At 36.4% G+C, this 41094-nt stretch carries 37 protein-coding genes and 1 tRNA gene (1 of these 38 running past the window's edge); 18 read left to right on the top strand and 20 right to left on the bottom strand.

The features are described from left to right. Window positions 1-168: 168 nt before the first annotated feature. Window positions 169-1377 (top strand): NADH-quinone oxidoreductase subunit D, encoded by a 1209-nt coding sequence (locus tag VB248_RS14960; RefSeq protein WP_323297604.1) that lies wholly within the window; start codon window positions 169-171, stop codon window positions 1375-1377. Between the two features lie 58 nt (window positions 1378-1435). Here VB248_RS14960 and VB248_RS14955 read toward each other — a convergent pair whose 3' ends face one another. From VB248_RS14955 to VB248_RS14945, 3 genes are all read right to left on the bottom strand, one after another. Continuing rightward, window positions 1436-2140 carry a hypothetical protein gene (locus VB248_RS14955; protein WP_323297603.1) on the bottom strand — a complete coding sequence of 235 codons (705 nt, stop codon included), beginning with the start codon at window positions 2138-2140 and terminating at the stop codon, window positions 1436-1438. A gap of 145 nt (window positions 2141-2285) precedes the next feature. Next, window positions 2286-2483: a hypothetical protein gene (locus VB248_RS14950; protein ID WP_323297602.1), complete on the bottom strand. Its 198-nt coding sequence runs from the start codon at window positions 2481-2483 to the stop codon at window positions 2286-2288. After that, window positions 2484-2666, bottom strand: a complete 183-nt coding sequence (locus VB248_RS14945; protein ID WP_323297601.1) for a hypothetical protein — start codon at window positions 2664-2666, stop codon at window positions 2484-2486. Between the two features lie 7 nt (window positions 2667-2673). Here VB248_RS14945 and VB248_RS14940 point away from each other — a divergent pair, with 7 nt between their 5' ends. Then, window positions 2674-3315: a transposase gene (locus VB248_RS14940; protein ID WP_323297600.1), complete on the top strand. Its 642-nt coding sequence runs from the start codon at window positions 2674-2676 to the stop codon at window positions 3313-3315. Between the two features lie 64 nt (window positions 3316-3379). On the opposite strand, the gene VB248_RS14935 is transcribed toward VB248_RS14940, so the two are convergent. Together VB248_RS14935 and VB248_RS14930 are read right to left on the bottom strand one after the other, a co-directional pair. After that, window positions 3380-3733 carry a YraN family protein gene (locus tag VB248_RS14935; RefSeq protein ID WP_323297599.1) on the bottom strand — a complete coding sequence of 118 codons (354 nt, stop codon included), beginning with the start codon at window positions 3731-3733 and terminating at the stop codon, window positions 3380-3382. 120 nt (window positions 3734-3853) lie between these two features. Continuing rightward, window positions 3854-6805 carry a M16 family metallopeptidase gene (locus VB248_RS14930; RefSeq protein ID WP_323297598.1) on the bottom strand — a complete coding sequence of 984 codons (2952 nt, stop codon included), beginning with the start codon at window positions 6803-6805 and terminating at the stop codon, window positions 3854-3856. A gap of 570 nt (window positions 6806-7375) precedes the next feature. Between VB248_RS14930 and VB248_RS14925 the strand changes: the two genes are divergently transcribed. Together VB248_RS14925 and VB248_RS14920 are read left to right on the top strand one after the other, a co-directional pair. Continuing rightward, a complete protein-coding gene (locus VB248_RS14925; protein ID WP_323297597.1) occupies window positions 7376-9319 on the top strand; it encodes a KUP/HAK/KT family potassium transporter in 1944 nt (647 codons plus the stop codon). Window positions 9320-9339: 20 nt separating this feature from the next. Next, entirely contained in the window at window positions 9340-10401 is a 1062-nt protein-coding gene (locus VB248_RS14920) for an NAD-dependent epimerase/dehydratase family protein (RefSeq protein WP_323297596.1), read from the top strand. A 54-nt stretch (window positions 10402-10455) separates the two neighbouring features. Here the strand turns inward: VB248_RS14920 and VB248_RS14915 are convergent, their stop codons facing one another. From VB248_RS14915 to hpt, 4 genes are all read right to left on the bottom strand, one after another. Next, complete coding sequence (locus tag VB248_RS14915; protein ID WP_323297595.1) at window positions 10456-11790, bottom strand: sensor histidine kinase; 1335 nt, start codon at window positions 11788-11790, stop codon at window positions 10456-10458. 70 nt (window positions 11791-11860) lie between these two features. Next, window positions 11861-13429 carry a glycerol-3-phosphate dehydrogenase/oxidase gene (locus tag VB248_RS14910; protein ID WP_323297594.1) on the bottom strand — a complete coding sequence of 523 codons (1569 nt, stop codon included), beginning with the start codon at window positions 13427-13429 and terminating at the stop codon, window positions 11861-11863. 181 nt (window positions 13430-13610) lie between these two features. Next, window positions 13611-14690, bottom strand: coding sequence for an alpha/beta hydrolase (locus VB248_RS14905; protein ID WP_323297593.1), 1080 nt, complete (start codon window positions 14688-14690; stop codon window positions 13611-13613). 103 nt (window positions 14691-14793) lie between these two features. After that, the gene (gene hpt, locus VB248_RS14900; protein WP_323297592.1) at window positions 14794-15333 is read right to left on the bottom strand and encodes a hypoxanthine phosphoribosyltransferase; all 540 of its coding nucleotides are present in this window, start codon (window positions 15331-15333) and stop codon (window positions 14794-14796) included. 196 nt (window positions 15334-15529) lie between these two features. Here hpt and VB248_RS14895 point away from each other — a divergent pair, with 196 nt between their 5' ends. From VB248_RS14895 to VB248_RS14880, 4 genes are all read left to right on the top strand, one after another. Continuing rightward, window positions 15530-16768: a tetratricopeptide repeat protein gene (locus VB248_RS14895; RefSeq protein WP_323297591.1), complete on the top strand. Its 1239-nt coding sequence runs from the start codon at window positions 15530-15532 to the stop codon at window positions 16766-16768. A 214-nt stretch (window positions 16769-16982) separates the two neighbouring features. Next, the gene (locus VB248_RS14890) at window positions 16983-19919 is read left to right on the top strand and encodes a DEAD/DEAH box helicase (RefSeq protein WP_323297590.1); all 2937 of its coding nucleotides are present in this window, start codon (window positions 16983-16985) and stop codon (window positions 19917-19919) included. Between the two features lie 46 nt (window positions 19920-19965). Next, complete coding sequence (locus VB248_RS14885; RefSeq protein ID WP_323297589.1) at window positions 19966-20850, top strand: SMP-30/gluconolactonase/LRE family protein; 885 nt, start codon at window positions 19966-19968, stop codon at window positions 20848-20850. 130 nt (window positions 20851-20980) lie between these two features. After that, window positions 20981-22519 carry a serine hydrolase gene (locus VB248_RS14880; RefSeq protein WP_323297588.1) on the top strand — a complete coding sequence of 513 codons (1539 nt, stop codon included), beginning with the start codon at window positions 20981-20983 and terminating at the stop codon, window positions 22517-22519. Between the two features lie 127 nt (window positions 22520-22646). On the opposite strand, the gene VB248_RS14875 is transcribed toward VB248_RS14880, so the two are convergent. From VB248_RS14875 to VB248_RS14860, 4 genes are all read right to left on the bottom strand, one after another. After that, window positions 22647-23411, bottom strand: coding sequence for a phosphoglycerol geranylgeranyltransferase (locus VB248_RS14875; protein WP_323297587.1), 765 nt, complete (start codon window positions 23409-23411; stop codon window positions 22647-22649). Beyond that, a complete protein-coding gene (locus VB248_RS14870) occupies window positions 23389-23787 on the bottom strand; it encodes a hypothetical protein (protein ID WP_323297586.1) in 399 nt (132 codons plus the stop codon). Before VB248_RS14870 ends, VB248_RS14875 begins: the two co-directional genes overlap by 23 nt. Window positions 23788-23923: 136 nt before the next feature. Continuing rightward, window positions 23924-24277 carry a phage holin family protein gene (locus VB248_RS14865; RefSeq protein ID WP_323297585.1) on the bottom strand — a complete coding sequence of 118 codons (354 nt, stop codon included), beginning with the start codon at window positions 24275-24277 and terminating at the stop codon, window positions 23924-23926. Window positions 24278-24305: 28 nt separating this feature from the next. Beyond that, on the bottom strand, window positions 24306-25616 hold the full coding sequence (locus VB248_RS14860) for an Nramp family divalent metal transporter (RefSeq protein WP_323297584.1): 1311 nt from the start codon (window positions 25614-25616) through the stop codon (window positions 24306-24308). Window positions 25617-25793: 177 nt separating this feature from the next. Between VB248_RS14860 and VB248_RS14855 the strand changes: the two genes are divergently transcribed. Next, a complete protein-coding gene (locus tag VB248_RS14855) occupies window positions 25794-26459 on the top strand; it encodes a metal-dependent transcriptional regulator (RefSeq protein WP_323297583.1) in 666 nt (221 codons plus the stop codon). Between the two features lie 245 nt (window positions 26460-26704). Here VB248_RS14855 and eutC read toward each other — a convergent pair whose 3' ends face one another. Both eutC and sppA read right to left on the bottom strand, forming a co-directional pair. Beyond that, window positions 26705-27466 (bottom strand): ethanolamine ammonia-lyase subunit EutC, encoded by a 762-nt coding sequence (gene eutC, locus VB248_RS14850; RefSeq protein ID WP_323297582.1) that lies wholly within the window; start codon window positions 27464-27466, stop codon window positions 26705-26707. Window positions 27467-27481: 15 nt separating this feature from the next. Next, complete coding sequence (gene sppA, locus VB248_RS14845) at window positions 27482-29257, bottom strand: signal peptide peptidase SppA (protein ID WP_323297581.1); 1776 nt, start codon at window positions 29255-29257, stop codon at window positions 27482-27484. A gap of 448 nt (window positions 29258-29705) precedes the next feature. Here sppA and VB248_RS14840 point away from each other — a divergent pair, with 448 nt between their 5' ends. Then, on the top strand, window positions 29706-30410 hold the full coding sequence (locus VB248_RS14840; protein WP_323297580.1) for a sulfite oxidase-like oxidoreductase: 705 nt from the start codon (window positions 29706-29708) through the stop codon (window positions 30408-30410). 104 nt (window positions 30411-30514) lie between these two features. Here the strand turns inward: VB248_RS14840 and VB248_RS14835 are convergent, their stop codons facing one another. Further along, the gene (locus tag VB248_RS14835; protein WP_323297579.1) at window positions 30515-31099 is read right to left on the bottom strand and encodes an NAD(P)H-dependent oxidoreductase; all 585 of its coding nucleotides are present in this window, start codon (window positions 31097-31099) and stop codon (window positions 30515-30517) included. 294 nt (window positions 31100-31393) lie between these two features. On the opposite strand from VB248_RS14835, the gene VB248_RS14830 reads away from it, so the two are divergent. The 4 genes from VB248_RS14830 (at window position 31394) to VB248_RS14815 (ending at window position 35457) form a co-directional block, all read left to right on the top strand. After that, window positions 31394-31831: a Dabb family protein gene (locus VB248_RS14830; protein ID WP_323297578.1), complete on the top strand. Its 438-nt coding sequence runs from the start codon at window positions 31394-31396 to the stop codon at window positions 31829-31831. A gap of 148 nt (window positions 31832-31979) precedes the next feature. Further along, window positions 31980-33407, top strand: coding sequence for a sugar MFS transporter (locus tag VB248_RS14825; protein WP_323297577.1), 1428 nt, complete (start codon window positions 31980-31982; stop codon window positions 33405-33407). A gap of 101 nt (window positions 33408-33508) precedes the next feature. After that, window positions 33509-34279, top strand: coding sequence for an alpha/beta fold hydrolase (locus tag VB248_RS14820; RefSeq protein WP_323297576.1), 771 nt, complete (start codon window positions 33509-33511; stop codon window positions 34277-34279). Window positions 34280-34374: 95 nt separating this feature from the next. Continuing rightward, window positions 34375-35457 carry a type III polyketide synthase gene (locus VB248_RS14815; protein WP_323297575.1) on the top strand — a complete coding sequence of 361 codons (1083 nt, stop codon included), beginning with the start codon at window positions 34375-34377 and terminating at the stop codon, window positions 35455-35457. 4 nt (window positions 35458-35461) lie between these two features. On the opposite strand, the gene VB248_RS14810 is transcribed toward VB248_RS14815, so the two are convergent. Both VB248_RS14810 and VB248_RS14805 read right to left on the bottom strand, forming a co-directional pair. Continuing rightward, window positions 35462-36823: a porin family protein gene (locus VB248_RS14810; RefSeq protein WP_323297574.1), complete on the bottom strand. Its 1362-nt coding sequence runs from the start codon at window positions 36821-36823 to the stop codon at window positions 35462-35464. Window positions 36824-37066: 243 nt separating this feature from the next. Further along, window positions 37067-37618: an RNA polymerase sigma factor gene (locus VB248_RS14805; protein ID WP_323297573.1), complete on the bottom strand. Its 552-nt coding sequence runs from the start codon at window positions 37616-37618 to the stop codon at window positions 37067-37069. Window positions 37619-37864: 246 nt separating this feature from the next. Here VB248_RS14805 and VB248_RS14800 point away from each other — a divergent pair, with 246 nt between their 5' ends. The 4 genes from VB248_RS14800 to VB248_RS14785 all read left to right on the top strand — a co-directional run bounded on the left by VB248_RS14800 (window position 37865) and on the right by VB248_RS14785 (window position 40730). Continuing rightward, on the top strand, window positions 37865-38524 hold the full coding sequence (locus VB248_RS14800) for a phosphatidylserine decarboxylase family protein (protein WP_323297572.1): 660 nt from the start codon (window positions 37865-37867) through the stop codon (window positions 38522-38524). A 145-nt stretch (window positions 38525-38669) separates the two neighbouring features. Continuing rightward, window positions 38670-40211, top strand: coding sequence for an FG-GAP-like repeat-containing protein (locus tag VB248_RS14795; RefSeq protein ID WP_323297571.1), 1542 nt, complete (start codon window positions 38670-38672; stop codon window positions 40209-40211). 65 nt (window positions 40212-40276) lie between these two features. Further along, a complete protein-coding gene (locus VB248_RS14790) occupies window positions 40277-40432 on the top strand; it encodes a hypothetical protein (protein ID WP_323297570.1) in 156 nt (51 codons plus the stop codon). 25 nt (window positions 40433-40457) lie between these two features. Next, on the top strand, window positions 40458-40730 hold the full coding sequence (locus tag VB248_RS14785; RefSeq protein WP_323297569.1) for a hypothetical protein: 273 nt from the start codon (window positions 40458-40460) through the stop codon (window positions 40728-40730). An 81-nt stretch (window positions 40731-40811) separates the two neighbouring features. On the opposite strand, the gene VB248_RS14780 is transcribed toward VB248_RS14785, so the two are convergent. Together VB248_RS14780 and VB248_RS14775 are read right to left on the bottom strand one after the other, a co-directional pair. Continuing rightward, window positions 40812-40883 (bottom strand) — tRNA-Arg (locus VB248_RS14780). A gap of 24 nt (window positions 40884-40907) precedes the next feature. Continuing rightward, a protein-coding gene (locus tag VB248_RS14775; RefSeq protein ID WP_323297568.1) for an RluA family pseudouridine synthase crosses the window boundary here: on the bottom strand, window positions 40908-41094 show its 3' end. Its footprint extends 533 nt past the window's final position; the window shows 187 of its 720 coding nt (coding positions 534-720); the start codon falls outside the window, past its right edge; it ends in the stop codon at window positions 40908-40910.

Genomic DNA, 41094 nt, shown 5'->3' with positions numbered 1-41094 from the left:
AACGACTCACTGAAAATACGACTTTGACGAATCTCGTATTTTGTACTTTTTCCAGTTTTTGATTTTGAATTTGCCATTATTTGTTGCCTTTTGAAGGCAACCTATTTTAGGCAAGGACATCAGCACTCAAAAAACTCCTCACTCAAAACTCAAAACTCCTCACTCAAAATGATTCAATATCAATATAAACCAGAAAACTTTCGACTTTCAGACCCGAATAAACATCAACTAAAGGATTTGAAATCAGAGGAAATGATTTTGTCTTTTGGTCCACAACACCCTTCTACACACGGGGTTTTGAGATTAGAAGTAGTTTCTGATGGCGAATTGGTAGTAGATGTTGTACCGCATTTGGGTTATTTACACCGCTGTTTTGAAAAACACGCTGAGTCTTTGCCCTTCAATCAAATCATTCCTTATGTAGATAGATTGGATTATTTGGCTGCCATGAATTCAGAACACGCTTATGTAATGGGTGTAGAAAAACTCTTGGATTTGGAAGGAAAACTTCCCAAACGAATCGAGTACATCCGTGTTTTGGTGGCTGAACTCAACCGCTTGGCTTCACACTTTGTGGCTATTGGTACTTATGGTTTAGATATCGGAGCTTACACTGCCTTCTTGTGGCTCATGCGTGACCGTGAGCATCTTCAAAGACTTTTAGAGTGGCTTACTGGAGCAAGAATGCTCTATAATTATATTTGGGTGGGTGGCTTATTCTATGATTTGCCCGTGGGTTTTGAAGAACGTTGTACCGAATTTATCAATTACCTAAAACCTAAAATGGTGGAGTTGAGACAATTGGTAATTGAAAACAAAATCTTTATCCAAAGAACAGCCAATGTTGGTATTTTACCGATGGACTTGGCTATCAACTATGGCTGTACTGGTCCAGTACTCCGTGGTTCGGGCTTGAAGGTAGATTTACGAAAAGTAGATGGCTATTCGGTGTATCCAGAATTGGATTTTGATATACCCGTTGGTAAAGGAGAAATGGGAACAGTAGGCGACTGCTGGGATAGAAATTATGTAAGAGTATTAGAATGCGATGAATCTATCAAAATCATCGAGCAATGTTTGATACAACTTACCAACGACCACAAACGTACTACCGATTTCAATCCACAAGCTTTAGTACCCAAAAAGATTCGTCCGCAAGCAATGGATTTATACACTCGTGCCGAAAACCCTAAAGGTGAATTAGGCTTCTTTTTCCGTACAGATGGGCGTTCGGACATCCCTGTACGTCTAAAAGCCAGAGCTTGTTCATTACACAACTTATCCATTATTCCCGAAATTAGTCGTGGAGCAATGTTAGCTGATTTAGTAGCCATTATTGGTTCAATGGACTTAGTAATGGGCGAAGTAGATAGATAAACCGTAGCACGGGTTTCCAACCCGTCAAAAAAACACGAGTTGGAAACTCGTGCTACGGTCATACTTTTAATCCCTTTACCAACTGATATTCTACCGAACTCACACCATACTGACTTTTTACGGCTTCTTTTATCCTTTGGGTAATCTCAGCCAATTGTTCATACTGACTATTCCTAAAATCTGAAACCACTTTCAAAGCCCCATAGCTACTTGCCACAACGGTATTGGCTTGGTTAATTTCCGCTATTTTAGTTTGTAAACTTGTAATGCTTATCAAGTCGTTAGCAGGTTTATAATTTGCACCTAAACCAACCAAAATGTTTACTATATCTGCAAAATTCTGAGTCTTGCTACCGTAAGATAGTTCTGAATGACTGATGCCATTTCCCTTATCCGCTGATTTTGCTTTTGAAGTTTTATCTCCTCTGATTTTAATCGCAATAGCTGTAATAGTAGCTACTTCCTTTGCACTTTTCCCCAAGGTAGCCCTTACAGTTGCCAAAATCGGGCTGATGAGTTTATCCACAGAGGACGCTTCTTTTGAAAAATGTTTGAGTCTTGTTTCAACAGCAGTAGAATAATTAGCTTTACGGCTAATGACATTGCCATTCGTAGTTTTGATAGATTCAATCAGCAAATCATATTGCTCAAGACTGGTCTCGGCTGTGGGGGAAAGATAGCCAATAAAACTTTTTAAATGTGTGGAAAGCGTTGCAGCATTCGCAAGTTTTGCTCCAAAGGTTGCTTCTGTTGTTTTTGCCATTTGTAGAGTCATTTTAAGGTGAAATATTTAATCAATTGTAGAATAAATATATCTAAAAATCCTCAAAGGATTCATAAAAATTTGCTTTATTTTTAAGCACAAACGTTTAATAATCAAGATAATAAACAACAAAACAGACATATAGTTAAACAGAATAGCCATAAAGTAAAATGCAATGACCATAAAGTAAAATCAAATAATCATCTTGTTTGATGCAATAAGCATAAAGTAAAATATAAAGACCATAAAGTAAAATCAAATAACCATCTTGTTTAATGTAATAGGCATAAAGTAAAATGAAATAGCCATAAAGTAAAATATAATGACCATAAAGTAAAATCAATTAGTCATCTTGTTGTTTTTTGTCGGGTTGGAAACCCGAGCTACTAAAGAACTGTACGTCGGGTTTCCAACCCGACAAAAACAAAACACGAGTTGAAAACTCAGGGTACAGAACGGTAGCACGGGGTTCTAACCCATCAAAAAAAACGAATTGGAAACTCGTATTACAGAAGTATAAAACCATCTACAATATGAAGAAGCAGTTTTACAGAAGAAATCTCCCTCATTTACAACCGCTTGGCGGAACATTTTTTGTCACCTTTAATCTTCGTGGAAGTATTCCAAAAGCTGTTTCCGACCGTTGGAAAGAGGAGTATGCTCAAGAAAAAGCTAAGATTATTCAAACATCCCCAAATATCAATGATGATTTAGATAAGCTTGGCAGACGTGATTTTGGCAAAAGAGATAAATTCTATGATACTTATCAAGAGGGAAATCATTACTTAAAAGATGATGCTTTTGCTAAGATTGTAGCAGACTCTTTCCACTTTTGGGATAATAAAAAAATAGAGCTTTATGCTTATTGTATCATGTCAAATCATGTACATATCGTAGTAAGGTTATATGATGAAACAGAAATTGATTCGCCTTTTTATTTAGAAGAATATATGCACTCTATTAAACGGCATTCTGGTTTTGAGTGTAATAAGCTTTTAGGAAAACATAGTCCTTTTAGGCAAGAAGAAAGTTATGATAGGCTTGTTCGTGACCGAGAAGAGTTACATCGAATTTTGAATTATGTCTTAAATAATCCAGTAAAAGCAGGTTTGTGTAAGAATAAGAAAGATTGGAAATGGTCGTATATCAAAGATATTTATAATGATATTATGTAGCCGTAGCACGGGTTTCCAACCCGTCAAATAAAAAACACGAGTTCGAAACTCGTGCTACTGATTATTAATAAAAGGCATCTTCAAAATGTGATACTTCATAAGTATTGTTTTTGAAAATGACGGCTACGATGTCGAAACGGATTTGTTGATGCCAGTTGTTTTTATACACATAAAAGTCGGCGGCTTTGGTTACCATGGCTACTTTATGTTTGTTTACGCCAATTTCGGGCATTCCGTATTTTAAATTGCTAAGGGATTTTACTTCGACAAAAACTAAAAAGATACCTTTTCGTACAATCAAATCAATTTCTGCTCGACCGTAGCGATAGTTTCTGTGGAGGATTTGGTAGCCTTTCCCGATAAGATATTCGGCGGCGATGTCTTCGGCTTTTTTGCCTGTTTCAAGGTGTTCTGCCATTGGTTTGTAGAGTTTTAAGCTATGAGCTGTAAGCTTTGAGCAATGAGCTGTGAGTTTTTCTCTTAGCTCATTGCTCAAAGCTAAAAACTCAAAGCTCATAGCTCACAGCTTAAAGCTAAATTAATATCCAAACACTTCTTCTAAAGTCAATTTCTTCACTTCTCCGTATTTTTTCAAATCTTCTAAGTTTACTTTTTTCTCAGATGCTACAATACACATAGAATAAGGCTTTTTAGCTAAAAGTGAATCTTGGAATTTCTTCAAGTCTGCTAACGTTAATTTATCTAAAGATTCGTAAGTAGCTTTACGTTCGTCGATATTTACGCCTTTATCAAGTCCAGCTAAGTAAGTGTAAATGATATTATCTTGTGTGATTCTTTCGGTCTGAAAAGTCTTTTTCATTCCTTCTTTTGCTGTTTCCAAATTCTTTTCAGAAGCAGGGAAATCATTTAATAATTCATTCATGCCAGCAATAGACTCATGGATTTTATCAGCCTGCGTACCTACGTAAGCAATCATGCGATACTTTTCGTCTTTAGTATTTGGCGTTTGATAATAAGCATAAGTAGAGTACGCCAAAGCTTTTGATTCACGAATAGTTTGGAAAACAATCGACGACATTCCGCCTCCGAAGTAGTTATTGTATAATTCTACGATAGGTGTTTCAGCAGAATTGTAAGGAATCGTTGGACGTACCCAGTTGATTTCTGCCTGAACCATGTCGTAATCTGTAAATAAAACCACAGGTTTGTTTGGCACTTGCATTTTAAAATCAGCTACCAAAGGTAAATCGGCTTTGAAAGAAGTATTGATTTGGTGAACGGCTTTCAAAGCAGTTGCCAATTCCTCTACCGATTTTGGTCCATAATACACTACTGTATGTTTGTAAGAGAACAAATCGTGTAAGAAGTCGATTAAATCTTCTGCTTTTAATGCTTTCAACTCAGCATCTGTCAGTTGTAAAGTATTTCTTGGATTTTTACTACCAAAAGAAGCGTAAGCCGATAGTCCTTGTAAAATCGCCGCTTTGTTCAGCTTGGCATCGTTTCTTTGTTTCAATAATCTACCTTTCAATAATTCCAGAGCCGCATCGTCTTTTTTACATTTTGTCAATAAATCTTCAAAAAGGCTTACGGTTTTATCGAAATTCTCGTTCAAGCCCGACATTGCCAAAGTAATGTGGTGGTCGGTATAAGAGGTATTGAAATTACTTGCCAAACGATAAAACTCCGTACTGATTTGTTCAGCATTCATTTTGTCTGTACCTACAAATTGTAAATACTGTAAAGCAATGGGTAATACTTTGCTATTCCAAGAACCCATGTCAAAACGGTAGCTTAAACGGAATAAATCATTGTCTGTATTTTTTACAGTCAATGCTTCTAAAGTACCAATTTTACCTTTTTTGATGTCTTGGTTAAAATCTAACCATTTTGGTTCAAGGTTTGACATTGGCGTTGCATTCACATCTTTCAAAAATTCAGATTGTGCTTCACGGTTTACTTCTACTGGCGTAATTTCTGGTTTTTCAACTTTCTTGATATTTGGGTCAGTGCCTTTTCTTTTATAAACAATCACATAGCCTTCGCCACAGTATTTTTTAGCGAAATCCATTACTTCTTCTTTGGTTACTTTGCCCAAAGCGTCGTTTAGAGCCACGTAGCTATTCCAATTGTTTGATTTATCAGCAACGAAACTTTCCAACAAATTATAGGCACGAGAAGTATTGTCTTCTAAACCTTGAATCGCATTGAGTTTATAATTGGCGGCAATCGCTTTGATGATAGACTCATCAAAATTGCCTGATTTTAATTTGTTCAATTCACCTAATAGTAATGCTTTTACATCATCTAAACTTTGGTCTTTTTTGGGCGAGCCAGTCATTTGCCAAACTGAATAATCTTTATTCCATTCTGGGCTTGAGCTTGCACGTAATACTTTTTGAGCTTTCACTAAGTTTAAGTCAATTAAACCAGCTTTCGAGTTCGACATCAATTCGTCTACAATTGTTCCAATAATTTTTTCTCTCGAACTCAAAGAACCCGGCCAACGCCAAGCAATCGTAAGGGCATCGGGAGTTGGGCCAAATACTTCACGTACCATTGGGTTGAGGATTGGTAATTCTGGAGCAGGCTTGTACTCTGGAACAGGTTTTGAAGCCATGTATTTGAATGAAGCTTCAATTTTTTTAATTAAAACATCCGAGTTGAAATCGCCAACCATGATGATTGCCATGTTGTTTGGCACATAGTATTTTTTGAAGTAATTGCGGATTTCAACTAAAGAAGGGTTTTTCAAATGTTCAATTGTACCGATAGTGGTTTGTTGCCCATAATTATGCGTTGGGAAAAGAGCGGCGTTGCGAGCTTCATAGATTTTCCAACCATCGTTATCAAGTCCACGATTTTTTTCTTCATAAACAGCTTCTAATTCTGTATGAAAAATACGTAAAACTGGATTACGGAAACGCTCGGCTTGTAATTTCAAAAAGCGGTCGATAGCGTTAGCAGGAATATCTTCTGTATAAACAGTTTGTTCATAAGATGTAAACGCATTTGTACCTTGTCCGCCCATCGAAGCCATCATTTTGTCGTATTCGTTGGCAATAGCAAACTTGGCAGCCTCGCCAGATACTCGGTCGATTTCTTTATAAATCGCTTTTCGCTGAGATGAATCCGTTGTTTTGTTGTACTTTTCGTAAAGAGCATCAATTTGGTCGAGCAAAGGTTTTTCTTTTGACCAGTCCAACGAACCGAATTTATCCGTTCCTTTAAACAACATGTGTTCTAAATAATGTGCCAAGCCCGTGTTGGTTCTTGGGTCGGTGTTTGAACCAGCACGAGTAGGAATTAAAGCCGCAATGCGTGGTTCTTTGTGGTTTTCGCTCAGGATTACAGTCAGACCGTTGGCGAGTGTGTAAAAACGGGCTTTCATAGGGTCGTTACTTACGTATTTGTAAGTGTAGCCAGCCGAAGAAGCAGTTTTCCAGTCAAAAGTTTTCTGGGCAAATGCTAATGTGTTAATCAAAACTGATAACACAATACCCAATAGGGATAACTTGAGGTTTTTCATGTGCATTAGATTTTTTACAAAAAATAACAATAAAAGGTATTCTGATAATGAAAGCTATTCATTTTTGATAAACGGTTTAATCTGTTGATTGTTGAGTAGATGAATATTTTTGCTATCGAATAGCCAAAATAGCGAAAATTCACCCCAAATTAGCGTAAATACTTGTACTCCAAAAGAGCATTCTTGCTTAATTACAATAAAATTTTATTCCATCAAACGCTGGCACTTCCGTAGGCAAAGTACTTGTGATAAACCTGAAAAAGTAGCGTGACTTTGTAGCCTCAACGTATAATCTTATTGCTTATCAAAGATTTAATTTATTTTCAGAAGCTTGTACACAAGAATTTAGCATCTACTGACCTTCTGGTTAGGAATCAAAAAATGATATTTTCATCAGAATTTCAAAAAAGATTTTTCAGAAATCGAAGGTCTTTTTTATAAAAATTGTATAAATCTTCAGAGCTATTATATTTGCTTCAAATACTAAAAAAAAACTTGCCATTTTATTTAAAATTTTTACTTAACCAACAATAAATTGCAATATATCGTGTTGCAATGGCTTCCTTGTATATGGAACATAAAAATATGGACAAAGCCACCGCAGCGGGTCTGCTGGTAGCCATGGGAATTATTTACGGTGATATTGGTACTTCACCGCTCTATGTAATGCAGTCGATTATCGGCAATTCTCCCATAGACGAAAGGACGGTTTTAGGCGGACTTTCTTGTATTTTTTGGACATTGACCTTACAGACTACTTTCAAGTACGTAATCTTAATTCTTCGAGCCGACAACCGTGGTGAGGGTGGTATTTTAGCACTTTTCGCCTTAGTGCGTCGTCATGCTAAATGGCTTACTTTTCCTGCCGTTATTGGTGCTTCTACACTTTTGGCAGATGGTGTTATTACTCCGCCAATTTCTGTGGCTTCTGCGATTGAAGGGCTTTTGAAAATTTATCCAGACCTTCAAACTGTTCCCATCGTTTTGGCGATTATTACGGGTTTGTTCATGTTCCAAATCTTCGGAACGAAAGTAGTAGGACGAGCGTTTGGCCCAATTATGTTGATTTGGTTCTCGATGCTGGGCTTTTTCGGAATCTTATGGATTGCCAAAGATTGGACGGTTCTAAAGGCTTTATCTCCTTACTACGCATTTGACTTACTGAGCAATTCACACGGAGGCGAAAGTGGTTTCTGGGTTTTAGGAGCGGTGTTTCTTTGTACTACGGGTGCAGAAGCTCTGTATTCAGACTTAGGTCACTGTGGTCGTGGAAATATCAGAATCAGTTGGATATTTGTAAAAATCACTTTGCTACTGCAATACTTCGGTCAGGGTGCTTGGTTAATTACACAAAACGGTCAGTTACTCAACGAACGTAAACCAATTTTTGAATTAATGCCGGGTTGGTTCTTGATTTGGGGAATTGCTATTGCTACTGCTGCCGCAGTAATTGCCAGCCAAGCCTTAATTTCGGGTTCATTTACATTGGTTTCAGAAGCTATTCGTTTGAACTTCTGGCCAAAAGTACGTTTGCATTATCCTTCCGACCAAAAAGGACAATTGTATGTACCCAGTATGAATATTTTCTTGTGGTTGGGTTGCGTAGGCGTTGTACTATGGTTTAAAGAATCAGCCAATATGGAAGCGGCGTATGGTTTGGCGATTACGCTGACGATGTTGATGACTACCGCACTGATGGCATACTACCTCCACGTCCGAAAAATTGATATGTGGTGGATTGTTGCCTTTATCATTTTGTACGTAGCAATTGAAGGGGCGTTTTTGGTTGCCAACTTGCGTAAATTCGTTCACGGTGGTTATGTTTCGCTTTTCATTGCAGCACTCATTATTGCCTTGATGGTAATTTGGTACAGAGCGAATATTATTAAAATGCGTTTGACAGAATATGTAAAACTCGCAGATTATATCGAACCTTTGAAAGAATTGAGCCGAGATATGAGTATTCCTAAGTATGCTACACACTTAGTATTTATGTCGAACGCAGCACGTACAAGCGAAATCGAATCAAAAATTATTTACTCTATTTTCCAGAAACGTCCTAAAAGAGCAGACATTTATTGGTTTGTCCACGTTGATACCATGGACGACCCTTATACAATGGAATATAAAGTAAACGTTATAGAGTCTGACGACATCATTAAAGTAAATTTCAGATTGGGCTTTAGAGTGGAACAACGTATCAATCTATACTTTAGAAAAGTGGTTGAAGACATGGTAAAGAAAGGTGAAGTGGATATTACTTCTCGTTATGAATCTTTGAACAAACAAAATGTAATTGGTGATTTCCGTTTTGTAGTATTAGAGAAATTCCTATCGTTTGATAATAAACTATCGCTTGTAGAAGGTTTGATTATGAAAGCCTACTTCTTTATCAAAGACTTTACACCTTCTGAAGACAAATGGTTTGGGCTTGATACCAGTGCCGTGAAAGTTGAAAAAGTGCCATTGATTATCAGACCTGTCGAGAATGTTATATTGAAAAGAGTAGATTAAACCTAAACAGATAAATTACCTTGAAAATCCTAATTACTGGCGGAGCAGGCTTTGTTGGCTCGTCGCTCGCCATCAACATCAAAACTAATTATCCATCTTATGAAGTCATTTGTTTGGATAATTTAAAACGTAAAGGTTCAGAATTGAACTTGCCTCGTTTGGCAAAAGCTGGAGCAGTTTTCGTACACGGCGATATTCGTAACAAAGAGGATTTTGATGCACTGCCTGTGGTCGATTTCGTGATTGAATCATCGGCTGAACCTTCGGTATTAGCAGGATTAGAAGGTACACCAGACTATTTAATCAATACCAATTTAGTAGGAACAATCAACTGCTTGAACTATACTAAAAAGTGCGGTGCAGCTTTTATTTTCCTTTCTACCAGTAGAATTTATCCGATTAAAGCCATCGAAAAATTGAATTTTGAAGAGGCTGAAACTCGTTTTGTACTTTCAGACGAACAGGCTGTGCCGGGTGTTTCTTCAAAAGGTATTGCTGAAAACTTTCCATTAGATGGAGCGAGGTCTTTGTACGGGGCAACTAAATTGGCTTCTGAATTAATGATTCATGAGTACAATGAGTTTTACGGAATGAAAACCGTTATCAACCGTTGTGGAGTATTGACTGGTCCTTGGCAAATGGGAAAAATCGACCAAGGTGTAATGGTACTTTGGGTAGCGAAACACTTCTGGAAACAGCAATTGGCTTACATTGGTTACGGCGGTTCGGGTCGTCAAACTCGTGATATGTTGCACGTAAAAGATTTATACCGATTGATTGATTTTCAATTGCATAATATCGACAAAGTAAATGGTGAAATCCTAAACGCTGGCGGTGGCGTAGAAGTAAGTGCTTCTTTACAAGAACTTACCAAAGTGTGTCAGGAAGTAACTGGTAATGTGATTCCGATGAAGCAAGTTGCCGAAAACCGTGCAGCAGATATTCGCTTGTATGTAACCGACAATTCAAAAGTGACAGCTTTAACAGGCTGGAAACCAGAAATTTCAATCAAACAAATCGTTACTGAAATTACAGAATGGATTGCTGAAAACGAAGAAGCTTTGGCGTATGTATTGAAGTAACAATATTATTTTTATCAAGAAAAGCGTAGGAGAAAAAATACTTCTACGCTTTTTTTATGCAAAGGTCAGTCTGAAAACTGTACCTTGTTCTTCTACCGAATGTACCGTGATACTGCCTTTGTGCAAAGCCATAATTTGTTTTGAAAGACTCAGACCAATCCCCGAACCGTTGGCTTTAGAAGTAAAAAACGGCACAAAAATTTTATCCATCAATTCTGCCGACATTCCTATTCCATTGTCTTTTACTTCAAGTACTACTTTTTCTTGCGTATTTTTATAAGCTGAAATTTGAATTTTAGGTTGCTCAGATTCCTTTACGGCATCAATGGCATTAATCATCAAATTGATTAGTACTTGTTCTACCAAAGCCAAATCGCCTTCGATTTGTAAATCAAAATCTTTTAGGATTACGTCCAATTCTATATTCTTTTGTTCAATCTGATTTTCAAGCAGAATTTCCACACTTTCAAACAAATCTCTCACATAAAAAACCGCAAAAGAAGTAATCGAAACTTTAGCTAATTGTCGATAAGTATCGGCGAATTTCAACAAATTGGCACTTCTTTTTTTGATAGTAGCCACGCCCAAAGTAATATCTTCCAACAATTGTTTATTGGATGGATTAGGACTTTGTCCTGTTTTCAAACGCTCTTCCATCGTTTCGGCTAAAGAGGCAATCGGAGCTACGGAATTCATGATTTCGTGCGTCATTACTCTCAGTAATTTCTGATAAGCCTGTGCCTCTGTGTCTTCAATGGCTTCGTTTACATTCTGAAAAGCAATTAAATGCGTTAATTTGCCATCATTCAAAAAAGTGGTTTTGGCTAATAATACTTGCTTTTGGTCGATTTTTACTAATTGGTTTTCACCACTTTGTAGCGAACTAATGGCTTGAAAAACATAAAGATTTCGTTTTTCTAAAGAAGAAATATTTCTTAGATACGGAATCGCAAGCATTTTTTTAAATGCCTCGTTCATCCATCCTACTTCACCCGTTTGGTCATAAGACAAAATACCCGTATCAACCAATTCTAAAATTTTCTGTAAGTACTGATATTGTTCTTCTCGTTCGGAAGATAGCTGTTTGAAAGTACCGTTAATTTGGTTGAAAGCCCGCCGCAATTGCCGCACCGAAACAGGAGCATTTTTCTCGGCAAATTGCAAAGAAAAATCTCTATACTGAACGGCTTCGATAAATTGTGTAAGCTCGGTATTGGTTTTATTAATAAACTGAACAAAACTCAAAATCTGAAAAAACAAAACCAGTCCAATAAAAAAGAGTAACGTAAATTTATTATTTACGATACAAAAAGCTGCCGCTGTGATACTTGCCAAAAGAAAAAGTACCCTTATCGTCAGACTGACTTCATAGCGATTGAGTTTGAACATAAATTGATAAGTGCTGATAAAGTTTTTAGATAAGAGGAATAAATAGACAAGGCTGTTTGCTCGAAGCTCATCACTCAAAATGATAAGTCTTCAAAAAGTTTTCGACCATTTCTTCTGAGGCTTTGGCTGCTTGGGCGTCTCTTAGAGCAAGTCCTAATCTTCTGTACAAAACATCATGACTCGTCATTGCCATTTCTTCTTGAATCACATACACAATTTCAGCTTTGATAAAAGGATGATTAGGCTGAATCAGTTCTTTTAAGGCTGGCTGTGCGTCGGTAAGTGCCAATACTTTTTGGGCAAAAGCTCCGTACTTTTTCATCAAATGCTGGGCAGTCGCTGACGATACTTGATATTGTTCCGAAAGTTTTTGCCAATCTTCAAAACGATAGCCTTCTGCTCCATGCAATAATTGCTTTTCAGAAGTACAATCTACTGGCGTTGTTTGCCAAATGTTTTCATAAATCTGGTCGAGCGTATCTTTTGCCATCAAGCGATAAGTCGTCCATTTTCCACCCATGATACTTACTAATTGGCTGGCTGTATCAATTTCTACTTCATGGTCACGCACAAGCGATTTTGTATCCGAACCTTTCTCGGCTTTTCCCAATAAAGGTCTTTGTCCTGCAAAACCACTTGTAATTTCTTCTGGACGTACTTCTTTTTCTAAATAACGATTTACGTAACTCAATAAGTAAGGAATTTCGTAGGCTTCCAAATCAGGCGTTTCCGAAAGTTTATCTTCTTCGTCTGTTGTACCCACCAAAAGATGGTCTTGCCACGGAATGATGAACAATACTCGCCCATCATCAGTTTTTGGGACTAAAATTGCCGTTTCGTTTTTCATTAAATTTGGCGGCAACACCACGTGAGCTCCCCTACTCACTTTCATACGTGATTTCAAATTCGGATTTGCCATTTGGCGAACGTGGTCAGCAAATGGGCCCGTGGCATTGATAAATACTTTCGACTGCACCGCAAAAGTATTGCCACTAAGTGTATCTTTTATTTGTAAAGCAGTTAGCTTTCCTGATGTATCTTTTTCAAACTGAACGGCTTCGGCATAATTCAGAATGGTTGCTCCTAAAGTTTCGGCTTTTTGCAAAATGGCTAAACAGTAACGTGCGTCGTCTAACTGTCCGTCGTAATACAATACTGCCGAACTAAGATTTTTTTGCTTGAGTTCTGGAATATAAGTCAATGCTTCTTTACGAGAAAGCCATTTGCTCGCTCCGATACTGTGCGAACCAGCAATCCATTCATACAATTTCAGACCGATAGTCAGATAAATTCCTTCAAACCAATTATAACAAGGCGTTAGCAAAGGCAAAGGGCGAGTAAGATGCGGAGCATTTCGTAATAACGTATCTCTTTCGTGCAAACTCTTCTGAACCATTTTATACTGTTCCCAGTCTAATTTTTTTACGGCTTGTTCCAAATATCGAACGCCTCCATGAATCAGTTTAGTCGATTTAGAAGTAGTTTGTCCTGCAAAATCAAATTTATCAATCAAAAGTACTTTCAAACCTCTCAGGCTTGCATCCAGAGCAATGCCAGCTCCGCTTGCACCTCCACCAATAATACATAAATCAAATTGTGATGTTGACGATATTTTGTTTAATTGTTCTTTACGATTCATAATGAAGATTTTACCTGATGTTTCACAAATATACCAATAAAAGTGACAGAGGTATGTTATTAAAATGTGAGCTTTTTTGGACCAATACTTGAGTATTTTTAAGCCTCAAGTAATATGTATTAAAATCAAAAACACCTACTTATTTACTGAATTTGTAAACAAGTAGGCGTTTTTTAATTTTTTATTTGAAAAACAACCATTCTACGGCTTTAGGAAATTCTTTTCCCCATTGTTCTTCGGTATGTGTACCTTCGGGGTCGAATGAAACGTTGATTTCGGTTTTTCTGATGCCTTGTCGCTGAAAGGTTTGTTTGAGTTTTTCTACATTTGGCAACATCGTACTACCTTCTTCGCCACCTGCATAAATGTAAATTTTATTGGGCAAATGCGAAATAAAGTCGATAGCATCAAAATAAATATTGGGCGAAACCCAAAGTGCTGGCGAAAAAATCATCAGTTTGCTAAATGTTTCTGGAAACATCAATCCTGCATAAATACTGATTAATCCACCCAGCGAACTTCCGCCAATCCCTGTAAATTCTCTTTCGGGCTTGGTTCTAAAATTGGCATCAATATAAGGTTTCAGGGTTTTTGCTAAAAACTGAGCGTACTTGCGTCCTTGTCCTTTGCCCATTTTAGGATTATTATAAGGCGAATACTCTTGATAACGCTGTTCGCCACCGTGTGCAATGGCTACGATAATCACATCGCCACTACCACGAGATGCCAGCACGGCCAATTGTTTATCAATTCCCCAATTTTTAAATTCAGCGTCTTCGTTGAATAAATTCTGAGCATCCTGTAAATAAATTACGGGATAACGTTTGTCTGTTTTTTCGTAATTGTGGGGTAAAAGTATATAAACTGCCCTCTTTCTTTCTAATTGTGGAATTTCAAAAGCATCTGAAACCAATCTGATTTCAGGCATCAAATTTTCTGAAAGATTCTCGCCGTCCATTCTCCAGTGTGGAACAAAATCTTTCAAAACGCCCATTCTGGTTTTGGCAATTCTGTTGGGCGTTGGCATTCCGAACTCATCTAATTCTACCTGATTCCAGCCTCCCTTGGTATATTTATATTCAAAAGTTTCGGGCAATTTTACCGTGTCGGGTACTTTAAATAGATATTTCCCTTCTTCAATTTTACTGAGTTTGAATTCTTCTTTATCTGGAAGCCATTGATTAAAACTTCCTGTTAGATACACAGGGCGATTGTCTTCAACGGGTGTGCTTAATTCAAAATATAATACGCTTTTACTCATTTAATTATGTGTGTGATTGTTGTACCTCAAGCAACAAAATTAAATTAATTATACTTTTAATACAATGTTTTACTTAAAGCTTTAAGCTTATTTTAAGGTATTCCTACTCACACAAAACATATAAATCGGCTAAGTTTCTTCCCAATTCATCGTAGTCTAAACCGTAGCCTAATACAAATTTGTTTTCAAGTTCAAAACCTACGTGTTGGATGTCGATAGGTTGCTTCAGTGCCTCTGGCTTTTGAAAAAGCGTTACGATAGAAAGCGAAGCAGGAGCTTGAGCCAATAATTGCCTTTTGATTTCAATCATCGTCAGCCCTGTGTCGATGATGTCTTCTACTACAATTACGTCTCGCCCTGTTAAAGATTCGTTCAAACCCAAAATTTGCAATACTTTTCCCGTAGATTCGGTGGCTTGATAAGAAGATACTCTTAGGAAAGTAATCTGACAATCCAGTGTAATGGATTTCATCAATTGTGCGGCAAACATAAATGAGCCATTGAGAATGGCAAGGAAAATGGGCTTTTTACCTGCAAAATCTTCATTGAGATTTTGGGCAATATCAGCAATGCGTTCTTCTAAAATGTGTTGAGCAATTAATACTTCAAAGTGTTTATCGTGTACCTGAATTGTTGGTTTCATTCGTTTGTTGTTTCGTCTTAATTTGTAAAAGTACTCGAATCTAAAATGTTCGCCAAATGAGATTATCGTACATCGTGAAGCAAATCTTTTAGGAAGAATCTTTTACAACACTTTTTAAAGAAACGTTTTCGTTAGTACTTCATTAAGTCAATCCTTAAAATTTCCTTAAATTTACATCCTGAAAAGACAATCAACCATGAAAAAAGTATTTGATTTTACGAGTTTTATCAAGATAAGCCTCTCTTGCCTTTTGCTCCTTTGCTACCAACAAACTACAAAAGCCCAATGGTGGGTAGATACCGAAAAAGCAGAAAAGGAACGTTCTAAAGGAATGCTTTTGCTTACTACCGAAGTACAAATTGAGGCTACGCAGGCTATCAATCACATGTATAATTTTAAATTTTATGAAGCTGAAAGAGAATTCAATTATTTAAAAGTAAAATATCCAGAACACCCACTACCTGATTTTTTATTGGGATTGATGGAGTGGTGGAAAATTGTACCCAATACCGAAAACGTGATTTACGACGAACGTTGTTTGGAATACATGGACAAGAGTATCGAAAAAGCCGAAAAAATTTGGGACGATTCTGAAAACCCCGAAGCTGCCTTTTTTATGGCGGCGGCTTATGCGTTCAAAGGACGTTTGCATTCTGAAAGAAAACACTGGACAAAGGCGACTTTTGCCGCTAAAAATGCCTTGAAGTACCTCGACCGTTCGAGAAGTTTCTCTGATTTTAGTCCAGAATTAATGTTTGGCGACGGGCTTTATAATTATTACTTCTATTATGTAAAAGAAAATTACGCCATGTTGCGTCCAGTACTTTGGTTATTTCCCAAAGGCGACAAGGCAAAAGGAATTGCTCAGTTAGAAAAAGTAAGCTATAATGCTTTTTACACTCGTACAGAAGCTCGTTACTTTTTACTCCAGATTTATGGCTTGGAAAACATGAACGACAAAGCCCTGAATTTGGCAAAATATACTTATGAAACTTATCCCGACAATCCTTTTTTCCAAAGATTTTACGCCCGTTGTGCATTCGTGTCTGGCAGAGTACCAGAAGCTAAAGCCTTGGCAAAAGGCATTTTACAAAAAATAGACGAGCATTATCCCGGTTATGAAGGCGTAAGTGGTAGATATGCTTCTTATATTTTGGCTTATTATGCCTTTAATTATGACCGAGACTACGCACAAGCAAAAATTTATTATCAAAAAACCATTGATTTTGCCGTACTCACAGGAACAACCAATTCAGGCTATTACTTATCGTCGATGATTGCTTTGGGAAGAATTTCTTTGCAAGAACAAGATTACGACAAAGCCATTGAGTATTTCAAACAAGTAATTGACGACTCCGACCGCAAATCTCCACAAAGAGACGAAGCAAAAAAATTATTAACAGAAGCTAAAAAAGCCAGAAGAAAGAAAAAGTAACACAAGTTTCCAACTCGTTAAAACATATAATTGACACGAGTTGGAAACTCGGGCTACTGAATATCAAAATATGTCTTTAATTATTTGTTAGAAAGTATCATTTTCGGTATATTTAAAACTCATTATTTTCCAAATAATGAGTTTTTTGTTGATTATCAACATCTTTTATGTTCAAAACAACTTTTTCCTCTGCCGAGAAAATACCTTACTTTCTATGAAAGTTTCTACTACGCAACCTTTTCAGATTATTTATTCGATACTCAACCACGAGTATCTTGGCTATCTTTTTGAAGCCTTTGTCGTACAATTGGACGATAAAGGAGAACTGACCTTGCTGAATCAAAACGTTTCTATCAAAAATATTTCAGAGTTTGCCCACGGCTTAGACCCACAAGATTTGAAATTGGTAAAACTCATCGACTCGCTTCAATCTGAAAATATTTATAAAAAATTTGTAGGTACAAAAAAGAGAACCGTTGTTGATTTTTTCTTGAAAGTATATGACCCTCAAAAAGGCGAAAAAGGCTTGCAGGAACTCATCGCTACTTATATCGAAAAAATAAAAGCTGAAATGTTGCCTTTGCTACTGGGCAAAAAGCTTTTCATTATGGGCGGTGATGGCAATCCGATTTGGCAATCCATTGAAGTATTACCTGAAAAAGCAACCGTACTTTTTCATTTTATGCGAAATAGTGATAACACTCATTATTTCCCAACGATAAAATACGAAGGGCAAAAAGTGGATTTTCAATACAAAAACGCCTTTATCGTTTGCGACGAACCCGCTTGGATTATTGTTGAAAACAAATTGTATCATTTTGCCAAAGAAGTTGACGGCAAAAAACTGCGTCCTTTCTTTCAGAAGAAATTTATTCTGATTCCGAAAAATTTGGAAGAAGATTATTACCGCAAGTTTGTTTCGTCTATCATTTCAATGTTTGATGTACACGCCAAAGGTTTTGAAATTCGTACTGAAGCCTATCAAGGAGTTCCGATTTTGAATGTATCCGAACAAAAAGTACTGCAAAGTAGCCTTTTTGAAAACCAAAGTACAAACAATATTGAAGACGAAGACATTGCCTTAAATATCCACTTGGCTTTTCAGTACGGAAAATATACTTTTCGTTTTGATAGTTTTTCCACAGAAGTAAATGTAAGTATGGAAAAAAAAGGCGACGATTATGTTTTTCATAGAGTTCGCCGAGATTTAGATTTTGAAAAATCAACCTTGCTTTTGCTCAATTCTTTGGGTTTAGACCTCAAAAACGGAAGAATGTTATTGCCCAAAAGTGATGCTTTCGCTTGGATTCAGAAAAACTATGCTTCACTTACCGAAAAAGGATTTTTGATTGAGCAAAATGTGCAGGACGATGGCAAAAAGTACTTCTTGGGTTATTCAAATATTGAAGTAAATATCACCGAAGGAAACGATTGGTTTGATATTCACGCTATTGTGCATTTCGGAGAATTTGAAATTCCCTTTTTGAAACTCCGCAATTTGATTCTTCACAAAAAACGAGAATTTACTTTACCCAACGGTGAAATTGCGGTGATTCCCGAAATTTGGTTTACGCAGTATTCTGAATTGTTCGCTTTTATCGAACAACATACTGAACGTGAAGGATTTATCTTGAAAAAACATCATTTATCTTTGGTTCAAGATTTACAAAGTGAATCGTTGGCAACGGCTGTTTTGAGTAGAAAATTAGAAAAACTGAGAGATTTTGAGGAAATACAATCGTACCATTTACCCAAAGGTTTCAAAGGAAGTTTGCGTCCGTACCAAAAAGCAGGTTATGATTGGATGCGTTTTTTGAATGATTATCATTTTGGCGGATGCCTTGCCGATGATATGGGTTTAGGAAAAACCGTTCAGACACTTACTTTACTCCAGTCGCAGAAAGAGCAAGAAATTCCACAGCCAAGTTTGTTGATTTTACCCACTTCGCTGATTTATAACTGGGAAATGGAAGCTCGGAAATTTACGCCAGAGCTTAAAATCTTGACTTATACAGGTACATATCGAGATAAAAATATTGAACACTTCGACCAGTACGACGTAGTAATTACCACTTACGGAATCGTAAGAATTGATATAGATTTATTAAAAAATTATCGTTTTAACTATGTGATTTTAGATGAATCGCAGGCGATAAAAAATCCAGCATCTTACATTACCAAAGCCGTTATGCAGTTGAATACTCGCAATCGTTTGGTACTTACAGGTACGCCTTTGGAAAACAGTACGATGGATTTATGGTCGCAGATGACTTTTATCAATCCGGGATTATTGGGTTCTCAGCATTTTTTCAGAAATGAATTCCAAGTACCGATTGAAAAAAAGGGAGACGATGCCAAAATGCAAAGGCTGTATTCTATCATCAAACCTTTTATGCTAAGAAGGCACAAGTCGCAAGTAGCCACCGAACTACCGCCAAAAATTGAAAGTATTCACTATGCCCAAATGACTGACCAACAGGAAAAAGAGTACGAAGAAGCGAAATCGTATTTCAGAAATTTGATTTTAGAGCATATTGAAGAAGCAGGAATGGCGATGTCGCAAATGGTAGTTTTGCAAGGTTTGACCAAATTACGCCAATTGGCAAATCACCCAAAAATGACCGACGGTACTTATGAAGGCGATTCGGGGAAATTACAAGATGTATTGGAGAAATTAGATTCAATTCTGGAAGAAGGACATAAAGTATTGATTTTTAGTCAATTTGTAAAACATCTTGATTTGTTCAGAGAAGAACTCGACAAAGCCAATCGTGTCTATGCTTACTTGGATGGAAGTACCCACGACCGACAAGCACAAGTAGAGAAATTTCAGCATAATGAAGACGTTCGGATTTTCTTGATTTCACTCAAAGCAGGCGGTTTGGGGCTAAATCTTACCGCAGCCGATTATGTCTTTATTTTAGACCCTTGGTGGAATCCAGCAATTGAAGCCCAAGCCATCGACAGAGCTCACCGAATTGGGCAAGTAAATACGGTTTTTACCTATAAATTTATTACTAAAAATACCGTAGAAGAAAAGATTTTAGCCCTACAACAAAGCAAACAACGCCTTGCCAATGAGCTAATTACCACAGAAGAAAGTTTTGTAAAATCACTTACCAAAGATGATGTATTGGCATTGTTGGAGTAAGAGTAATGTATGCAATTATTTAAACCCTAAATTTTACATAAATCTAATGACACAAATTAAAGCACAGTTATTTTATGAATCTGACTGTTTACTCGGAGAAGGTCCTCTTTGGGATTTTGAAAATAAAAAAATTTACTGGGTAGATATTGAAGGGTGTAAAGTACATTCTTTAGATTTAATCAATAAAGAACATAAGTTTTGGAGAACCCCAGCAATGGTTGGTGCTGTATCACTTACTAATAAAAAAGATATTTTACTATTGGGGATGCAGGGACAATTAGCTTTACTCAATACAATTTCCGATAATATAGAGGTTTGTGGAAAAATAGATGAATCAAAAACTAAAAATCGATGTAATGATGGACAAATTGATGCTTTAGGTCGTCTTTGGATAGGGACAATGCAAGTGTCAAATCAAAAGAATGAGGGTTCTTTATTCTGTGTATCTTCAGATATGAAACCTGCGGTAAAATTAACCAACTTAGGAATTTCAAATGGAATAGGATGGTCATTAGATGATAAGACTTTATACTTTATTGACTCAATGGATAATTGTATCAAAGCTTTTGATTTTGATTTATTGAACAAAAATATTGGAGAACCGATAACTATTTATAAAGTTAAGAAAGATGAAGTTCCAGACGGTATGTGTGTAGATTCAGAGGGAATGCTCTGGGTTGCTTTCTGGGACGGGTTTCGAGTTGCAAGGATAAATCCGAATTCTGGTGAAGAAATAGCCGAAGTAGTTGTTCCTGTACCTTTAGTTACTTCTTGTACTTTTGTTGGTGAAAATTTAGATCAACTTATAATTACAACAGCAAGGGTGGGCTTATCTAAAGAACAGTTAGAGACATATCCATTAAGTGGAAGCATCTTTATTACTAATCCTGGAACGACAGGACGTAAGGTTAATGTGTTTGAATGTGGTTAATGTTATTTTTCAAATGAGCCTTTACTAATGTTTATTGGAAAAAGTGAAAAATCAACATCAATATTTCAGAAGTTTTATACGATAAGATATTATTGATTGACTGTATAAGCTTTTTATAAAATTAAATGCCATGACGAATCGCTTTTTTACTTCTTTTTTATGCTGTTTATTAACCTCTTGTGTATTGGTAGCTCAGAAAAAAGAGCTTACTAAAAAACCGTTATCCGACGCACAACTTGCAACGCTTTTTGATGGCTATATCCAAAATTCACTATCGCTCTGGAAAACGCCCGGACTTTCGGTAGTAGTAGTAAAAGACGGCAATGTAGTATTGAAAAAAGCCTATGGCGTAAAAAACAACACCACCAAAGAACCTTATACTACGGCTACTTTATCTACTTGTGCTTCTACCACAAAAGCGATGACGGCTCTTTGTCTGGGTATTTTGGTAGATGAAGGAAAAGTAAAATGGAACGACAGAGTAATAGATATTTTACCAGAATTTCGTTTGTCGAACCCCAATACTACGGCAGAAATTAGGGTAAAAGATTTATTGACACACAATGCAGGACTTGGCAATGCCGACTTGCTATGGGTTTTGGGATATTCTTCTTCTGAAATTTTGCAGAGAATGCAGTATATTCCTATGGCGTACTCTTTGCGTTCTTCGTTTATTTATCAGAATGTAATGTATTTAGTGGCTGGCGAAGTCATTAAAAAAGTAAGTGGAAAAACTTGGAGTGAATTTATCACTGAAAAAATTTTTACTCCGCTGAAAATGACCAATACTTATGCAGATTATTCAAAAATTCCTGCCACAGCTTCAAAGACAAGTCCGCATTACAAAGACAAAGCCTTAGCGGATTCTATCAGAGCCATTGGTTATTTAGATGGCGATGTAGTTGGCCCAGCGGGTGGCGTTTGGTCTTGTGGAGATGACATTAGCAAGTGGTTGCAATTTTTACAAGACAGTACCAAAATAGAAGGAAAAGCCATTTTAAAAGCCCAAACATTTTCTGAATTATTCAAGCCACAATCCTTTGTTACGGCAAGTGAGTTTTATCCAACCGCTCGTTTAACCAAACCTCATTGGACTACCTATGGTTTGGGTTGGTTTCAACAAGATTATCGTGGAAAAATGGTTCAGTTTCATACAGGAAGTTTAGACGGCTTGGTGGCAATTGCAGGCACAATTCCAGACGAACGTATTTCTATTTACGTTTTCGGAAACCTCGACCACAGCGAAATTCGCCATGCTTTACTCTTCAAAGCTTTTGATTTATGGAGTTTTCAAGACAATACTAAAGATTGGAGTAACGATTTCTTCCAACTTTACAAAGGAATCATCGACAACGCTCGCAAGAAAGAAAATGAAGAATTAGCAAAAAGAGTAATCAATACTCGTCCCTCTTTGCCTTTGACTGCCTATACAGGAAAATACGAAAATGAAGTATATGGAAGTTTAGAAGTAATCTTAAAGAATGACATTTTAGTACTAACTCAGCCCAATAATATTAGCTTTAGTTTAGAGCATTGGCATTACGATACTTTCTTGGGACAAAGTAATAACTGGTGGTGGGGAAAATCGGGAGTACAGTTTTCTTTAGACTTTGAAGGAAAATCAGGAAGTTTATCATTAGACGGAATTCCTTTTAGGAAAGTAAATTAAGTGAAGTGATTGGTGTTTAGTATTTTATTAAAGTTTTTAATTATCAAACATTTACGACAAATAAAAAGAGGTCAGAAAATAATATTCTGACCTCTTTTTTATGTTTAAACTCTTAAAAAATCACGTTCTACGCAAGCAAATTAACTTCATTATAAACTCGCACTGTTTCAGCAATTTCTTTGAGTAAGCTTAGTCTTTCTTCAATACCATTTCCAACTACAATTACGTCTGCACCTGCTTGTAGGGCTTCTTTTGCTTTTTGTGAAGTATTGATACCTCCGCCAACAATCACAGGAATATCTACGGATTTCTGCACGGCTTTTATCATTGCCTGAGAAATGGTTTTCTTTGCTCCTGAGCCAGCGTCCATGTAGATAAGTTTTAGCCCCAACATTTCGCCAGCCATTGCTGTACAAGCCGCTACACTTGGTTTATCGTGCGGAATAGGCGTTGTATTTGAAATGTACGAAACCGTAGTTTGCTGTCCGCTATCAACAATCATATAACCTGTTGCTAATACTTCAATGCCACTTCGCTTGAGAATGGGAGCAGAAATAATTTGCTGACCTATCAAATAATCAGGATTTCGCCCCGAAATCAAGGAAAGGAACAACACACCATCTACTTTGTTGTTGAGGTGCAAACTATTTCCCGGAAATAATAAGACAGGAATATCAGTATGTTTTTTTAGCTGTGATATTACTTCTTCCATGATATGGCTGGTAATTAGGCTACCACCCACAAAAAAGAAATCTACGGATTCTTGTTTACTCAAGTCTATTAAATGCGAAAAGCTGTCTTCATTGACTTTGTCGGGGTCAATCAAGACAGCAAATGCCTTTTTGCCTTGAGCTTTCAGCTCATAAAATTTATTCAGAAGGTTTCTCTGCATGATTCTCTTTTAAAATCGTCAAGGCTTCTATGAGTTTATCTTTGGCAACTGCGATAAGAAATGCCATCATATAGCCTTTAATAGATGATACAACCCAAGATTCCTTACTTTTTTCTTTTTTTACAAGAACGGGCAAATTGGTATTTTCTGGTACTTTTTCTACTTTTTTCTTTTCTGTGTCAGAAACCAAAAAGTCAAATAGCCAATAAGTAGTCACCAAAACGGTTCCTATAATCAAGGCAGTTGTACTGATACGAACAGCTTCGGATTTTATTTCCTCTACTTGTCCTTCAATTACCTTTTTGTATGCTTTTGCCTCTTCTTGTAATTGTCGTTTGCGGTCAGAGGTCTTTTGTGGTTTTATTGCTGGAAACATAACGTTACGTTTGCTGTTATTATTCGACTCATATTGCGTTCATATTTCGTTAATATAATAACTCTGTACGTAATTAAACTATTCAAAAGTACTAAAAAAATCGTTTTGACAGAAAATTCCACGAAGAAATCCCCTCTTAATTTTCATAATATATCGTTTCTGATGACTCTTTAGCGATTTCTTCGAGTGTCTTTGGTCTAAAAGTTTCTTTTGCACAATAAAACACAATCCCTGCACCAGTAGCCAAAAGAAGCGTTACGATAAGAAAACCAAGGTACTTGCTCTCTAAAATAAAATTAAGGTAAAGAGCTATGGTTAAGAGTAAAAAAATCAAAAAAGTACTAACAAGTATTAATAGAATTGCCCCAATGATGAGTTTCTTCATCACAGCCTCTATCCTTTCTTCTACTTCTACTTTGGCGATTTCTATATTGGTATTGATATATTTATAGATATTCTCAATTAATCCTGATGTTTCTGATGATTTCATAATTTGAGATTTTTGTCAATACAAATAACTAAAAAATAGTGTCCCAAAGCAAATATCCATTCAAGGCGATGATGATGATTGCTACAATCCAAGAGGTTATTTTTATCAAAGGTGAATTCGCAAATTCGCCCATTTCTTTTTTGTCATTTGTAAAAATAATCAGTGGCACAACCGCAAAACTCAATTGCAAGGATAAAATTACCTGACTAAGAATCAGTAAATCGCCAGTTCCTTTTTCTCCGTAAAGTATCGTTACGATTAGGGCAGGAATCACGGCAATCAATCGAGTAATAAGTCTTCGCAACCACGGTTTTAAAGTCAAGTTCAAAAAACCCTCCATCACGATTTGTCCTGCTAAAGTACCTGTCAGAGTAGAGTTTTGACCAGACGCCAACAAGGCTACGGCAAAAAACAATCCTGCCAATTTTACACCCAAAACAGGGTCGAGCAAATGATAAGCGTCGTTAATATCCGCTACATTTTGATTGCCTGTATGATGAAAAGTAGCGGCTGAAATAATTAAAATAGCAGCATTGATAAAAAACGCTAAAGACAAAGACAAGTTAGAATCTATCGTGGCGAAGAAAATGGCTGAACGTCTTCCTTCGTTAGTTTTATCAAAATTTCGAGTTTGTACAATACTTGAATGTAAGTACAAATTATGAGGCATAACGGTTGCCCCTAAAATTCCGATGGCAACGTACAACATTTCAGGGTTAGTGACGATTTCGGGCTTTGGTAAAATATTACCAAAAATTTGTGTAATCGAAGGCTGAGAAACGGCTATTTCATAAGCAAAACAGCAAAAAATCATAAAAATTAGCCCTCCGACGATACACTCTAAAGCTCTAAAACCTTTGCCTTGAAAATATAAAAGTACCAACACATCCAAAACCGTAATAACAACACCCACTGAAAGCGGTAAACCAAACAATAAATTTATGGCAATAGCCGAACCGATTACTTCTGCCAAGTCGCAGGCAGCAATGGCGATTTCGCACAAAACCCACAAAGCAATTGAAACAGGCTTTGAATAAGCATGGCGACAAGCCTGAGCTAAGTCTCGTCCGGTGGCAATACCCAACTTCAAGGCTAAATGTTGCAACAACATCGCAAAAAGATTAGAAATCAGAATGACAGAAATAAGTGTGTAACCAAATTTTGCTCCACCAGAAATATCCGTTGCCCAGTTGCCCGGGTCCATATAACCAACCGCAACCATTAAGCCCGGCCCAGTAAATACCCACAATTTTTTGCCAAAAGAACCCGTTTTAGGCACTTTTACCGAACCATAAACTTCTGGTAATGAATGATGTATCTCTGTGTTTTTTATATTCATACTCATTTGAATTTAGAAGCGTAAGTAATTGTCATATTTATTGTACGTAAATTTATTTTCAAAAAGCTACAATTCAAAATATTTTTTTAGATTAACCTAAAATTTATTTTTTTCCATCTTAAATAATACCTTTGTAATATTAAGAAAAGACTCCATTATCCATAAAATATATTCGTTATGACTTCATTCACGGAAGAAAACTATCTTAAAATCATCTATAAACTTTCTGCTGAAACCAACAGTGAAGTAAGTACGAATGCCGTAGCAGAACTGACGCTCACCAAAGCGGCTTCGGTGTCGGATATGCTGCGTAAACTTTCTGAAAAACAGCTTGTTAAATACCAAAAATACCAAGGTGTTAGGCTTACAGAATTGGGGGAGTCGGTAGCCCTAAAGGTTATCAGAAAGCATCGTTTGTGGGAAGTATTTTTAGTTGAAAAATTGGGGTTTAACTGGGATGAAGTACACGAAATTGCAGAGCAATTAGAACATATTGATTCAGAAGAATTGGTCGAACGATTAGATGAGTTTTTGGGTTTTCCTAAATTCGACCCGCACGGCGACCCTATTCCAGATATGAACGGACTTATGCCTGAACTGAGGCATCAATGTTTGTCGGAAATTGGCATTGGACAATTGGTAGTAATGGTTGGCGTAGCAGAACACTCTGCGGCATTTTTGCAGTACTTAGCCAAAATTGGTCTGACGCTGGGAAGTCAAATAAAGATTACGGAATTTAATGAGTTTGATAAATCATTATCTGTAAATATTGGCGATAATCTTAGCCATTTTATCAGTCATGAGGTTGCTAAAAACCTACTTGTCGAAAGCTTCAAACACTGATAACCAATCATTTGCACAGCCGAAAATAAAAAAACCTAACTTTGCCGCCACAAAGTTAGGTCAAAAATATTTGCGTTGTAAGAACACATTACAAAGTTAAAAAAAAGAAGTTTCAAGTCAAGTGAAATGAGAAAAATATACTTTAAAGTATTACTTTATTACTTAAATAAAGCAATTTGTTTTTAATATTAAGCCAAATAGACGATAAAATTCTTAAAATACCTCATTTGGCTTTACAGATTGCTCTAATTTAATAGATTATCCTGCATTTCGTCTTTTAAATTCACTCCACTGATTTTTTTCACGTTCATTTCTTGAAGTAAATACCACATTTTTTCGACAGCCATTTCATACGATAGCCCTTCTGGACGAATGTTGGAGATACAGTTTCTACTTTCATCGGTTAGTCCCAATTTAGGTTGGTAAGTAATATAAGCTCCCATACTGTTGGGAGAACTCAAACCCGGGCGTTCGCCAATAAGCATTACCACAATTTTAGCCTTTAAAATAAAGCCAATTTCATCCGCAATAGCTACTCTTCCCTGTTCAACAATACAAATAGGAGCAATTTGCCAGTTTGCTTCCGTTAGTTTGGGCATTAGTTTATCTAAAAAAGCAAAAGCGTGTTCGTTAATGGCCGTTGCCGAAAGCCCATCTGCCAATACAAAACATATATCGGCTTCGGTGGCTTCTTCTTCTAATAAAATTTTTCTGGAAGCTTCGCTTAGGGTTCTGCCTAAATCAGGTCTTTGCAAGTACTGCGACCGTGACTTTACTTCGCTTTGTAACCTCAGCACTTCCAAATTGAAAGTGCTGAGTAAAGCTTGGAATAATTCTAATACTTTTAATTCTGAGTAAACAGCATCTCTTGCCTGAGCGTGGTCTGCTTGGAAATGTAGGAGTTCGGCGGTTGGCAAGCTATGACCAGCACGCCCACGAGCAATACGGGCGGGTGTATAGGTTTGTAAAAATTGCCACTGGTCAGCTTGCTTCGTCTCGATACTCATCTTTATATTTCAAGATTATTTAAAATCAATTACTTCGGGCATTAAAGCCATGATACCTTCACGAGCTTTCAAATCTTGAATTTGTTTTACATAAGGAGCTAATTCGCCAAATTGAGCTTTCATAATTTTAGCTTGTGCTTCCTCCTCTTTTTTCTCAAAAATTTCTTCTATGAAAGATTTTGGCTGTGGATAAAACTTCGCTTTGTAGTCACCTTCTTTCAATTTGGCTTTTTTTGCGGCAATTTTAATTGCATCATCCAAACCGCCCAACACATCTACTAAACCATTGGCTTTTGCTTCAATGCCCGACCAAACGTGTCCTCCTGCTAATGATTTTAATTTTTCAATACTCATTCTTCTACCTTTGGCTGCTTTAGAAGTAAAGGTTTCATAACCTGCATCTACACTTCTTTGAAACCAATCTTTTTCAAAATCGGTCATTTCACGAGTAACCGTTGGGAAATCTGAGTGGGCATTGGTATTCACACGGTCGTTGGTGATACCAAGTTTATTTTTAAGGAAATTTTCAAAATTAAAGAACTGAGCAAAAATTCCGATAGAACCCGTAATCGTAGTCGGTTCGGCAACAATGGTATCTGCTGCCATTGCCATATAATAACCACCAGAAGCCGCATAATCTGCCATTGAAGCAATGACTGGTTTTACTTTCTTGGCTAATTCTACTTCTCTCCACATCACATCCGAAGCCAAAGATGAACCGCCCGGACTATCAATTCTTAAAACGATTGCTTTTACTCTCTTATCATCACGAGCTTTGCGTAATTCAGCTACCCAATCATCTGAGCCAATATTTCCTTTGTCAGCTTTTGGGCCAATGATTGCTCCTTCACCCACAATTACAGCGATTTTATTCTGAGTATCATTGTACGGAATGGCAGACTCTGCTTTCAAGAATTTTGAAAGTCCTACAAATTCAATTTTGTCTTCTGATTGTTTTTTAAGTGTTTTTTTGAAATCCGCTTCAAACTCATCGTAGTAACCAATATCAGTTACTAATTTTGCGGCTAAAGCTCCTTTTGGTTTATAAGCCAATAATTCGTCTGCTACTTTCTTGAGGGTTGCTACGTCTGTATTGCGTGAGGCGGCGATTTGCTCAAAAATATGGTCATTGATTGTATTCAACAATGAAGAGTATTGAGCTTTGTTGGCTTCACTCATATTTTCACGTATATAAGGCTCAACCGCCGACTTATACTCTCCTACTCTAAATACCACAGGTTTGATGTCTAATTTATCCAACGCACCTTTATAAAAACTTACTTCTGCACTGATACCATTGAAGTCCATTCCGCCCGCTGGATTCAGATAAATTTTATCTGAAATAGAAGTAACGTAATAGCCTTTTTCGGTAAAAGATTCACCGTAACTATAAATAAATTTACCTGATTTTTTAAATGCTAAAAGGGCATTTCTGATTTCTTCTAATTGAGCATAACCCGCTTGCGGATAATGTGCTTGAAGATAAATTCCTTTGATATGGCTATCTGCGGCGGCACGTCTGAGGGCTTCTCTGATTTGTACCATTCCGATACTTTCGTTATTATCAGCGAAAGGCCCACCCAAATCTTTGAAAGGGTTTTCGTCGTCGCTTACATTTTCAACAATTGGGTGATTGAGGTCTAATTTCAATACGGAATTGTCTTTCAAAGCGGTTGTCTCTTGCGAAGAACCTACCGCAGCAGCAATGCCAACGATTATAAAAAAACCAACAATAGTGAACACGATTAATCCTACAATGGTGGCTAAAACATATTTAAGAAATTGTAACATGAGTTTTTCGTTTTGGTTTTGTACTTACGACACGCCTCGAAAGGTATAATAAACAAGTCGTAAACTCAAAAATAAATTGACTTGTTTCCAAAAAAAAGTTTATATGTTCAATGGAGAATTGACTTGATGGGAGGAACGAAAAGCATAATGATTGTTGGCGTTAAAACCTGTTTACAAAGGGATTAATTCACAACATTGGCGTTTTTATAGAGTGAAAATCTATCAGGCTTTGCAGAAAAGGTAATTATTAGCGTATCATTGGCTATTTCAAAACATCAAGTAACTTTAATAGTTGTTTATGGAGAGAGAAATGTACTCATGAATAAGCAATAATACTTAATTGTGAATGAGCGACTTAATGTATATTTTTGTTACAGATTCATCGTGTTATCAAACAGCTTGTTCAAATTGCTCAAGTCTTATTGCTTTTTAGCAGAAAAATAGAAAAATGGAAAACGAACAAAATCAAGACTCCAAACTCGACCGCATCATTGAGGCTCGTATGAAATTGAAGGCTCGCTTTGAAGAAAAAATGAAAGCAACTCCTTCAATGGCTGATACAAAACCACAAGGTACTGGACCAATCAATCGTCATGGAATGCCCACAACTCCCGTTGGACAGACGCTCACGACTAAATGGCCTGTGTTAGATTTGGGTTATCAACCAAAAATCCCATTAGATAAGTGGCGTTTAATTGTTGATGGAGAAGTTGAAAACCCTGTTATTCTTACTTGGGACGATTTGATGGCACTTCCACAAACTGAAGACGTTTCAGATTTCCATTGTGTAACTACTTGGTCGAAATTGAACATGGTTTGGAAAGGCGTTCGCTTGTTGGATTTAGCGGCTTTGGTACAACCTAAGGAAACAGCTACACACATCATGTGCTACGGTTATGATACTTATACAACCAATGTGTCGATGGAAGAAGCCTTGAAACCTGATGTTTTACTCGGACATACTGTGGACGGACAACCTTTATCCGTAGAACATGGTGGGCCACTACGAATGATTACGCCTCAACTTTACGCTTGGAAAGGCTCTAAATGGATAAAAAGAATAGAATTTATGCCACAAAATAAATTGGGTTTCTGGGAAGAAAGAGGTTACTCAAATACTGCTTATCCGTGGAGAAATGATAGATATAGCTGATAGATATGAGATATGAATTATGAATTTGAAAAAAAATCAACTTGGAAGGAAACTTATTAGTTGCAAATTTCTTTTTCTCATAATTCATATCTCATACTTCATAATTATTTCGTCACCCATCTTTCTGCTACTGCTAATGAATAATCTACAAAGGCTTTTACGGTAGTTTCATAAATTGTGTTTCCTACCGAATCCGCATTGTCATCTAAGTTTTTATGAGTCTCGTGCGATTCGTAAATTCTTGCAGAAACGACTGAGTACTGATTAGTAAAATTGATGATTTTATTAATTACCGTCGTAAGTTCCAAACAAGGTATTTTCCCGCCACGTCCGCTCGAAACACCAGCCAAAGCAAATACTTTATTGTTGAACAAGTGCATAAAGTCTTTTCCACCTAATTGATGTAAAGCATTTAACAAATCTCCGTTCACAGTCCAGTTATATTCAGGAGTAACAAACACTACCAAATCGGCTTTTTCCCAAGCACCAATCAACTCCGCTTGAAAATCTGTTAAAGCTTCCTTATTAACCGTTCCTCTACCAACTGCCGGAATATCAAAATGATGAAAATCTACTACCGAAACCTCAGAAGAAGTACTTGAGGCAAGGAATACTTTTTTAAGATAGTTTGAAAAGCGTAAGGAATTGCTGTTTTTTCGGGGTGATGTGGCAATAATTGTAATATTCATTGTTTTAAAAGAGTATTTTTTAGGGTTTATATATCTTATCAACATAAAGTACAAAATAATGTTTACATTCATTCGGTAAAACCTTTTTTTGAAGAAGAAAGGTTCAAGTGTATTCCATGATAGACTTCTATTGGGAAAGGATATATTTGTCATTTGCTCAACAATTAAGTGGTGATTAGTAAAAAGTGATTGGCAATTAGAACTTTATACAGCTAATAATCAAATATTTACAAAAACTAAAAACGTCACTTAAACTGTATTCATTAATAAAAATCATTTATCCTCAGAAATATTATGGAAAATTCATCTCGAAGACAATTTTTAGAAAAATCAGCCACCGCTTTAGCCACAGGAACTGTCATGTCAAGCCTCACTCTTTCAGAATCTCATGCTTCTGCCCCAGCGGCAAAGCTTTCTTTTATTCACCATGTGTATTTTTGGTTGAAAAATCCTGATAGCAAAGAAGACCACGCACAGCTTTTGGCTGCCTTGAAAGCTTTAGGCAAAATTGAAGTAATAAAATCAGCCCATATCGGTTTGCCTTCCATCAACGAGTTCGATAAGCCCGTTACAGATGCTTCTTATTCCTTTTCGGTACTTTTAATTTTTGACAGTAAAGAAGACGAAGAAAAATATTTGGTGCATCCTCTTCACAAAAAATTTGGGGCAGAAAACCATCATTTATGGTCGAAAGTAGTGGTTTATGATTCAGCGGATATTTATACGCAGTAGTTAATGTCAAATTGACACAATCGGCAATATATGTAATATTACCCTTGTTTTTTTGCAATTTTTTGGAGGAACAATATAAAAGTATTAGCTTTAATGGAAATTTCTCCTTTCATTTTTTGTTAAAAATAACCCTAAAACACTCGTTTCAATGACCACACAATCCAATCAGAAGTCCCATCTTTATACACTAATGACAGTTTGGTTCTTTTGGAGTTTCGTTGCTGCCTCAAACGGTATTTTAATTCCGCTTTTCAAAGAAAAGTTCGGACTTGAACAATGGCAGGCACAATTAGTAGATTTTGCTTTTTATATTGCCTATACAGTAGGTTCAATTTTGTACTTTATCGTTTCGAGCGTCATCAAAAGCGATATTTTGAATAGAATTGGCTATAAAAATGGAATTGTTTACGGTTTGATTATCTCGGCTTTAGGAACATTGTTGTTTTACCCTGCTGCCGAAATGAAATCTTTTCCATTGTTGCTTTCAGCTTTGTTTATTGTAGGTTTGGGTTTCTCATTACAGCAAACTTCTACACAGCCATTCATGATTGCCCTTGGACCACCAGAAACGGGTTCACACCGAATCAACTTGGGGGGTGCAGTAAATAACTTAGGGGGAACAATTGGCCCAGTAATCATCAGCTTTGCTATTTTTGGTTCTATCGCTGCAGATGCTGCTAAAAACGCTACTATCGAATCAGTAAAATTGCCATACTTAATCTTAGGAGCTTTGTTCGTATTATTGGCTATTTTCTTTAAAGTATCAAAACTACCAAGAATTACCAACGACGAAGAAGTAGAAATCGGTACGGGCGTATTGAAGTACCCACAATTAGTATTGGGTATGATTGCGATTTTTATGTACGTTGGTGTTGAAGTAACCATCGGAAGTAACTTGGGTGAATATTTAAAAGTAACACAAGGTCTCGACTCTTCACAGATTTCACATTACGTTTCGATGTTCTGGGGAAGTATGATGATTGGTCGTTGGACGGCTTCAATCAGTAACTTTGAAGTATCGCCAACTACTAAAAAATTATTAACTGTATTAGTACCTTTCGTAGCTTTTGCCATTGTATTAGGCGTAAATGCTTTACACGGAAGCGATATGAGTGATTTATACTCTTATGCAATCTGTGTAATTATTATGATTGGTGCATTCTTCTATTGCGATGAAAAACCTGTAAGAACACTTTTAGTATTCTCTGGCTTAGGGGCAGTAGCGATGTTAATCGGCGTTTTGGCAAGTGGTACTGTTACGCTTTTTGCCTTTATCAGTGGTGGTTTGTTTTGCTCGGTATTGTGGCCATGTATTTTCTCTTTAGGAACGGCAGGCTTAGGAAAATATACCAACCAAGGTTCGGCATATATGATTATGATGATTTGCGGTGGTGCAGTAATGCCTGTTTTACAAGGAATTGCAGCTGATACTATCGGTATCAAACAATCATATTTTGTACCGATTATCTGTTTTGCCTACTTGGTATTCTTCGGAATTCGTGTTCAAGGCGTTTTGAAAAAACAAGGACTTGACTTCGACAACGCTGTTGTAAAAGGCGGTAAAGGAGGACACTAAAAAATGATGTGTTTTGAGTGTTGAATTTTGAGTAAGTATTTGTCCTTGCGGTGTAAAATTTGACATAAAACATTCTGATTCACTTCGCAAAATCATTTTGCATGAAATTACATTTTCAAAAAATAGGAAATGGACAAAAAATCCTGCTCGCCTTTCATGGTATTGGGCAGGATTTTTTGTGTTTCAAAACTTTCGCTGAAACATTTGCCGATACTTATACAACTTACTGTTTTGATTTACCTTTTCACGGAAAAAGTCAATTTCCAGCAAATGAAGTCATTACAAAAAATACTTGGAAAGATTTTTTAAGCAACTTTTTAGAAGAAAATCAGATAAGTAATTTTTCGATTATAGGCTTTAGCATGGGTGGAAGATTTGCTTTGGCTACTTTAGAAGCTTTCTCCACACAAATTGATAAATTAATCTTGATTGCTCCTGATGGCATTTCCGAACATCCACTTTATCAAATGGCTACTCGTTTCAAACTGAGTCGTTTGATTTTCAAAACCTTAATTTTTCATCATCAATACTTTCTTTTGGTGGCTACTTTACTTGCAAAACTGAGACTTGTGCCACAAAAAGCCATTCGATTTGCTTTGAAAATGTTAGATTCTACCGAAAAACAACAACAAGTATATTATTCGTGGCTTGGTTTTCGTGAATTAAACTTTAAGATGAGTTATATTGCCGAACTTATTCTTCAAGAAAAAATTGAAGTATTTATTTTCGTAGGAAAATACGACGCAATTTTACCGCCAAAGCAAATTTTACCACTCTCAAAAAAACTTTCAGATGTACGTTTAGTTATTTTAGAAACAGGACATACAAAGTTGGTAGAAAAATCTATCTCTTATCTAATACAAGAAATCTGACAGCCAGCCGACTATTTCAAAACATTTATTGTTTCTATTTCGTATATTATTTTACATTACGCATCAACAACCAAACGGGCTATCCACTTCTTTTTATGAGTTTTATCACTTCCATTGCTACGGCTGTTCCAGACAATTGTTTTCCACAAATGCAAATTGCTGAATTTATGGCTGATGCTTTACAAATGGACGATTATGACCAACGACGATTAAAAGCCCTGTATCGTTCTACCAAAATTGCACAACGATATTCTGTTTTATCTGACTACGGAAAACTGCCAGAAGCTTATACTTTTTATCCAAACACTGCTGATTTAGAGCCATTCCCAAGTGTTTCACAAAGAATGACGGCGTATAAAAAATACGCATTGCCTTTGTGCCTAAAAGCCATCGCAAAACTTTCTAATACCGAAAATATCACGCATATTATTACCGTCAGTTGTACAGGAATGTACGCTCCGGGGATTGATATTGAAATCATTGCAGCTTTGCAACTCAATACGCACATTCAGCGAACTGCCATTAATTTTATGGGGTGCTATGGAGCTTTCAATGGGCTAAAAATGGCTGATACCATTTGTAAAGCCGATGCACAAGCGAAAGTACTTTTGGTATGTGTGGAACTTTGTACGCTTCATTTTCAGAAAAAAATGGACGAAGATTTTCTTTTATCAAATGCCCTTTTTGCCGACGGTGCAGCGGCCGTTTTGGTAGAAGCACAAGCAAATGAAAACACAAAAGCTTTGGCTTTAAAATCATTTTTTTGTGATTTGTACTTTGAAGGGAAACAAGATATGGCTTGGCAAGTAGGCGATTTAGGATTTGAAATGACCCTTACGTCATACATTCCGAAACTGGTAAAAGCTGGCATAAAAGCCTTGATTGATAAATTACTTCAAAATGCAGGATTGAATGCCCATGAGATTTCTTTGTACGCCATGCACCCAGGCGGAAAAGCGATTTTGGAGGCGATAGAAAAAGCTTTGGAAATTTCAGAAGAAGAAAATAAGTATGCTTATTCCGTCTTGAAAAATTACGGAAATATGTCGTCGTGTACGGTACTTTTTGTTTTAGAAGAAATTTTAAAGGACTCCAAAAATCAGAAAGGACAAAATATTTTGAGCTGTGCTTTTGGCCCGGGACTTACTTTAGAATCAATGGTTTTAGCCATTGTTTAAAGGCTTAGAAATCATGTTTGATAGAAAACATAATGCCACTACTGTATAAATTCACTTTTCCTCTTCCAACTTCCGTCAATGGCGTTTTCAGATAAGGTTCTACTTGAATACTCAACCCTTTGCCAATACGTTTTTCAAAACCAAAAGAAAGATTCAAAGTACTAAAATAGTAGTCGTTATCTCGTTTCCAAGTTAAATAGGTTGGTAAGCCTGTCGGTATTGTTGGAGTATCGTAATAATATTCGTAGGTTTCTTTGAGCATTAAGTACGAAGATACACCGCTACTTACAAACCAAGTTTGATTAGGTTTTTGGAAAACATTGAATCTAACATTCAAAGGAAGGTCTATCATTTTACAAGTTCCTTCAACATTATTAGGTTTAATTGGACGAGTTGTCCAGTTTTTAGCCCAAGCGTGATAGTTGTCTATACTTGTATCATAATTTTTTGAAGCATAAATAGCTCCAGCTTGGACAACAAATCTCTTACTTATTTTGTATTCTAACAAAATACCCGCAGATTTACCGATAGCAAATGAACTAAAGTTTTCAACGGCATTAGCATCAGGAGCAAAAGCTAAACGTATGCCCAAATTAGACCATTTAGATTTTTTGGCATTGGCTACAACTGGTTTTGCCAATACTTCTTCTGAAGCAATTGGGAAATTTGGCAATTGAGGTTTTAACTGTACAGCTAATGGTTTAAGGTCTTTTTTGTTCAAACGATTAATTTGGCTTGATTCTGGTTTTTGACTAAGCAAATCATTGTTTGTAATGATATTTTGTGGCGTGTTAGTGTTCGATTGAATGACACTTCCATCTCCTTTATCAAGTTTGGCAAATGTCTTTGGTATTACAAGGTTTTTAGACTGAGTTTTCGCAGCAATTACACCTTTACTTTTCGCAATCTTATAGTTAATCGCTTCATTTTCAGTAAGTAATTTATTATTCAACGATGCTAAATCAGTTTTTTCAACTGTTTTAGCATCGCCTACTGTTTGTTTTTCTTGGGCGGATTGTACTGAACGAGGGCTTACTTTACCTTCATTGTTGATAACAGGCTTACTTTTTTCAGCTTGTTGTGATATAGAAATAGTAGAAGAATTTTTCTTCTGGCTTTCAAAGCTAACTCCGTTGGTTTTCACTGCACGATACACTAATCCAGCCCCGCTAAACACAAACAAAAGCAGTAATAACCATTTAGCACGCTTAAGAAAAACAGAACGTTTTACTTGAGGCTGGTTATTCATTTTTTGATTGAGTTTATCGAATGATGATTGCTCAAACGGAATCTCTACCTTATCAGAGGCATCTCTGAAAAGGTCATCCAGTTCATCATCGGATATATCCCACCACTTATCTGACATTTTTTTTAAGATTCAAAAACTAAACCTTGTTAGGTTTATTAATAATTAATTTGAGTTATCAAAAATTTTAATCTTTGTGCGATAGGCTGTAAGCATTAAGTAAAAAAGTATTTATTGCATACAGCTTAAACCTAAAGCGGGTAAAGATGATTTTAATTTTTATCCCTTTATTAAAAACATTGGTGTAACAACAGCTCCAAGATGGCGGCTCGGAAGCTGTTGTAAAAAACAATGAAAATTATTTTAACGCTTATTACTGAGCATCTCTCTTAAATTCACTCTGGCTCTTGCCAAATTCGATTTTGATGCACTTACCGAAACACCCAACATCTTGGCAATTTCTTCATGCGAGTAACCATCAATGACAAACAAATTGAAAACAGTACGATAAGTTGGCGACAAACGCTGAATCATTTCTAACAATTCTTCATAAGCAAGATTTGCTGAAGCATCATCACTCCTATCACTTATATTCTCGGCAAATTCAATATCATCTTGGTCATAATGTTTATGATTTTGTCGATAATAATCCAGTGCTGTATTGACCATTATTCGCCTCAACCAATTCTTAAAAGATTTGGTTAAGTCAATTTTATCAGCATTTTTAAAAATCTTAATAAAGCCATCATTAACGATTTCAATTGCTTCGTCACGAGTACGAGTATAACGCAAACACACACTCATAGCATAGCCGTAGAATTGCTTATAGAGCAATTCTTGACTTTTGGCGTCTCCTGAGCGACATCCTTCAAGCACGCTTTCAAGGCTATTTTTTGAATCTTTAATAATGGGCATCGGTAATACTTTTCAACGACAATACGGCATTCGCCCAAAAAGGTTGCGTTGAAAGTGGTGAAACAATAAAATATATTAAAAAATAAGCATTAAAAACTTATTTTATTACAATATACACTTCTCAAACTCAATTTCGCAGAAATTATCGTCGGGAAATATCTTCAAATCTATTCGATAAACCCCAATGTTGATTTATCTAAATCAATTTTTTTTAATAACTTTGTTTAATTATCCCCCCTAAAACACATGACTATTCACAGAGAAAGTAAAGGTACGATTTTAGTTTCAACCATTTTTTTAATCATTTTAAATAGTGCTGTTGCTTATTTTTTTGAAGAAAATGAAATCTTACGTAAGATTGTTATCGCTTTTAGCGTAGTCTTCGCATTTATCATTTTACAATTTTTTCGTGTACCTGTGCGTACCACTCCTAAAAATCCAAAGCACATCATTGCTCCTGCTGATGGGAAAGTAGTTGTTATTGAGGAAGTTGTTGAAACTGAATACTTCAAAGAGCCACGTCGTCAGGTTTCAATTTTTATGTCACCAATCAATGTGCATATTAATTTTAATCCAATCTCTGGTATTGTATCGTACTTCAAGTATCATCCCGGCAAATACTTAGTAGCTTGGCATCCGAAATCAAGTACTGATAATGAAAGAACCACCGTTGTAGTAAAACACGCTAATGGAACAGAAGTATTATTCCGCCAAATTGCTGGAGCATTAGCTCGTAGAATTTGTTGGTATGTGAAAGAAGGACAAAGCGTAGAACAAGGTTCTGAATTTGGTTTTATCAAATTTGGGTCAAGAATTGATATTTATTTGCCTTTAGATGCAAAGATTTTAGTGAACTTAGAAGATAGACCCGTAGGCGGCGAAACAGTAATTGCCGAACTTGCGTAAATACTTTTACAAAGTACTCTTCAAAGAGGGTAAATTAAATGAAAAGTTTAATTTACCCTCTTTTTGCATATAGCCTATTTACGTAGGTAGTTGTTGCTTTAATTCTTAAATTTGTCCTTCTTTTTATTACTTTCTTTCAAAACTTATGTTTAATCGACTCTTTTTTATTGTTGCTATTGCCTTGCTGATATGGAATTGTGCTGGCTCAAACTCTGAACAAGCTGAAAAGTACGTTCCGCCTGTACCTTCTAATAAAAGTGGAGCAGAGTTGGCTCAAACTTACTGTGGAAGTTGCCATGAATTTCCCAAGCCCGAACTTTTAGACAAAAAAACATGGGAAAGAGGCGTTTTGCCAAAAATGGCTTATCGATTAGGCGTTGGTGCAGACCCTTTTCAAGTATATGCAGGCATGGAACCTGAAGAGCTACAAATCCTAAGCGTAGCAGGCGTTTATCCAGAAAAACCCGTGATTGTACAAGAAGATTGGACGAAAATTGTTCAATACTATCTTGAAAACGCTCCAGAAAAACCACTTCCTCAAGCTAAAAAGGGAAAAGTAAACTTAGGTTTAACGAATTTTTCTGTAAAAAAACTACAAGGTATCGCCAATAAAATTCCGTCGGTTACTTTGGTGAAATTCAATCCAGCTCAAAAAAATATCTACGTGGCTTGGCGTGGGCAACAAAACTTTTTGAAACAGTATGATTTAAATCTAACACAAAAAGACTCTTTGGCTGTACCAAGTCCTTTGTCTGATATTGACATTAAAGCCAATCAACTAAGAGTATTGGCGATGGGACTCATGGATCCCAACGACCAAAGTAAAGGACAACTTTTATCTATCAATCCGCAAAAACAATTCAATCCGATTTTATCATCTTTACAAAGACCAGTTCAGGCTTCGTTCGGAGATTTGAATCAAGATGGAAAAGAAGACATCGTTCTCTGTAATTTCGGACATGAACTGGGCAAATTGGTTTGGTACGAAGGCGACGCAAATATTGAACACGTGTTAAAACAATTGCCCGGAGCAAGAAATACTTTTATCAAAGACATGAATGGTGATAATCGCCCCGACATTGTGGTATTGATGACACAAGCCAGAGAAGGCGTATTTGTCTTTTATAATCAAGGAAATGGCAATTTTGATGAAAAACAAGTACTTAGTTTTCCATCAGTTTATGGTTCGAGCTATATGGAATTGGTGGATTTCAATAAAGATGGCTTTATGGATATACTCTATACCAATGGCGACAATGCCGATTTGTCTATTTCTCTCAAGAGTTATCACGGCATCAGAATCTTTTTGAATGATAAAAAAGGGAATTTCAAGCAAAGTTATTTTTATCCGATGTTTGGTGCGTCAAAAGCAATGGCGGCGGATTTTGATTTAGATGGAGATTTGGACATTGCCGCCATTTCGTACTTTATAGACTCTAATCAGAAACCAAATGAAGGATTTTTATTGCTTGATAATCAAGGAAATAACACCTTTAACGTATCGACCATCGAAGAAGCCAAACAAGGAAAATGGATGGTAATGGATGTGGCGGACATGGATGCCGACGGAGATGCGGATATAATTTTAGGTTCATTTTTAAGAAGAGGAATGGCAGATTTACAAGATTTAAACATGGGCAAAACACTTCCGCCTTCGGCAATTATTTTGGAGAATAAGAAAAAATAGATTCTAAAAATACTTTGTTTACTAACCGAACAATCGTTTATTTGTATTAGAAAAGTGAACACCACATGAAAGAGCAGATGATACAAGTACTTGAGGAATCAAAAGCAAACCTCAAGATGCGTTTAGAAGAAGAATTTGATAAACTTTCAGATGACGAAATCAATGAATATTTAGATGCAATTCTGAAAATTAACGAAATCATTGAAGAACTTAACAGCTAAAAAAGAATGATAATTCTTAATTAAAATGATGGTAGCAACACAAAACAATAAAACTGATGAGCTTCTGAATCAGACTAAAGTACTTATAGAAAGTGCCAAGAATTTTATACATTCTGAGGGAAGAGTAATAGAGCTAAGTGACTGGCTTACGATTAAAAATTATTGCAAAAAGTATAATATTGCAGAAGAATCTTTAGTAACAAATTGGATTCGTAGAGGCATTATACCCGAAAATGATATTCGTGTTTTTCCTGAATTTAATAATATTAGATTAATCAGAGATAAAACGTATAAATAGATTTCGGTATATTTTCAGTTATGAACCAAAACAATAAAACCTCTAACAACTCAATTGTTAGAGGTTTTATTGTAAAATTTGTAGCCTCGGAAGGAATCGAACCTTCATCTTAGGTACCGGAAACCTACATTCTATCCATTGAACTACGAAGCCATGTTTTCTGAGATGTGGGCAAAATTACGAAAACTTATCCAACTGCTTTACCAAAACCTCAAAATCTTTAGGATAGGGAGCTTCTACTTTTATTACTTCTCCATCTAAAAGCTTGAAAGTAAGTGAGCGAGAGTGAAGAGCAACTCTTTTCATCAAAGGCAATTCGTCGGTATCTTTTTTCAGATTGAATTTTCTTTTTAAATCAGACAAG

The organism is Arcicella rigui (genome assembly GCF_034929435.1).
Classification (GTDB): Bacteria; Bacteroidota; Bacteroidia; order Cytophagales; family Spirosomataceae; genus Arcicella; species Arcicella rigui.
Note: the sequence above shows the minus strand (reverse complement) of the source record. Positions and strands in the feature narration are given on the sequence as shown.

Coding starts and splice junctions, on each gene's coding strand:
- VB248_RS14960 (WP_323297604.1), top strand. CDS start 169: ATGATTCAATATCAATATAAACCAGAAAACTTTCGACTTTCAGACCCG.
- VB248_RS14955 (WP_323297603.1), bottom strand. CDS start 2,140: ATGGCAAAAACAACAGAAGCAACCTTTGGAGCAAAACTTGCGAATGCT.
- VB248_RS14945 (WP_323297601.1), bottom strand. CDS start 2,666: ATGGTTTTATACTTCTGTAATACGAGTTTCCAATTCGTTTTTTTTGAT.
- VB248_RS14940 (WP_323297600.1), top strand. CDS start 2,674: ATGAAGAAGCAGTTTTACAGAAGAAATCTCCCTCATTTACAACCGCTT.
- VB248_RS14935 (WP_323297599.1), bottom strand. CDS start 3,733: ATGGCAGAACACCTTGAAACAGGCAAAAAAGCCGAAGACATCGCCGCC.
- VB248_RS14930 (WP_323297598.1), bottom strand. CDS start 6,805: ATGAAAAACCTCAAGTTATCCCTATTGGGTATTGTGTTATCAGTTTTG.
- VB248_RS14925 (WP_323297597.1), top strand. CDS start 7,376: ATGGAACATAAAAATATGGACAAAGCCACCGCAGCGGGTCTGCTGGTA.
- VB248_RS14915 (WP_323297595.1), bottom strand. CDS start 11,790: ATGTTCAAACTCAATCGCTATGAAGTCAGTCTGACGATAAGGGTACTT.
- VB248_RS14910 (WP_323297594.1), bottom strand. CDS start 13,429: ATGAATCGTAAAGAACAATTAAACAAAATATCGTCAACATCACAATTT.
- VB248_RS14905 (WP_323297593.1), bottom strand. CDS start 14,690: ATGAGTAAAAGCGTATTATATTTTGAATTAAGCACACCCGTTGAAGAC.
- hpt (WP_323297592.1), bottom strand. CDS start 15,333: ATGAAACCAACAATTCAGGTACACGATAAACACTTTGAAGTATTAATT.
- VB248_RS14895 (WP_323297591.1), top strand. CDS start 15,530: ATGAAAAAAGTATTTGATTTTACGAGTTTTATCAAGATAAGCCTCTCT.
- VB248_RS14890 (WP_323297590.1), top strand. CDS start 16,983: ATGAAAGTTTCTACTACGCAACCTTTTCAGATTATTTATTCGATACTC.
- VB248_RS14885 (WP_323297589.1), top strand. CDS start 19,966: ATGACACAAATTAAAGCACAGTTATTTTATGAATCTGACTGTTTACTC.
- VB248_RS14880 (WP_323297588.1), top strand. CDS start 20,981: ATGACGAATCGCTTTTTTACTTCTTTTTTATGCTGTTTATTAACCTCT.
- VB248_RS14875 (WP_323297587.1), bottom strand. CDS start 23,411: ATGCAGAGAAACCTTCTGAATAAATTTTATGAGCTGAAAGCTCAAGGC.
- VB248_RS14870 (WP_323297586.1), bottom strand. CDS start 23,787: ATGTTTCCAGCAATAAAACCACAAAAGACCTCTGACCGCAAACGACAA.
- VB248_RS14865 (WP_323297585.1), bottom strand. CDS start 24,277: ATGAAATCATCAGAAACATCAGGATTAATTGAGAATATCTATAAATAT.
- VB248_RS14860 (WP_323297584.1), bottom strand. CDS start 25,616: ATGAATATAAAAAACACAGAGATACATCATTCATTACCAGAAGTTTAT.
- VB248_RS14855 (WP_323297583.1), top strand. CDS start 25,794: ATGACTTCATTCACGGAAGAAAACTATCTTAAAATCATCTATAAACTT.
- eutC (WP_323297582.1), bottom strand. CDS start 27,466: ATGAGTATCGAGACGAAGCAAGCTGACCAGTGGCAATTTTTACAAACC.
- sppA (WP_323297581.1), bottom strand. CDS start 29,257: ATGTTACAATTTCTTAAATATGTTTTAGCCACCATTGTAGGATTAATC.
- VB248_RS14840 (WP_323297580.1), top strand. CDS start 29,706: ATGGAAAACGAACAAAATCAAGACTCCAAACTCGACCGCATCATTGAG.
- VB248_RS14835 (WP_323297579.1), bottom strand. CDS start 31,099: ATGAATATTACAATTATTGCCACATCACCCCGAAAAAACAGCAATTCC.
- VB248_RS14830 (WP_323297578.1), top strand. CDS start 31,394: ATGGAAAATTCATCTCGAAGACAATTTTTAGAAAAATCAGCCACCGCT.
- VB248_RS14825 (WP_323297577.1), top strand. CDS start 31,980: ATGACCACACAATCCAATCAGAAGTCCCATCTTTATACACTAATGACA.
- VB248_RS14820 (WP_323297576.1), top strand. CDS start 33,509: ATGAAATTACATTTTCAAAAAATAGGAAATGGACAAAAAATCCTGCTC.
- VB248_RS14815 (WP_323297575.1), top strand. CDS start 34,375: ATGAGTTTTATCACTTCCATTGCTACGGCTGTTCCAGACAATTGTTTT.
- VB248_RS14810 (WP_323297574.1), bottom strand. CDS start 36,823: ATGTCAGATAAGTGGTGGGATATATCCGATGATGAACTGGATGACCTT.
- VB248_RS14805 (WP_323297573.1), bottom strand. CDS start 37,618: ATGCCCATTATTAAAGATTCAAAAAATAGCCTTGAAAGCGTGCTTGAA.
- VB248_RS14800 (WP_323297572.1), top strand. CDS start 37,865: ATGACTATTCACAGAGAAAGTAAAGGTACGATTTTAGTTTCAACCATT.
- VB248_RS14795 (WP_323297571.1), top strand. CDS start 38,670: ATGTTTAATCGACTCTTTTTTATTGTTGCTATTGCCTTGCTGATATGG.
- VB248_RS14790 (WP_323297570.1), top strand. CDS start 40,277: ATGAAAGAGCAGATGATACAAGTACTTGAGGAATCAAAAGCAAACCTC.
- VB248_RS14785 (WP_323297569.1), top strand. CDS start 40,458: ATGATGGTAGCAACACAAAACAATAAAACTGATGAGCTTCTGAATCAG.